49 protein-coding genes (2 of these 49 only partly in view) are annotated in these 57,025 nt (G+C 64.4%); 12 read left to right on the forward strand and 37 right to left on the reverse strand.

Features of this window, described 5'->3' with window-relative positions; genetic code table 11:
• A protein-coding gene (locus tag OUZ45_RS11365) for a class I fructose-bisphosphate aldolase (RefSeq protein ID WP_266170181.1) crosses the window boundary here: on the reverse strand, positions 1–325 show its beginning. 593 nt of this gene lie to the left of the window's left edge; the window shows 325 of its 918 coding nt (coding positions 1–325); the start codon lies at positions 323–325; its stop codon lies off the left edge, out of view.
• 57 nt (positions 326–382) lie between these two features.
• On the opposite strand from OUZ45_RS11365, the gene OUZ45_RS11370 reads away from it, so the two are divergent.
• From OUZ45_RS11370 to OUZ45_RS11400, 7 genes are all read left to right on the forward strand, one after another.
• A complete protein-coding gene (locus tag OUZ45_RS11370) occupies positions 383–1,585 on the forward strand; it encodes an SIS domain-containing protein (RefSeq protein WP_266170183.1) in 1,203 nt (400 codons plus the stop codon).
• Positions 1,582–2,538: a carbohydrate kinase family protein gene (locus tag OUZ45_RS11375; protein WP_266170184.1), complete on the forward strand. Its 957-nt coding sequence runs from the start codon at positions 1,582–1,584 to the stop codon at positions 2,536–2,538. The genes OUZ45_RS11370 and OUZ45_RS11375 overlap by 4 nt, the downstream gene beginning before the upstream one ends.
• Positions 2,535–3,482 (forward strand): 1-phosphofructokinase family hexose kinase, encoded by a 948-nt coding sequence (locus OUZ45_RS11380; protein ID WP_266170186.1) that lies wholly within the window; start codon positions 2,535–2,537, stop codon positions 3,480–3,482. The genes OUZ45_RS11375 and OUZ45_RS11380 overlap by 4 nt, the downstream gene beginning before the upstream one ends.
• A 170-nt stretch (positions 3,483–3,652) precedes the next feature.
• Positions 3,653–6,745 carry a TonB-dependent receptor plug domain-containing protein gene (locus OUZ45_RS11385; RefSeq protein ID WP_266170187.1) on the forward strand — a complete coding sequence of 1,031 codons (3,093 nt, stop codon included), beginning with the start codon at positions 3,653–3,655 and terminating at the stop codon, positions 6,743–6,745.
• Positions 6,746–6,868: 123 nt separating this feature from the next.
• Positions 6,869–8,923: an alpha-galactosidase gene (locus tag OUZ45_RS11390; RefSeq protein ID WP_266170188.1), complete on the forward strand. Its 2,055-nt coding sequence runs from the start codon at positions 6,869–6,871 to the stop codon at positions 8,921–8,923.
• A 151-nt stretch (positions 8,924–9,074) separates the two neighbouring features.
• Positions 9,075–10,304: a purple acid phosphatase family protein gene (locus OUZ45_RS11395; RefSeq protein ID WP_266170189.1), complete on the forward strand. Its 1,230-nt coding sequence runs from the start codon at positions 9,075–9,077 to the stop codon at positions 10,302–10,304.
• Positions 10,305–10,396: 92 nt separating this feature from the next.
• Positions 10,397–12,262 carry a beta-galactosidase gene (locus OUZ45_RS11400; RefSeq protein ID WP_266170190.1) on the forward strand — a complete coding sequence of 622 codons (1,866 nt, stop codon included), beginning with the start codon at positions 10,397–10,399 and terminating at the stop codon, positions 12,260–12,262.
• 168 nt (positions 12,263–12,430) lie between these two features.
• Here the strand turns inward: OUZ45_RS11400 and OUZ45_RS11405 are convergent, their stop codons facing one another.
• The 7 genes from OUZ45_RS11405 to OUZ45_RS11435 form a co-directional block, all read right to left on the reverse strand.
• A complete protein-coding gene (locus OUZ45_RS11405; RefSeq protein ID WP_266170191.1) occupies positions 12,431–13,756 on the reverse strand; it encodes a carbohydrate porin in 1,326 nt (441 codons plus the stop codon).
• Between the two features lie 79 nt (positions 13,757–13,835).
• On the reverse strand, positions 13,836–15,665 hold the full coding sequence (gene typA, locus OUZ45_RS11410) for a translational GTPase TypA (RefSeq protein ID WP_266170193.1): 1,830 nt from the start codon (positions 15,663–15,665) through the stop codon (positions 13,836–13,838).
• 227 nt (positions 15,666–15,892) lie between these two features.
• Positions 15,893–18,142 carry a pilin gene (locus OUZ45_RS11415; protein ID WP_266170194.1) on the reverse strand — a complete coding sequence of 750 codons (2,250 nt, stop codon included), beginning with the start codon at positions 18,140–18,142 and terminating at the stop codon, positions 15,893–15,895.
• A 124-nt stretch (positions 18,143–18,266) separates the two neighbouring features.
• Positions 18,267–19,169, reverse strand: a complete 903-nt coding sequence (locus OUZ45_RS11420; RefSeq protein WP_266170195.1) for a hydroxymethylglutaryl-CoA lyase — start codon at positions 19,167–19,169, stop codon at positions 18,267–18,269.
• Between the two features lie 69 nt (positions 19,170–19,238).
• The gene (locus tag OUZ45_RS11425) at positions 19,239–21,236 is read right to left on the reverse strand and encodes an acetyl/propionyl/methylcrotonyl-CoA carboxylase subunit alpha (protein ID WP_266170196.1); all 1,998 of its coding nucleotides are present in this window, start codon (positions 21,234–21,236) and stop codon (positions 19,239–19,241) included.
• 237 nt (positions 21,237–21,473) lie between these two features.
• Complete coding sequence (locus OUZ45_RS11430) at positions 21,474–21,866, reverse strand: VOC family protein (protein WP_266170197.1); 393 nt, start codon at positions 21,864–21,866, stop codon at positions 21,474–21,476.
• 46 nt (positions 21,867–21,912) lie between these two features.
• On the reverse strand, positions 21,913–22,707 hold the full coding sequence (locus OUZ45_RS11435; RefSeq protein ID WP_266170198.1) for an enoyl-CoA hydratase-related protein: 795 nt from the start codon (positions 22,705–22,707) through the stop codon (positions 21,913–21,915).
• Positions 22,708–22,823: 116 nt separating this feature from the next.
• On the opposite strand from OUZ45_RS11435, the gene OUZ45_RS11440 reads away from it, so the two are divergent.
• The 3 genes from OUZ45_RS11440 to OUZ45_RS11450 are packed head-to-tail and all read left to right on the forward strand — an operon-like array spanning position 22,824 to position 25,215.
• Complete coding sequence (locus OUZ45_RS11440) at positions 22,824–23,069, forward strand: FeoA family protein (protein WP_266170199.1); 246 nt, start codon at positions 22,824–22,826, stop codon at positions 23,067–23,069.
• Positions 23,066–24,916, forward strand: coding sequence for a ferrous iron transport protein B (feoB, locus tag OUZ45_RS11445; protein WP_266170200.1), 1,851 nt, complete (start codon positions 23,066–23,068; stop codon positions 24,914–24,916). The genes OUZ45_RS11440 and feoB overlap by 4 nt, the downstream gene beginning before the upstream one ends.
• Positions 24,913–25,215, forward strand: coding sequence for a DUF6587 family protein (locus OUZ45_RS11450; RefSeq protein ID WP_266170201.1), 303 nt, complete (start codon positions 24,913–24,915; stop codon positions 25,213–25,215). Before feoB ends, OUZ45_RS11450 begins: the two co-directional genes overlap by 4 nt.
• 90 nt (positions 25,216–25,305) lie before the next feature.
• Here the strand turns inward: OUZ45_RS11450 and OUZ45_RS11455 are convergent, their stop codons facing one another.
• The 3 genes from OUZ45_RS11455 to OUZ45_RS11465 form a co-directional block, all read right to left on the reverse strand.
• On the reverse strand, positions 25,306–26,913 hold the full coding sequence (locus tag OUZ45_RS11455) for a carboxyl transferase domain-containing protein (RefSeq protein WP_266170202.1): 1,608 nt from the start codon (positions 26,911–26,913) through the stop codon (positions 25,306–25,308).
• 173 nt (positions 26,914–27,086) lie between these two features.
• Positions 27,087–27,470 carry a hypothetical protein gene (locus OUZ45_RS11460; protein WP_266170203.1) on the reverse strand — a complete coding sequence of 128 codons (384 nt, stop codon included), beginning with the start codon at positions 27,468–27,470 and terminating at the stop codon, positions 27,087–27,089.
• Positions 27,471–27,616: 146 nt separating this feature from the next.
• Positions 27,617–28,801, reverse strand: a complete 1,185-nt coding sequence (locus OUZ45_RS11465) for an acetyl-CoA C-acyltransferase (protein WP_266170204.1) — start codon at positions 28,799–28,801, stop codon at positions 27,617–27,619.
• 228 nt (positions 28,802–29,029) lie between these two features.
• Here OUZ45_RS11465 and OUZ45_RS11470 point away from each other — a divergent pair, with 228 nt between their 5' ends.
• The gene (locus OUZ45_RS11470; RefSeq protein WP_266170205.1) at positions 29,030–31,834 is read left to right on the forward strand and encodes a S8 family serine peptidase; all 2,805 of its coding nucleotides are present in this window, start codon (positions 29,030–29,032) and stop codon (positions 31,832–31,834) included.
• A 61-nt stretch (positions 31,835–31,895) separates the two neighbouring features.
• Here the strand turns inward: OUZ45_RS11470 and OUZ45_RS11475 are convergent, their stop codons facing one another.
• A complete protein-coding gene (locus OUZ45_RS11475) occupies positions 31,896–33,053 on the reverse strand; it encodes an isovaleryl-CoA dehydrogenase (RefSeq protein ID WP_266170207.1) in 1,158 nt (385 codons plus the stop codon).
• Positions 33,054–33,291: 238 nt separating this feature from the next.
• Between OUZ45_RS11475 and OUZ45_RS11480 the strand changes: the two genes are divergently transcribed.
• On the forward strand, positions 33,292–33,843 hold the full coding sequence (locus OUZ45_RS11480; protein ID WP_266170208.1) for a hypothetical protein: 552 nt from the start codon (positions 33,292–33,294) through the stop codon (positions 33,841–33,843).
• A gap of 173 nt (positions 33,844–34,016) precedes the next feature.
• Here the strand turns inward: OUZ45_RS11480 and OUZ45_RS11485 are convergent, their stop codons facing one another.
• The 25 genes from OUZ45_RS11485 to OUZ45_RS11605 all read right to left on the reverse strand — a co-directional run.
• Positions 34,017–34,460 (reverse strand): excinuclease, encoded by a 444-nt coding sequence (locus OUZ45_RS11485; RefSeq protein ID WP_266170210.1) that lies wholly within the window; start codon positions 34,458–34,460, stop codon positions 34,017–34,019.
• Positions 34,461–34,573: 113 nt separating this feature from the next.
• The gene (fabG, locus tag OUZ45_RS11490) at positions 34,574–35,302 is read right to left on the reverse strand and encodes a 3-oxoacyl-ACP reductase FabG (RefSeq protein WP_266170211.1); all 729 of its coding nucleotides are present in this window, start codon (positions 35,300–35,302) and stop codon (positions 34,574–34,576) included.
• Complete coding sequence (locus OUZ45_RS11495) at positions 35,299–35,763, reverse strand: hotdog family protein (protein ID WP_266170213.1); 465 nt, start codon at positions 35,761–35,763, stop codon at positions 35,299–35,301. Before OUZ45_RS11495 ends, fabG begins: the two co-directional genes overlap by 4 nt.
• Complete coding sequence (locus OUZ45_RS11500; RefSeq protein ID WP_266170214.1) at positions 35,760–36,950, reverse strand: beta-ketoacyl-[acyl-carrier-protein] synthase family protein; 1,191 nt, start codon at positions 36,948–36,950, stop codon at positions 35,760–35,762. Before OUZ45_RS11500 ends, OUZ45_RS11495 begins: the two co-directional genes overlap by 4 nt.
• Positions 36,947–37,669 carry a class I SAM-dependent methyltransferase gene (locus OUZ45_RS11505; protein ID WP_266170216.1) on the reverse strand — a complete coding sequence of 241 codons (723 nt, stop codon included), beginning with the start codon at positions 37,667–37,669 and terminating at the stop codon, positions 36,947–36,949. Before OUZ45_RS11505 ends, OUZ45_RS11500 begins: the two co-directional genes overlap by 4 nt.
• A complete protein-coding gene (locus tag OUZ45_RS11510; RefSeq protein ID WP_266170218.1) occupies positions 37,666–38,163 on the reverse strand; it encodes an acyl-CoA thioesterase in 498 nt (165 codons plus the stop codon). Before OUZ45_RS11510 ends, OUZ45_RS11505 begins: the two co-directional genes overlap by 4 nt.
• Positions 38,153–39,121: a lysophospholipid acyltransferase family protein gene (locus OUZ45_RS11515; protein WP_266170220.1), complete on the reverse strand. Its 969-nt coding sequence runs from the start codon at positions 39,119–39,121 to the stop codon at positions 38,153–38,155. The genes OUZ45_RS11510 and OUZ45_RS11515 overlap by 11 nt, the downstream gene beginning before the upstream one ends.
• Positions 39,118–39,480 (reverse strand): ApeI family dehydratase, encoded by a 363-nt coding sequence (locus OUZ45_RS11520; protein WP_266170221.1) that lies wholly within the window; start codon positions 39,478–39,480, stop codon positions 39,118–39,120. The genes OUZ45_RS11515 and OUZ45_RS11520 overlap by 4 nt, the downstream gene beginning before the upstream one ends.
• Complete coding sequence (locus OUZ45_RS11525; RefSeq protein WP_266170222.1) at positions 39,477–40,022, reverse strand: COG4648 family protein; 546 nt, start codon at positions 40,020–40,022, stop codon at positions 39,477–39,479. The genes OUZ45_RS11520 and OUZ45_RS11525 overlap by 4 nt, the downstream gene beginning before the upstream one ends.
• Positions 40,010–40,279 carry a phosphopantetheine-binding protein gene (locus OUZ45_RS11530; RefSeq protein WP_266170223.1) on the reverse strand — a complete coding sequence of 90 codons (270 nt, stop codon included), beginning with the start codon at positions 40,277–40,279 and terminating at the stop codon, positions 40,010–40,012. The genes OUZ45_RS11525 and OUZ45_RS11530 overlap by 13 nt, the downstream gene beginning before the upstream one ends.
• On the reverse strand, positions 40,276–41,085 hold the full coding sequence (locus OUZ45_RS11535) for a lysophospholipid acyltransferase family protein (protein ID WP_266170224.1): 810 nt from the start codon (positions 41,083–41,085) through the stop codon (positions 40,276–40,278). The genes OUZ45_RS11530 and OUZ45_RS11535 overlap by 4 nt, the downstream gene beginning before the upstream one ends.
• Complete coding sequence (locus tag OUZ45_RS11540) at positions 41,046–41,819, reverse strand: beta-ketoacyl synthase chain length factor (protein WP_266170225.1); 774 nt, start codon at positions 41,817–41,819, stop codon at positions 41,046–41,048. The genes OUZ45_RS11535 and OUZ45_RS11540 overlap by 40 nt, the downstream gene beginning before the upstream one ends.
• Positions 41,816–43,075, reverse strand: coding sequence for a beta-ketoacyl-[acyl-carrier-protein] synthase family protein (locus OUZ45_RS11545; protein WP_266170226.1), 1,260 nt, complete (start codon positions 43,073–43,075; stop codon positions 41,816–41,818). The genes OUZ45_RS11540 and OUZ45_RS11545 overlap by 4 nt, the downstream gene beginning before the upstream one ends.
• Positions 43,072–44,298 carry a beta-ketoacyl-ACP synthase gene (locus OUZ45_RS11550; RefSeq protein ID WP_266170227.1) on the reverse strand — a complete coding sequence of 409 codons (1,227 nt, stop codon included), beginning with the start codon at positions 44,296–44,298 and terminating at the stop codon, positions 43,072–43,074. The genes OUZ45_RS11545 and OUZ45_RS11550 overlap by 4 nt, the downstream gene beginning before the upstream one ends.
• A gap of 46 nt (positions 44,299–44,344) precedes the next feature.
• Positions 44,345–46,738 carry an MMPL family transporter gene (locus OUZ45_RS11555; protein ID WP_266170228.1) on the reverse strand — a complete coding sequence of 798 codons (2,394 nt, stop codon included), beginning with the start codon at positions 46,736–46,738 and terminating at the stop codon, positions 44,345–44,347.
• Positions 46,735–47,346, reverse strand: coding sequence for a LolA family protein (locus tag OUZ45_RS11560; protein WP_266170229.1), 612 nt, complete (start codon positions 47,344–47,346; stop codon positions 46,735–46,737). The genes OUZ45_RS11555 and OUZ45_RS11560 overlap by 4 nt, the downstream gene beginning before the upstream one ends.
• Positions 47,334–48,122: a glycosyltransferase family 2 protein gene (locus OUZ45_RS11565; protein WP_266170230.1), complete on the reverse strand. Its 789-nt coding sequence runs from the start codon at positions 48,120–48,122 to the stop codon at positions 47,334–47,336. Before OUZ45_RS11565 ends, OUZ45_RS11560 begins: the two co-directional genes overlap by 13 nt.
• A 13-nt stretch (positions 48,123–48,135) precedes the next feature.
• The gene (locus tag OUZ45_RS11570; protein WP_266170231.1) at positions 48,136–48,405 is read right to left on the reverse strand and encodes an acyl carrier protein; all 270 of its coding nucleotides are present in this window, start codon (positions 48,403–48,405) and stop codon (positions 48,136–48,138) included.
• A gap of 414 nt (positions 48,406–48,819) precedes the next feature.
• Positions 48,820–49,923 (reverse strand): Glu/Leu/Phe/Val dehydrogenase dimerization domain-containing protein, encoded by a 1,104-nt coding sequence (locus OUZ45_RS11575; RefSeq protein ID WP_266170232.1) that lies wholly within the window; start codon positions 49,921–49,923, stop codon positions 48,820–48,822.
• A 272-nt stretch (positions 49,924–50,195) separates the two neighbouring features.
• Positions 50,196–51,605, reverse strand: a complete 1,410-nt coding sequence (locus OUZ45_RS11580) for an amino acid permease (RefSeq protein WP_266170233.1) — start codon at positions 51,603–51,605, stop codon at positions 50,196–50,198.
• 243 nt (positions 51,606–51,848) lie between these two features.
• Complete coding sequence (locus OUZ45_RS11585; protein ID WP_266170235.1) at positions 51,849–53,057, reverse strand: M24 family metallopeptidase; 1,209 nt, start codon at positions 53,055–53,057, stop codon at positions 51,849–51,851.
• Positions 53,054–54,652, reverse strand: coding sequence for an aldehyde dehydrogenase (NADP(+)) (locus OUZ45_RS11590; RefSeq protein WP_266170236.1), 1,599 nt, complete (start codon positions 54,650–54,652; stop codon positions 53,054–53,056). The genes OUZ45_RS11585 and OUZ45_RS11590 overlap by 4 nt, the downstream gene beginning before the upstream one ends.
• Before the next feature lie 2 nt (positions 54,653–54,654).
• Entirely contained in the window at positions 54,655–55,560 is a 906-nt protein-coding gene (locus OUZ45_RS11595) for a dihydrodipicolinate synthase family protein (protein WP_266170238.1), read from the reverse strand.
• The gene (locus OUZ45_RS11600; protein WP_266170240.1) at positions 55,557–56,852 is read right to left on the reverse strand and encodes an FAD/NAD(P)-dependent oxidoreductase; all 1,296 of its coding nucleotides are present in this window, start codon (positions 56,850–56,852) and stop codon (positions 55,557–55,559) included. The genes OUZ45_RS11595 and OUZ45_RS11600 overlap by 4 nt, the downstream gene beginning before the upstream one ends.
• On the reverse strand, positions 56,845–57,025 hold the 3' portion of the coding sequence (locus OUZ45_RS11605; RefSeq protein WP_266170241.1) for a (2Fe-2S)-binding protein. The gene runs 65 nt beyond the window's last position; the window shows 181 of its 246 coding nt (coding positions 66–246); its start codon lies off the right edge, out of view; its stop codon occupies positions 56,845–56,847. Before OUZ45_RS11605 ends, OUZ45_RS11600 begins: the two co-directional genes overlap by 8 nt.

Raw genomic sequence — 57,025 nt, forward strand, 5'->3', positions numbered from 1 at the left:
TGCCGTTGAGCTTGAGGATCAGCGGAATGCGGCCGCAGTACTCGCCCATGTACTTCTCGGCCAAGCCCACGCCAAGTGCGATCGCTGAGAAGTTGCCTTCGACGGCGAGACGGAACTGGTAGTCCGGGTCGATGGCGGGTGGGTTGGGGAAGAAGTCGGTCGGGCCATGTTCCAGCCCTTGGTCCAGCGGCAGCACCAACAGGCTGCCATTGCGCGGGCCGTGGCCGTAGAGAAGGCGCCACAGGCGGGTGCGCTTGCCGTGCGAAAGCGACAGTTTCGAAAACTTTTCGGAAGCTTCCGAAAGGGCTTGTGTGCTTTGATTCATTTCGAATACCCTGAATTCCGTGATCGAACGGTTTCACATTCGAGCGAATCGGGCAAAATGTCAATACTTGATAAGAAAGCGAAAGATAGTCTGGTCCTAGGCGAACTGCGTGCGCGCCCCTTGGCGACGCAGCAAGCAGAGGGCTACGCCGACACCCTGCGCGAGATTCTTCAACAGCCCGCCACCTGGCAGGGCACCGCGGCTCTATGGCGTGAGCCTTCTGTGCGCGAGCGCCTGGCGCGGGCGATGGCGCCACGGCCCGCGCATATCGTGCTGACCGGGTCGGGCAGTTCCATGTACATCGGCGAGTGTCTGGCGCCAACGCTGCGGGCGGGGCTTGGTATCGCTACGCAGGCGATTGCCGCCGGCACCTTGCTTACGCATTCGCGCAGCGTGCTGCCGCCGGGGCCGGGCTTGCTGGTCTCACTGGCCCGCTCGGGCGACAGCCCGGAGAGCTGCGGCGTGGTGGATCGGCTGTTGGCCGACGAGCCGGACTGGCGCCACCTGGTGATCACCTGCAATGCCAACGGCAAGTTGGCCACACGCTACAACCACGATCCTAGAGTCACCGTGCTGGTGCTGGACGAGCGCACCAACGACCGCAGCCTGGTGATGACCAGCAGTTTCACCAATCTGCTGCTGGCCGGCACCGGTTTGCTGCTTGGCACGGATGACGAACTCGCTGAAACCGCGGTCGCGCGATTGGCCGAAGTGGTCGGAGCGATCTTTGATACGCACGCCGATGCGCTGGCGCAGCTGGCATCGCGCGATTTCGATGCGGCGGTCTATCTCGGCAGCGGTGGCGCTATTGGTGCGGCGCACGAGGTCGCGTTGAAGATGGTGGAGATGACCGGCGGCAAGGTCATCACCATGGCCGAGACATTCCTGGGCTTGCGTCACGGGCCGATGTCGAGCATTCGCTCCTCGACCTTGATCGTTGGCCTGCTGTCGCCCGATCCGGCTGTCCGCGGTTACGAACTCGATTTGCTGCGCGAGCTTTCGCGCAAGCAGCTGGGCATGGCGAAGCTGCTGGTAGGCGAGGGCATTCCCGCCGATGTGCTGGCACCAGGCGATGTCGCCGTCGATCTGCATGGTCTGGGGCATGACGGCGACGTGCCTTCGCTGCTGGCTGGCGTGGTGGCGGGGCAGCTGCTTGCGATGTTCCGTTGCCTGCACCTGGGCGACCGGCCGGATACGCCGTCGCAAGGCGTGCTTACCCGTGTCGTGCAGGACTTCACCCTCCACGGGGCAGGCGCGTGACGGTGGCCGGCCCTGCGAAACCCGATCTGATTAAACACGTCCTGGTAGTGGGCGAGGTCAATGTCGACCTCGTGCTCAAGGGGCTGCACGCCGCTCCGGCGCCCGGTCAGGAAGTGCTGGCCGACGATTTCCTGATGACGCCGGGTAGCTCGTCGATGATCTGCGCGATGGGGTTGGCGCGGCTGGGCAATCCCGTCGCTTTCCACGGCAAGCTCGGTCGGGACGCGTGGGGCGAGTATTGCCTCGACGCGTTGCGCTCGGCCGGCATCGACGTGGCCTCGCTGCAACCGGATGCTGCGTTGCGCACCGGCGTCACCGTATCGTTGTCCACACCGCGTGATCGTTCGCTGGTTACGTTCGCTGGCGCGATCGCCTCCCTGCATGCCGAAGAAGTCGACACGGCGTTGTTGGAGCGCGCCGAGCATCTGCACGTGTCCTCGTACTACCTGCAGAAGGCTTTGCGTGCAGGCTGTCGCGATCTGTTGGCGCGTGCGCATGCGGTCGGTCTCAGCACGTCGCTTGATCCCGGCTTCGATCCGGAGCAGCAGTGGGGTTCCGATCTGAGCGACACGCTGCAAGAGGTCGATCTGTTCCTTCCCAATGAGGAGGAGCTGAAGGCGATTACCGGCCATCACGACCTGCTCGATGCGCTGATCGCGCTCGACAACGGTCGCACGCGCACTGTCGTGAAGCGTGGCCGCCTCGGCTGCGCCACCTTGCACGAAGGGAAACTGCTTGAAGTGCCTGCGCACGTTGTGGATGCCGTAGATAGCACCGGTGCCGGCGATTCCTTCGATGCCGGCTTCCTGCACGCGTGGCTGCGTGAATGGTCATTGCAGGATTGCCTGCGCTGGGGCAGCGCCTGTGGAAGCTTGTCCACGCGCGGCATGGGTGGCACGACGCGGCAGGCGAGTGTGGACGAGGTCCAGGCGTTGTTGGCGGGCGCCGCATGATTACGGTCGGCGGATTCAACACAGCGATCGACCGGTTGATCAGGATCGACACGTTGCGCTGCGGCGAGGTCAACCGCGCGATCGATGAGCAGGTGTATCCCGGCGGTAAGGGCTTGCATGTCGCGCAGACCATCGCCGCGCTGGGCGAGCGGGTGCAATTGGTCGGCCTGATCGATGCGGCGCATCGCAATCTGATCACGCAGCACCTGAGCAGGCGCGGCACCTTGTTTCATGGCGTCGAGATTCCCGCCAGCATCCGCACCTGCATGGCACTGCAGGATGCGTCAGGGCAGATCACGGAAGTCCTGGGTCAAGGACCACAGCTGAACAAGGCGCAGCGCGAAGCGCTTTTGCTGACGTTCCGGCGCTGCATCGATGAAAGCGATTTGATGATTCTTTCGGGCAGTTTGCCGCGCGGACTCGCGGAGTCCACCTATGCCGAGCTGACCGCACAGGTGCGTGACGCCGGCAAGCGTTGCATGGTCGATGCCAGTGGTCAGGCGATGCGACATGCGTTGCAGGCGCAACCCTTCCTGATCAAGCCCAATCGCGACGAGATCGTCGAACTGCTCGGCCGCCCGATCGACGGCCTGGAAGCCGCCACCGACGCTGCGCGCGAACTGTTTTCGCAGGGTGTCGCGATGCCGGTCGTGACGATGGGCGCGATGGGTGCCATCGCCGTTGACGAAAGCGGCGTATGGCATGCCTCGATCGAGCTGGCGCAGATCCGCAACACCGTGGGCTCGGGCGATTGCCTGCTGGCCGGGATGGCGGTGGGCACGGTGCGTGGCATGCCGCTGGAGCAGACGCTGCGACTCGGTGTGGCCTGTGGCGCGGCCAATGCCGCCGCCGAGGAAACCGGCTTCGTCGAGCGAAGGATGGTGGAGACCTTGCTTCCCCAGGTGCATGTGCATCGCCTGGCGGATGCCGTGAAACGGCGTTGAACGAACGGTTGGCCTCCATGGAGGCTGGCTATTTGCGTTGGAGGTTTTAGGGCAATGAGACAGGTTCGTGGAGCGGTGGAGTTTCCACGGACATTCATCAACGACTGCGTCAGACGGGGAGAAGTCAGGTGTCTGCGTAGTCTGCAAATGAACCACGGGAGAGGGTAGTCATGCGTGCTAATAAGAGTGGTGGTTGTACGGCGGATGGCAAGGGGAGTCGAGTGCTCGCTTCGTCCATCAGCAAGTCGGTGATGGCCATGCAGGTGGCGTGGGCACTGAGCGGTCTGGCGTTTGCGGGCAGTGCGGTGGCGCAGGTCGATACGTCGACCTCGACGGATGCACCCGCCGTCAAGACGACGGCAAAGAAGAAAGACCAGGACACCAGTCAGTCCGCGCCCGAGAAAGCGGTGCGCCTGCAGCAGGTGACCGTGACTGGTTCGAACATCCGCAGCGTCGACGTGGCGGATGCGCAGCCGGTGATCACGATCGACCGTGTGGCGATCGAACGCCAGGGTTTCGCCACGGTCGGGCAGATTCTGCAAAACCTATCCTCCGCCAGCACGCCGGATCTGAGCATGTCGGCGCCCGGCGATCTCGGTCCCAACCAGGGCGGGCAGTTCATCAACCTGCGTGGCCTTGGTGCGCCGCGGACGCTGGTGCTGGTCGATGGTCAGCGCATTGGTGCCGCCCACGGTGGCTACACCAATATCAACGTGATTCCGGTCTCGATCATCGACCATGTCGATGTGCTCGCCAATGGCGCATCAGCTGTCTATGGTTCCGATGCGATCGCCGGTGTGATCAACATCATCACCCGCAAGAATTTCAACGGCGCCGAGGTCAATACCTATAACGGCATCTATGCGCCGCACGGCGACGGCGCGCAGAGCCAGTACGACTTCACCTTCGGTAAAAGCACGGACAAGTGGGGCGTGGTGTTCAGCGCCTCGTATCAGGACCAGCGGCCGGTATGGACCAGCTCGCGCGATTTCTCGAGCTATCCCTGGACCGATCGTCATCCGTACTACGGCCGGACCTATGTGGGCCTGCAGCCGATCATCCGAGGCGCTCCCTTCCCCGATGGTAGTCATCACACCGTCGTGCTGAACCCGGGCGGCGATCCGTTCAATCTCAACGACTATCACCGGGTCCAGCCGCGCGTGTTCAACGCGGGTGGCGATGTGGGCAGTCTCGCCGATGCCGGCGACTACACCTACAACAACCTCAGCGGCCACCAGAACATGTTGCACACGGCCGATACGACGAAAAACCTGTATCTGGACACCCACTACAACATCACGTCGAACATCACCGCCAGGTTCAACGCCGGCTACAACATCGATCACGAGAAGGCGACGGCAGGCACCAGCACGCTCTACAGCGGCATGGGTGGGCATGACAACTTTCCGTCCTTGCTGTCCGCCGACAGTTACTACAACCCGTTCAACCAACCCGGGATGACGCCGCAGGACGTGCAGTTCTATCGCAAGCTCGCCGGTGTCACCTTCAATAGCTACAACAATCCCAAGAACTATCGCTACAGCGTTGGCCTGGACGGCAACTTCAGCATGGGCGAGCACCTGTTCAACTGGGACGTCAATTACTACGACAGCAAGATCACCGGCATCAATACGCGCACGGGTTATTTCAACCTGATCCACGCGCGCGATGCGCTCGGCCCGTCGTTCAAGGGTGCCGACGGCGTGGTTCGTTGCGGAACACAAGGCAATGTCATCGCCGGTTGTGTGCCGGTGAATGCGCTGGGCACCATTACGCCGGACATGCTTCAGTACCTGCTGATCAACAGCGTCGAGCGTTACGGCAGCAACGAGAAGGCGGCCACGGCCGATTTCGGCGGCGACTTGTTCACCCTGCCGGGCGGTCAATTTAGTTTCGCGACGGGTGTGCAGCATCGCGCCGTGTCCGGCTACGACAGCCCGGATGCGTTCGCGGCTGCCGGCAATTCCACCGATGGTGCGGTGGGTCCGAACAAAGGCAGCTATTCCTTGAACGAGGGGTATGCCGAGGTCAACGCGCCGTTGCTGAAAGATCTGCCAGGCATTCGCAGCCTTTCGCTGGATGCGGCGATTCGCTATTCGAGCTACAGCAACTTCGGCAGCACCACCAACAGCTCGTTCAAGCTGACCTGGCAGCCGATCGAGGATCTGCTGGTGCGTGCCAGCTACGGCACCGGCTTCCGTGCGCCTACCGTCAACGATCTCTATCAGGGGCGCTACAACGCGGGTGGTTTTACCGACCCGTGCGATGCGGTTTACGGGCCGGCAGGTTACGGCTACAGCCCGGTGGTGGCGCAACGCTGTCTGACCGGATTTGGCGGCCTGCCCGGCGTGGGTCCCAATTTCCGGCAGGTGGATATGACCGGTCAGCCGGTGACTCAAGCCGATGCGGCCGGCATTACCGAGAGCTTCAACGGCGGCAACCCGCATTTGAAACCGGAAACCTCGTACAACGGACAGCTCGGCCTGGTCTACAGTCCGTCGTGGTTGCAGGGCTTCAACTTCACGCTCGACTACTGGCGCTACAACATCCGCAACCTGATCACCGGCATCACCAATGATCAGGTGCTGGCGAACTGTTACCAGTACGGCCTCACGGATTCCTGCGGGCAGTTCCAGCGGCAGGCCGGATCGAACCAGATCATCAATCTGCTGAATCTCGAAACCAATGCGGGTTGGCAGAAGACGGCGGGCTACGATTTCTCGTTTGCCTATGCGTTGCCCAAGTATTCGTTCGGGCAATTCAAGCTGGGCCTGACCGGCACCTACGTCGACAGCTACAACATGCTGCCGACGATCGGTTCGGCCGTCGTCTACGGTGCGGGCATCGCTTCGGCGCAGACATCGATGTCGGTCTGGCGTTTGCGCGGCAACTTTACGGTGGACTGGTCATGGCATGATTTCGGTGCCAACTGGACCATGCGCTACTTCTCGCCATTGAAGGCGCCGTGTGCGTTCCCGCCGCCGGATACACGCTCGGCCTTCCCGTGCACCTTGCCCAATTACTACGCGCCCGGGGTAGGCCCGCAGCCGATGACGCAGATCGCCTCGGTCACCTTCAGCGACGCGCAGGTGTATTGGAAGGCGCCGTGGAACGCTACGATCTCGCTGGGTGCCAACAACATCTTCGATCGCAAGGGGCCGTACATCTACGGCGGCTACGCCGGTAGCGACACGCCGTACAACTACAACGCGTCGTACGACATCGGTCGCTACGTGTACGTGCGCTATCAGCAGAAGTTCTGACGAGTGGGGCGGCCACGCCGCCCTTTCCTCTCCGCGGTGCCGTGCCGCGGGGCCTGTTCACCCGGATCGGCGCGCCGGTGGAGATCGCCGCCGCGTCGTCCGGACTGCCCGAGAGAGTGAGGCATGCGCTTGACTACCAAAACCAGCCCCCGTGAAGGCGCGTCAGCGCGCCCGAGCAAACGATATGCCGGTCACGGCCAACTGCTGCTTGCGATGCTCGCGGCCAGCATGGTGAGCGTGTTGAATGCCACGCCTGCCCAGCAGGCCGCCACCTTCCAGAAACACGGCGAAACGCAGCAGTTCGGCAACGCCGTGATGAGTGCGACATGGAAGCTGTCCGGCGACAAGCTGAGCGACCTGGTGGTGGTCGATGCGCTGAATCAGCAACAGTTTCCTGTAACGGCCCCCTTTGTCTTGGTGCTTGCGGATGGCCGCAAGCTGGCCACCGCTGATTTTCGCGTGATGTCGGCACCCAAGCAGGTAAAGCTGCGGGTCGATCCCCATGCCTCCAGCGTGGTAGAGCGCCTTCCGGGTAGCGCGGTCCAGGCCAGCTTTGGCGATGCGGAGGGCCGCTTTCGTATCGACTGGCAGTGGGTGCAGCGCGAAGGTTCGGACTATCTGCGCGAAGTGGTGACAGTCACGGCGCTGAAGCAGGACGAGCAGATCAACAAGGTCGAGCTACTGCAGGCCCAGGCCAGCGATGCCGAAGTGGTGGGCACGGTACCGGGCTCGCCGATCGTGGCGGGTCGCGACTATTTTGGTTTCGAACATCCGCTTTCCAGTAGCGAGGTGCATGGCAAGCAGGTGCGTCTGTGGATCGAACGCGGGTTGCCCTTGCCCAAGGGGCAGTCGATGACCTATTCGGCGGTGGTCGGCGCCACGCATGACGAGCAGCTCCGTCGTGACTTCCTGACGTATCTGGAGCGCGAGCGCGCGCATCCCTACCGGCCGTTTCTGCACTACAACTCCTGGTACGACATCGGCTACTTCACGCCGTACACGCAAGAGCAGGCGCTGGATCGCATCCATGCGTTCGGCGAGGCGCTGAGCGTCCAGCGCGGCGTGAAGCTCGACTCGTATCTGTTCGATGACGGCTGGGACGATCTCAGCGGAAGCTGGCATTTCAGCAAGGACTTCCCGCAGGGCTTCAAGCCGCTGCGTGATGCAGCGGCGAAGTACGGCGCCTCACCGGGGGTGTGGTTGTCGCCGTGGGGCGGTTACAGCAAGCCGAAGGACGTTCGCGTCGAGCATGGCAAGGCGACCGGTTACGAAATCATCGACGGCGGCTTCGCCCTGTCGGGTCCGAAGTACTACCAGCGTTTCCATGATGCGGTGTTGGAACTGGTCAAGGACAACGGCATCAACCAGTTCAAGTTCGACGGCACGGGCAACGCGAACAAGGTGTTCCCGGGCAGTCGTTTCACCAGCGATTTCGATGCGGCGATCCAGCTGATCGAGGATGTGCGTCAAGCCAAGCCGGATACCTTCATCAATCTCACCACCGGCACCATGGCCTCGCCGTTCTGGCTGCGCTATGCCGATTCGATCTGGCGCGATGGCGAGGACGACAGCGAGACCGGCGTGGGCAGCACGCGCGAGCGCTGGATCACCTACCGCGACCAGCAGACCTACCAGAACATCGTGATCAAGGGGCCGCTGTTCCCGCTCAACTCGCTGATGCTCCACGGCATCATCTACGCGAAGGAGAACCGCAAGCTCAACGTCGATCCGGGTCATGATTTTGCTAACGAAGTGCGTTCGTACTTCGCTACCGGCACCCAGCTACAGGAGCTGTACATCACGCCTTCGTTGTTGAGTACGCAGGATTGGGACGTGCTGGCTGAAGCGGCGCGCTGGTCGCGAGCCAATGCCGACACGTTGCGCGACACGCACTGGATCGGCGGCGATCCGGGCCGGTTGAACGTCTACGGCTGGGCCGCGTGGTCGCCGCAAAAATCGATCATCACCTTGCGCAATCCGGATGCGCGGGCGCAGACCGCGGTGATCGATCTGCAGCGCCAGCTTGAACTGCCGAAGGATGCAGCTCGCCGCTTTAGCGTGAGTGATGTCTGGAAGACCGGCGGCAGTCAGGTGCCTGAGCAGCTGGATGCCGATCATCCCGGCACGGTGCAGCTGGCGCCGTTCCAGGTGCTGACGCTGGAGCTGATACCGAGGTAGGAGCGCACCCCGACATGCTGTGGCGACGCGTGATGTTGGGGTTCGCCGGTGCTCACTCCAACCTGCTTTGCTAAGGTCCGCTAGGCCGCGAACTCCCTGGGGCGAGAGCCTCGGGGGATGAACGGTCACATAGCTTCCAACGAGGTGGCGAATGAAGTGTTTCAGGGTGCTGTACGCAGTGATGGCGATGGGTATGGTCTTGCCCATCGCAGCGGTAGGGTATGGAAAAGCCGGTTCGATGCCTGCAGCGCAGGGAAGGCCTGCGGCGGTTCCGGACGATGACGCCAACGCGCCCTACAAGACCTTCGACGCCACCCCCGCCATCACGATGGGGCCGCTACTGCTCGACATGTCGGACACCTCAGTGGTGGTCGAGTGGATGACGGACGCAGCGAGCGATGGAAAGGTCAGCTATGGCGAGGGGAAGATCGAACACGAAGTTATCCCGCAGGTGGACGGACTGGTGCCGGTGGGAACCGTGCATCGCGTTGTCCTTCGTGGTCTGCTTCCGGGGCGCACCTATCAGTACAAGGTTTCGTCGAGGCGAGTGGTGGCATTGAAGCCCTATTGGCCTGACCGCGGGCAGACGGTGGAGAGTCCCGCCTATAGCTTCACTACCTTTGACGCGGCAAAAAAGACCACCGATTTTGCCGTTGTCACAGACACCCATGAGGACGTGGGCCGCATCCGTGCATTGATGGACTTGATCCATCAGGCTCCCGTCGATTTTGTCGTGCACACCGGTGACAGCCTTAACTATGGCGTCAGCGAAAATCAGCTGAAGGACAAGTTCCTCGAGCCGGTGGCGACGGGCCTGCAAGGTCGCACGCCCTTGCAGTACGTGCGTGGCAATCACGAGTATCGCGGCGAGTTCGCCCGCTCGCTCGGTGAGTATCTGCATGCCCAAAGCGGCAAATATTTCTATACGCGCGACCAAGGTCCGCTCCATATGGTGATGGTCGATACCGGAGAGGACAAAGCGGATGCAACGAACGTCTATGCCGGCCTGAATAATCTTCGCGATTACAAGCAAGAGGAGTTCGCGTGGCTCAAGCAGGTTCTCGTCGATGAGACGAGAGTCCGGACCGCACCGTTCACCGTGGTGTTCGGACACGATTCCCGTTGGGGCTGGGTCGATGGCGGGCCTGATCCATGGACGCAACTGGCCAATCAGGCGCAGGTCGATCTCTTTATCGCCGGTCATGAGCATCGCTACGAGCACATCACGCCGGGCAAGCGAGGCAACGACTTTTCCATCCTCGTGCTTGGCCAGGACCAGGTGGCCCGGGTGGAAGCCAGCGATCAGGCGCTGAAGGTGACGGTGGTGGATCGCACGGGCAAGACGATCGATGCCTTCTCGATCCAGCGGAAGAACAAGTAGCTGGGGCGGGGCATGATTTGCTCACGCTATGGTAGTGGTGATATCTCGATCGACCTTTCCCTGATCGACTAATCCATCTGAAGGAGGCCGCCATGCGGCGTAGGGATTTTTTGCGTCTGACCGCCTTGGCTCCGCTGGGTGCGCTGAGCTTGCGCGTGGATGCCGCGGCTGGGTCGTTCGCACCGATGGAGCGGCTGCCCGATGGTCGTCCGCACCGATTTGAGCTTGCTGCTCGACGGTTCCTGCTGGATGGCATGCCGTTCCAGATCCGTAGTGGCGAGATGCATCCGACGCGGATTCCGGCCGAATACTGGCTGCATCGTATCCGGATGGCGAAAGCGATGGGGCTCAACACCATCGCTGTTTATGTGATGTGGAATGCGCTGGAATCCGAGCCCGGCGTTTTCGACCTGAAATCGGGCAATCGCGACTTCGTCCGTTTCATCCAGCTGTGTCAGCAGGAAGGCATGTGGGTGTATCTGCGGCCCGGCCCCTATGTGTGTGCCGAATGGGATTTTGGCGGACTGCCGCCGTACCTGCTGCGCGAGCCGGACATCCGCGTGCGTAGCAAGGACGACCTGCATTACATGAAAGCCGTGCAGCGCTATATGGATGCCGTGGCGCCGCATTTCGCACCGCTGATGGCGAATCGCGGCGGGCCGATCCTGATGATGCAGGTGGAGAACGAGTACGCCTCGTTCGGCCACGACCTCGACTATCTCAAGCGGCTGCAATCGATGTGGCAGGAGCGAGGGATCGAAGGGCCGTTCTCGATCTCCGACGGATTGGGGCAGATAAAGAAGCAGCAGACGTACTTGCCTGGTACGGCGCTTGGGCTGGATGGCGATACCGATGTCGACGCCGCGCAAGCGATCGCTGGCGAGGCGCCGGTGTGGATCGGCGAAGGCTATCCCGGCTGGTTGACGCACTGGGGCGACAAGGATTTTCAGCGGGGCGATTACACGGACACCTTGCGCAAGCTGCTTGAGCAAGGGCATTCGTTCAATCTCTACGTGGTACATGGCGGCACGAATTTCGGCTTCACGGCCGGCTCGAATGCCAACAACGATTACTCGAACTTCGAGCCGGTGATCACCAGCTACGACTACGGCGCTCCGATCGACGAACGGGGCGCGGCGACACCGGATTACCATCGCTTTCGCGAACTGATCGCGGCCCATGTTCCTCATCGTCTGCCGCGCATTCCGGCACCACCCGCGGCGATGAGCTTTCCGGCGATGACACTGAAGCCCTACGCTTCGCTGTGGGACAACCTGCCGGCGGCAAAGTCGGTGGCGAAGCCTCAGCCCAACGAGCTTCTGCTGGCGCAGGATCACGGCATGGTGGTGTATCGAAAAGCGCTACGCCGCGGCGGCGAGTTGAGCGTCGATGGGGTGCGCGATTACGCCACCGTGTTCAGTGGGGGCCGCTATCTGGACTATGTGTCCCGCGTGCAAAAGCCTGGTTTGCATGACCGGCAGCGGGTGGCCATTCCAGCGCCGGCCGATGGTGGCGAAGCCGAGCTGGCGATACTGATCGATAGCTTCGGGCACGTCGGCTACGGGCAGGCGATGGCTGATCGCAAGGGCATCGTTGGCGACGTGCGGCTCGATGCGGAAACCTTGCAGGACTGGCAGGTGCATGGTTTGCCGCTGGACGATTCGTTCCTCGCCGGCCTGCAACCCTTGGCGGATGCCGCATCGCGGCCGGGGCTGTTTTTTCGGGGAACACTGAAACTCGCTCGGGCCGCCGACAGCTATATCGACATGAGTGCCTGGGACAAGGGCTATGTGTGGATCAACCGTCGGTTGCTCGGTCGCTACTGGCGCATTGGGCCGCAGCAGCGATTGTATTGTCCGGCGTCGTGGTTCAAGCCGGGCGCTAACGAGGTGCTGGTGTTCGATTTGCATCGCACCGAGGCGACGTCAATCCGTGGGTTCGAGCGTTTGCACGGCTGATCGCGCATCCCTGTAGGAGCGCACCCTGTGCGCGACAAACCGGCAGGACTGCCGGTTTACACGGCGGGAGCCGCCCACAGGGCGAGGGCCATGGATGGCCCGAGTGAAACAGTCCGCAAGGACCACGCTTTCTCAAACAAGGGCCCTGCTCGCGCACAGGGTGCGCTCCTACAGTTCGATGTGTGCGCGTAGGGCGATGAGGCGGGCAGGGCCGCGGTCGCGGTTGTAGCCTGGGTTGCGCACCAGCTGGATGTCGGGGCTGAGCGTGAAGTGCTTGCAGACGGCGAGGCTGTAGTAAGCCTCCAGTATCTGCTCGTGGCCATAGCGAAGCGCGCCGTCGCCGAGAACGAAGCCGCTGCCGCCCATGGCGAGATAGTCGCGGTGGGCTGGCGACAGGCTGTTGATCGCGAGGCCGACACTGAGGTGATCGGCACCACGGCCCCAGTGCACGCCGGAGAGCTGGAAGCCGCCGGTCACGGTGCGGTCCACTTCGGTGAAGACGAAGGATTCGTTGCGGCCGTCGTTCCAGCCGGCACGCATGAAAAGGCCGGTGTCGCCATGGTCGGCCAGCGGCAGTTCGCCGTTGATGGCGAAGCCGGCCTTGTGCCGGCCGGGCCGGTCGTCGGCGCGGATATCCGGGCGGGTACCGTTGGCCAATGCGATAGCGATGGCCTCGCGGTAGATGCCCATGCGTGCCTGGTTTTGGAACGCGAGCAAGCGTAGCGCCCAGCCGTCGGCCTGCGGTTGAAGAGTCAGTTCCAGTTGTTGGCCGCGGGCGTGGCGCAGCGAGCTTTCCAGCTTCTGGCCATTCGCTTCGTAGGGCATGCGATAGATGCCGTAGCGCAGGCTCCAGCCCTTATCGATCCAGCCGAGCATGACGCCTTCGGTATAACCGCGCGTATCGGCGGCAAAGTCCCAGGCGGTGTTATTGAACAGTGCCCAGTTCATGAACTGGGTGCGCGTGCTGTCGGCGTAGCGGTTCTTGTCGAAGTCGTCGTTGACGGCCATCTTGCCGATCTTCACTTCGAAGCGTCGCGTCGCCTCCTTGCCTGGCAACTGATCCTGCGCACGTTCGACATCGGAGGTTTCATCGTCCAAGGGCAGCGTCCAGCGCAGATAGCGGCGCGCTACATACGGCGTTTTGCCGAGGCTGGCCGTGCCGGAGCGAATGACGTCGCCGTTGGTCAGGCCACCCAGGCCGGTGGCGTTGCTGACGCCTTCGCCCTTGAACATCTCCACGTCGAAATAGAACTGCAGATGCGCCGGCAGTGCCACGCCGAAGTACGCGCCGAAGGTATGCGAGCGCGCCGTATCGCCGTGTGCCCGCAGGCTCTGCTCTCCGGCATAGGGTGAGTGCAGGCTGTATTGGTGCTGGTCGACGAAGGTGTATTGCGCGCCCAGCCACTGCGGCACAAACAGTGACGCTTCGTCAGCCTGCGTCGCGCCGGCGAAGGCGAGCAGGGCGGGCAGCATCAAGGCGGCAGGTTTCTTCATGCAGTCTTCTTGGTTCCGGGTAAACAAAAGGCCGCACGATGGCGGCCTTTTATCTCAATCGCATGACCGCCGCGCCGGCTTAGCCGCCGCGCGAAGCCTTCTTGCGATCGTTCTCGGTGAGGTGCTTCTTGCGCAGTCGGATTTCCTTCGGGGTGATCTCGACCAGCTCGTCGTCGTCGATGAAGTCCAGCGCCTGTTCCAGCGAGAACTTGATCGCCGGGGTCAGCTGGATCGCATCGTCCTTGCCCGAGGCGCGCATGTTGGTCAGCGGCTTGGGCTTGATCGCGTTGACCGTGAGGTCGTTGTCTTTGGCATGGATGCCGACCAGCTGGCCTTCATAGACCGAGTCGCCTTCCGCCGCGAACAGCTTGCCGCGATCCTGTAGCGGGCCGAGCGAGTAGGCGGGGGTGGTGCCGCCGGCGTTGGCGATCATCACGCCATTGAGGCGCTTGGCGATCTGGCCTTCTTCCTTCGGACCGTAGTGGTCGAACACGTGGAACAGCAGGCCCGAACCCTGGGTGAGGGTCTTGAACTGGTTCTGGAAGCCGATCAGGCCACGCGCCGGGATCAGATACTCGAGACGCACGCGACCCTTGCCGTCCGGTTCCATGTTCTTCAGCTGGCCCTTGCGGATGCCGAGGCGCTCCATCACCGGACCCTGGTGAATCTCTTCGACGTCGACCACCAGTTGCTCGATCGGCTCCATCTTCTGGCCTTCGATCTCTTTGATGATCACTTCCGGACGCGACACGGCGAGCTCGTAGCCCTCGCGGCGCATGTTCTCGATCAGCACCGAGAGATGCAGTTCGCCGCGGCCCGAGACGAGGAACTTGTCGGCGTCGGAGCCTTCTTCGACGCGCAGGGCGACGTTGTGCACCTGCTCGCGTTCGAGACGGTCGCGGATCTGGCGGCTGGTCAGGAACTTGCCGCCCGAGAGGTCCTTGTTGCCGGCGAACGGCGAATTGTTGACCTGGAAGGTCATGCTGATCATCGGCTCGTCGACGGTCAGGGCCGGCAGCGCTTCCGGGGTGTCCAGCGCGCAGACGGTGTCGGAAATGGTCAGCTCCGAGATACCGGAGATAGCGACGATGTCGCCCGCTTCCGCGCTGTCCTGCTCGATGCGCTCAAGACCCATGAAGCCGAGCACCTGCATGACCTTGCCCTGGCGCTTCTTGCCTTCGCGGTTGATCACGGCGACCGGCATGTTCTTCTTCAACGTGCCGCGCTGGATGCGGCCGATGCCGATGACGCCGACGAAGTTGTTGTAGTCCAGCTGGCTGATGCGCATCTGGAACGCGCCTTCCGGATCGACTTCCGGCTTGGGCGCGTGGTCCATGATGGCCTGGTACAGCGGGGTCATGTCGCCTTCGCGGGTCGAGTCATCGAGGCTCGCGTAACCGTTCAGCGCCGAGGCGTAGACAATCGGGAAGTCCATCTGCTCGGCGGTGGCACCGAGGCGGTCGAACAGATCCCACACCTGGTCGACGACCCACTGCGGACGGGAGCCCGGGCGGTCGACCTTGTTGATGACGACGATCGGCTTGAAGCCCATTGCGAACGCTTTCTGCGTCACGAAGCGGGTCTGCGGCATCGGGCCGTCCATCGCGTCGACCAGGATCAGCACGGTGTCGACCATCGACAGCACGCGCTCCACCTCGCCACCGAAGTCGGCGTGGCCTGGGGTGTCGACGATGTTGATGCGGTTGCCCTGCCAGGTGATGGCCGTGTTCTTGGCCAGGATCGTGATGCCACGCTCCTTTTCCTGATCGTTGCTGTCCATCACGCGCTCAGCCAGCACAGTGCGCTCGGAGAGCGTGCCGGACTGCTTCAGCAGCTGGTCGACGAGCGTGGTCTTGCCGTGGTCGACGTGGGCGACGATGGCGATATTGCGCAGATTTTCGATGGACATGGGGTAGGCTCGGGCGGCCGAAGGGGCCGTCGCGTAGATTTCTCAAGGGCGAATCGGACGATTATACGGATTAATGTGACAGCTTGCTTGAACCGATGGATTTCTCGGGGCAGGGCGATACGGAGCTTCCGTTCCATCCCGTGCTGGAACGGGATGGGCAGGTTCTTGGTCGGTGCGGCGTGTCAGGGTGTCTCTTGTGAACAGGCCCGGGCGGCGCATTCGCGGCCTTATTTGGCCGGCTTGGCGTCCTCAACCTGGTAGCCGGAGCCATTGTGCTCGTGCGTGACATCCACAGCCGGATCGTCGCGTCGGCATTCCGTCGGCAGGTATTTGTCCTCGACGCCTATGGCATGGCAGCGCCAGCCCCATCCCTCGGCGGCCTGCTCGGGAGACAGCACCAGCGTGCCACCCGCTAGTTTGGTGCTGGACGTATTGGCGAGGCTGAGTTCGATCATGCCCTCGCTGATCGCCGACGTGCCGGCCCCCGGCGCGTCCAGTCCAGCCTCCTTGTCGTTTTTCGGCCAGCGACCCTTGCGCTCGTGGAATTCGAGCATGGCAGTCTTGGCCGGGGCCGCTGCGGCCAAGGCTTGGACGACCTCGCTGCGCAGCTTGTAGTCCTGGTATGCGGGGATCGCCACCGCGGCCAGCACGCCGGCCGTGGCAACGGCGACCATGCCGTTAGAGCCGCCGGTCAGCATTTCCAGTGGACTCTGCTCGTAGGTCAGGCCCAGCGAGAGATCGTCCTGGCTTGCATTGAGGCTCATGCCGATCACGCCATCGCGCGGCAGGTTGAGTGTGTGCGCTGCCGGTAACGATTGCAGGTCCACCGCGCCGCCACTGGCGTCGTCGAGGTATTGCAGCAATTGCAGATAGCTGTAATAGGCCTTGCGTTGTGCATCGTGCGAGGTGGAGGCGAAGCTAAGCAGACTTTGCGCGCCGGGGTGGGCCTTGGCTTTCAGCCAGGCGTCCATGTGCGTGTCCAGTTTGGCGGCGGAGCGGTCGGCCAAGGCCTGAGGCAGCTTGCCAAAAATCAGGTAGTCGCCCTCCTCAACCCAATACAGATGCGTGCCGATGCGGCCCAGCAGTTCGAGCAGGGCGCGCTGCTGCTGCGGGGCATCCGATGACGGATTGCCGGTGTTCTCGCGCAGGTGTTCGCCGATTTGACTTGGGATCCACAGCGAATGCACCTGGGTACCTTCTATGGTGGTTACCTGGTAGCTCCAGCGTTTGGTCTTGGCCAGTTCCTCAAGCCGTGCGTATAGGGCTTTGCGGTCACGTACGCGCATGGCGGTGTAGGTGCCGGCGTCATCCTCGTAACCGACCAGCTCGGGCCCTACCCACTGACTCAGCTCAGCGAGGTCGAAACCTGCGTTCTGTTTGAACTCCGCCATAGCCTTCCGGTAGGCGGCGGCGCGCTCGACGCCGAAATCCATCGCGAGGTTGTCCTCGAAAGCTTTGATCTGCTTAGTGCCCGGCAGGGCCAGGCTCACCGCCCAGGAGGGTTTGCCCGCAACCTTGAAGTCAGGAACGAACTGCTCCGGCGCGAGGTAGCCCAACAGGCGGGCTTGCGGCGCATGCAGGCGTAGTTGCAGCTGGCCGTGGCCGTCAGACGTGCCCCAGCCGAAGGCGATGCTCTCGGTCTTGGCGGTGAATTCGCCGGGCAGGGTGCCAACGTTGCCGGCGGGAATCGCGCTGGCAGCGATACCGCCAATGCCATGTGTGCTGAACCAGCCGAACAAGCCCTGGCCCGATGCATCAATCTGTTGCTCCTGCTCGGCCACCTTGGCCACCACATCGGCGACCTTGGGGTTCTTCACTTCATCCAGCAACGCGTTCAGTGTGTCGCGATCGATCGCTCCGGCGTTGGCCCCGGAGCGCGCCATGAGCACGAACAATCGACCGTTCGCAGCATCGAAATGCATTAATTCGCCGGAGGCCAGGGTGCCGTCGCCCTTGGCATCCAGTGGCTTATTCAGGCGGAGCGCGCCGCCAAGTTGCTCGAGGCGGGTATTGAGCTTGGCGGCGTCGCGCTGCTCCAGCTGTGTACTGGCCAAGAGCATGCTGCCGGGCGAGGGCATGCCCAGCGGGTCGACCGCCACGATTTCCAGTGGCGCGCGCAGGTCCGATAGTAGGGCCTGCATGAAGGGGGCAGCGCCGGCATCGGCCAGTAGCTTGTCTTTGGCGATAGCTTCGCGCAGAGCGGCGACCGCCTTGAGGTGTTGTTCGCTGGCAAGTGCTGCGTCGAGCGGCCGCCCGTTCGGGACGGCGCCTAGCAGTCCCCATGGTGAGGGAATGCGTAGATAGCCCACGGTATGCGCAGGCAGGTGCTGGCGCAGCCAGGCGGGTTGCGAAAGCTGTTCCTGCGCGTGGCGCACCGCGCCGGCGTCGGCGCTGGGCTGGTCGCGATGGCAGGCGCCCAGCAATAAGGCGCAGGCGGCGAGGATGGTGACGGGCAGGCGGCGGCGCGGCAGGTTCATTCCTTGAACTCCTAAGTTTCTTTGGATGGTGGGCGCGGCTGCCACTGGAGCGGTGCTGGCGCAAGTCGCGGAATATAGCAAAGCGGCTTATGGCCATCGACGCGATTGCAACCCCGGCTATGTTTCAAACCGCCGTGCGGGCTCGTGTCACCCGGCTCGCCGTTTCCTTGTGCAGCTGCGCGGCCAGCCATGCGCCGGTGGCGATCAGCAGGTCGAGGTCGATGCCGGTGTGGATGCCCATGCCGTGCAGCATGTAGACGACGTCTTCGCTGGCGACGTTGCCGGTAGCTCCCTTGGCATAGGGGCAGCCGCCGGTGCCGGAGACGGCGCTGTCGACGACGCGGACGCCTTCTTCCAGGCAGCTGAGGATGTTGGCCAGGGCTTGGCCATAGGTGTCGTGGAAGTGGACGGCGAGGGCGCCGATGGGGACTTCTTGTGCCACGGCGTGCAACATGGCGCGGGCTTTGGCGGGGGTGCCGACGCCGATAGTGTCGCCGAGGGAGATTTCGTAGCAGCCGAGTTGATGCAGGCGGCGCGCCACGCGCACGACGTCGCTGACGGGCACGTCGCCTTGGTAGGGGCAGCCGAGCACGGTGGAAACGTAGCCGCGCACTTTCACGCCATCCGCCTTGGCGCGTTCCAGTATGGGCAGGAAGCGTTCGATCGATTCGTCGATGGAGGCGTTGATGTTCTTCTGGTTGAACGCTTCGGAGGCTGCGGTGAATACGGCGATCTCGGTGGCGCCGACTTCGCGCGCGCGCAGGTAGCCTTGCTCATTGGGCACCAGCACGGGATAGCTGACGCCAGGCACTTTGCGGATGCCCTTGAACACGTCGGCGGCATCGGCCAGCTGCGGCACCCACTTGGGGCTGACGAAGCTGGTGGCTTCGATGGTCTGCAGGCCGGTGGAGGAGAGGCGGTCAATCAGCGCGATCTTCACGTCGGCGGGCAGCAGGGTCTTTTCGTTCTGCAGGCCGTCGCGGGCGCCGACTTCGACGATGCGGACGTGGTTGTTCGAAATGCTCATGATGGCGAACCTGATCCGGCGTGGTGAGGGCGGACAGAGGCTAAGGCACTGTCCGCGTCATGCATCAACTCAATGGGCGAAGCGCACCAGCACGGTGTCGGCCTCGACGAAATCGCCTTGCTCCGCGCTCACGTTTTCGATGGTGCCGGCGCGTGGGGCTTTCAATGCCAGCTCCATCTTCATGGCCTCCATCACCAGCAGCTCCTGGCCTTCTTCGACCTGATCGCCGGGCTTGGCCTTCACCAGAACGATACGGCCTGGCATGGGAGCGATGATCTGGTTGCCGCCGGCACCTTCTTTCGATTCCCACGCGAAAGCGGCTGCGCGCGCAAAGCCATGGCGGTGGTCATTGGCATCGTGCAGCAGTATGCGTGCGGCATCGGTGCGCAAGGGCAGACGCAGGGATGTGCCGTCGAAGCGGGCGCTGAGGACTTCGCCGTCATGACGTGCGCCGTGCACGTCGCAGGTGGCTTCGCCGTGGCGCAGTTGATAGTGGCCGTCGTGGCCGTGTGCTTCGATTTCGTAGCGATGCTCGCGCAGCGACAGCGCGACGATGCGTTTGCCGGCATGGCCGATGCGCCACGCGTCCGCACGGCCCCACGGCGAGAACGGGTCGCTGCTGTGCACGGTGCTCGATGCCGTCGCGCGTTCGTCGTGCAGCAGGGCCGCCGTGGTGGCGGCGAACAGTACGGTGTCGGCTGGCGCCTCGTCGCCCGCGAGGAATTCGTCCAGATGGCGGTCGAGATAGCCGGTGTCGATGCGGCCTTCGAGCACCACGGGATGGCTGGCGAGGCGTTCGAGGAATGCGATGTTGGATTTCGGTCCGGCGATTTCGCACGCGGCGAGCGCCTCGCGCAGACGCTGCAGAGCCTGGGTGCGATCGCGGTCGTGCACGATGAGCTTGGCGATCATCGGGTCATAGAAGATGGTAACGGTATCGCCTTCGATCACGCCGCCGTCGATGCGCACATGGCGCGATGGCGCGGGAAGGCGCAGGCGCAGCAGCTTGCCCGAGCCGGGCAGGAAGTTCTGCTCCGGATCTTCGGCGTACAGGCGCACCTCGATCGCATGGCCATGCGCATGGACCTGCTCTTGCCGCAGCGGCAGCGATTCGCCGAAAGCGACGCGCAGCTGCCATTCGACGAGGTCGAGGCCAAGCGTTTCCTCGGTGACCGGGTGCTCCACCTGCAGGCGCGTGTTCATCTCCATGAAGAAGAACTCGTCGCTCTGCGCCACGATGAATTCCACCGTGCCCGCGCCGACGTAGTGCACCGCCTTGGCGGCAGCCACCGCGGCCTCGCCCATGGCCGTGCGGCGCTCAGGCGTAAGGAAAGGCGAGGGCGTTTCCTCCAGTACTTTCTGGTAACGCCGCTGCGCCGAGCATTCGCGTTCGTTGAGGTGGATGACGTTGCCGTGGCTGTCGCCGAACACCTGGAATTCGATGTGGCGCGGATGCTCCACGTAGCGCTCCAGGATCACTCGCGTGTCGCCGAACGCATTGGCCGCCTCACGCTGGGCGGAGGCCAGCGCATCGGCGAACTCTTTGTCGCTGCGCACGATGCGCATGCCCTTGCCGCCGCCGCCGGCCGCGGCCTTGATCATCAGCGGAAAGCCCGTGCGCTGGGCCTGTTCGGCGAGAAAGCCGGCGTCCTGGTTTTCACCGTGGTAGCCGGGCACGAGCGGCACGGCGTGTTGTTCCATCAGCGCCTTGGCGGCGGCCTTGGAGCCCATCGCGTCGATGCTTTCCGGGCGTGGGCCGATAAAGGCGATGCCGGCTTCGGTGCACGCGCGGGCGAACGCGGTGTTCTCGGACAGGAAGCCGTAGCCGGGGTGAATCGCTTGGGCGCCGGTGCGCTTCGCCACGTCGAGAATGGCATCCGCACGCAGATAGGAATCGGCCGGGCGCGGGCCGCCGATGGGCCAGGCTTCATCGGCCAGGCGCACGTGCTGCGCGTCTGCGTCTGCTTCGGAGTACACCGCGATGGTGTGGATGCCGAGGCGCCGGCAGGTGCGGATCACGCGGCAGGCGATCTCGCCGCGGTTGGCAATGAGTACGCGCTCGAACATGCGGGGATCCGGGTGAGAGCAAAGTTCGTAAAGTTAGCAGAATGGGGTGGATTGGCCGATGCGCGGCGCAGCATGGCGGTGCTCGCGATGGCGGTCTTTGAACGTATTCGGGCCGCCTTTGGCGTGTTACGGCCCTCTGCAGGAGGCCGGGTTACTTTCTCTTGCTTGCCAAGAGAAAGTAACCAAAGAGCACCGAGCGCCCGCCTCGCGGTCGTGCAGTCGTTTTGTCCGTGGCTCTTAGCCGGGCGCGCCCTGATAGACCGCTTCCACGTTGTGCCCGTCGAGATCGAGCACGAAGGCGGCGTAGTAGTTGGCGTGGTAGTGGGGGCGCACTCCGGGTTCACCATTGTCCGTGGCACCGGCGGCGATAGCGATGCGATGGAAGGCGTCCACGGCTTCACGGCTCGGTGCGACGAATGCCACGTGTATGTCGGAGAGTTCGGCGATGGGATCGGCGCTGATCCAGAAGGCGGGCTTGCCGTTGATGCCGAAGCCTGCGAACGCACGGCTACCGGATTGCTCTTCCGTCACTTCCGCCACCAGCTCGCCGCCGAGCGGGGCTAGCACCTTGGCATAGAACGCCTTGCTACGCGCGTAGTTGGAAACGCGCACGCCAATATGGTCGAGCATGGAGAACTCCCTTCGTTGGAAAGCAGCGATGATGGCGCAGGGCGGGTTACGACTGCGTGCTCCAAGCGGGCGCACGCTTGTCGAGGAAGGCGCCAAGGCCTTCCTGGCCTTCTGCCGATACCCGCAGTCGCGCGATCAGCTCGGCGTTCTCGCGGTCGACCTGTTCAGCCGTCGCTGGATGGATACCGGCGACACGCAAGGCCAGTTGCTTGGCTTCGGCTTGCGCCAGCGGGCCGGCTTTGGCCAGGCCGTTCAATACCGCGTTGACCGCGTCGTCCAGTCCCTCCGCCGGCACGCTTTGGTGCAGCAGGCCGATGCGTTGCGCGGTGGCCGCGTCGAACAACTCGCCGGTCAGAAACAGCCGGCGCGCCTGGCGCAGGCCGATAGCGGCGATCACGTATGGCGAGATGACGGCCGGCACCAGGCCCAGTTTCACTTCCGTGAGGCCGAACTTGGCGGTGTCCACGCCGATGGCGATATCACAGCAGGCGACCAGGCCGACACCGCCGCCATAGGCCGCGCCGTTGACGCGCGCCACGGTGGGTTTGGGCAGGAATTGCAGGGTGCGCATCAGTTTGGCCAGCCGCAGCGAGTCCTCGCGGTTCTGCACCTCGCTGGCCTTGGCCATGTCGCGCATCCAGTTGAGATCGGCACCCGCCGAAAAGCTGGCGCCAGCGCCGGTAAGCACGACGGCACGGACGGCGGCGTCCTTTCCGGCATCTTCCAGTGCGGCCGTGAGTTCGGCGATCAGGCCGTCATCGAACGCGTTATGCAACTGCGGCCGGTTCAGGGTGAGGTAGCGGATCGAGGCGTGATCGGCGATTTGGATGCTGGCGGTCATACGGCCTCCGGGAAAAGGCGGCCATCATAAAACGCCATGCGCGAGACGAGTGGGGCAGGCTGCGCCAACGCAACGACTTATGTACAATGCGAACCATTCTTATTTGAGTGGCTGCCGTGCGACTGTCCGACCTACCGAAGGGGGCGCCTGCCGTGGTGGACCGAGTGGACGATGCTCATGCTTCCGATCCGATTGCGCAGCGCTTGCGCGATCTGGGTTTCGTCGAAGGCGAGCCGGTCCGTGTGGTGGCTTGTGGGCCGCTGGGTGCGGACCCGCTGCTGATCCAGATCGGTTCCACGCGTTTCGCGCTGCGCCGCACCGAGGCAGAGCGCGTCACCGTGCGCACCGGGGCAGCGGCATGAGCGCGAGCACGCTGCGCATCGCCCTGGTGGGCAATCCCAATTGCGGCAAGACGGCGCTGTTCAATCAGCTCACGGGGGGGCGCCAGAAAGTGGCGAACTACGCGGGCGTGACCGTCGAGCGCAAGGAAGGCCGCTTCACCGCACCTTCGGGCCGCGTGCTACACCTGCTCGATCTGCCAGGCACCTACAGCTTCGACGCGAACAGCCCGGACGAGCAGATCACCCGCGACGTCTGCGAAGGCGTTTATCCGGGCGAGCCCGCGCCTGACCTGATCGTGTGCGTGGCCGATGCCACCAACCTGCGCCTGCATCTGCGCTTTGTGCTGGAAGTGAAGCGCCTCGGTCGTCCCGTGGTGTTGGCGCTGAACATGATGGATACCGCGCGCCGCCGCGGCATCGTGATCGATGTGCCCGAGTTGCAGCGCCGACTCGGTTTGCCGGTGGTGGAAACCGTCGCAGTGAAGCGCGGTGGCGCGAAGGCGTTGATCGAGCGCGTGGACGGCGAAGTTCCGGTGGCCGCACCGGTACAGCCGGACGATGCCGCCAGCCGCGCCGATCTGCATGCGCAGGTGCGCGAGTTGCTCGCCGCCACGGTCGTCATGCCGCGCAGTACCGATGCCATGGATGACGCGCTCGATCGCTGGGCGCTGCATCCGGTGTTTGGCCTGGGCATTCTTGCGGTGCTGATGTTCTTGATCTTCCAGGCGGTGTTCTCCTGGGCCAAGCCGCTGATGGACGGCATCCAGGCAGGCATCACGGTGCTGGGCGCGTGGATGACGCAGGCCTTGCCGGCGGAGAGCGCGCTGCACAGCCTGCTCAACGACGGCATCTTCGCCGGCCTCGGCGCGGTGCTGGTGTTTTTGCCGCAGATCCTGATCTTGTTCCTCTTCATCCTCATTCTTGAGGAGTCCGGCTATTTGCCGCGCGCGGCATTCCTGCTGGACAAGCTGATGTTCAAGGCCGGCCTCACCGGACGCGCTTTCATTCCGCTGCTGTCGAGCTTCGCCTGCGCGATTCCCGGCATCATGGCGACGCGCAGCATTACCGATCCGCGCGATCGCCTCACCACGATTCTGGTGGCGCCGCTGATGACCTGTTCCGCGCGCCTGCCGGTGTATACGCTGTTGATCGCTGCATTCATTCCGCAGCGCACGGTGTGGGGCATCTTCAATCTGCAAGGCGTGGTGCTGTTCACGCTGTACGTGGCTGGCATCGTCAGTGCGCTCACCGTGGCCTTCGTAATCAAGCGCTTTCGCAAGGACAAGAGCGAGCACGCGCTGTTGATGGAACTCCCGTCCTACCGTTTGCCGAACGTGCGCGATGTGGCGCTGGGCTTGTGGGAGCGCGCCAAGATATTCCTGAAGCGCGTGGGCGGCATCATCCTCGCGCTCACCGTGCTGCTGTGGTTCCTGTCCAGCTTCCCGGGGGCGCCGGAGGGCGCCACCCAGCCCGCCATCAACTACAGCCTCGCTGGCCGCCTGGGGCATTTGTTGCACTACGTGTTCGCGCCGATCGGTTTCAACTGGCAGATCTGCATCGCGCTGATTCCCGGTCTCGCCGCGCGTGAAGTGGCGGTGTCCGCGCTGGGTACGGTGTATGCGATGTCCGGTGGCCACGAAGCCGTGGCCAGCCAGCTCGGCCCGGTGATCGCTCAGCAGTGGCCGTTGGCCACCGCGCTGTCGCTGCTGGCGTGGTACGTGTTCGCGCCGCAATGCATATCGACGCTGGCGGTGATTCGTCGCGAGACGAACTCGTGGCGCAACGTAGCGATCACCGCGGGTTACCTGTTCGGCTTGGCCTACCTGGCTTCGCTGATCGCCTATCAGATCGCCAAGGCAATGACATGAGCACGTTCGCGCTGGTGCAAGGTGTGATCATCGGCGTGCTGGTCGCATCCAGCGCGGTGGTGGCCTTCCGCAAACTGCTACCCAGTGTGAGCACGCGCTGGATGGCCACCGCCTCGGCCACGCTCAACAAGCCGTGGCGCAAGTCGTGGCAGCGCGCGCTGGGGCGTTGGCTGCAGCCGGCAAAGGCCACCGGCAATTGCGGTGATGGCTGCGGTACCTGTGGTAGTTGCGGTCCGAAGCCGCCCGCTGCAGCGCGACCGGATGTGCAGCCTCTGGAGTTCCGCCCGCGCGTTCGTTGAGTGCGAGCCACTCTGTAGGAGCGCACCCTGTGCGCGACCAGCGCGACAAAGCATTGCCACGGTCGCGCACAGGGTGCGCTCCTACCTTTCTTACATGCGAAACACGCCGTAGCGCTGCGGCTCGATCGGTGCGTTCAATGACGCCGAGATCGCCAGGCCCAGTACACGTCGCGTATCGGCCGGATCGATGATGCCGTCGTCCCACAGCCGCGCGCTGGCGTAATAGGGGTGGCCCTGGTGTTCGTACTGTTCGCGGATGGGGGCCTTGAAAGCCTCTTCTTCCTCGGCGCTCCACGTCTTGCCGGCGGCTTCGATGCCGTCGCGGCGCACCGTGGCGAGCACTGATGAAGCCTGTTCGCCACCCATCACGCTGATGCGTGCGTTTGGCCACATCCACAGGAAGCGGGCGCCGTAGGCGCGACCGCACATGGCGTAGTTGCCGGCGCCGAAGCTGCCGCCGATCACTACGGTGAATTTCGGTACGTGCGAGCAGGCCACAGCGGTGACCATCTTCGCACCGTCTTTCGCGATGCCGGCGTTCTCGTACTTCTTGCCGACCATGAAGCCGGTGATGTTCTGCAGGAACACCAGCGGCACGTTGCGCTGATTGCACAGTTCGATGAAATGCGCGCCCTTGAGCGCGCTTTCGGCAAACAGGATGCCGTTGTTGGCGATGATGCCGACCGGGTAGCCGTGGATGTGCGCGAAGCCACAGACCAGGGTCTTGCCATAGCGCGCCTTGAACTCATGTAACTCCGAGCCGTCGACGATGCGCGCGATCACTTCGCGGATGTCGAACGGGCGGCGGGTGTCCTGGGGGATCACGCCGTACAGTTCCTCGGCGGCGTAGCGCGGCTCGGTCGGTGCGCGCAGTGCGAGGGGGATATCTTTTTTGCGGTTGAGGCTGCCGACAATGTCGCGCGCAATGGAAAGCGCATGCGCGTCGTTTTCCGCGAAATGGTCGGCCACGCCGGAGACGGACGTATGGACGTCCGCGCCACCCAGCGCTTCCGCATCCACGACCTCGCCGGTGGCCGCCTTCACCAGCGGCGGGCCGCCGAGAAAGATGGTGCCTTGCTCGCGCACGATGATGGTTTCGTCGCTCATCGCGGGCACGTAGGCGCCGCCGGCGGTGCACGAACCCATCACCACGGCGATCTGCGGGATGCCGAGGCCTGACATGCGTGCCTGGTTGTAAAAGATGCGGCCGAAATGTTCCTTGTCCGGAAACACTTCGTCCTGCAGCGGAAGAAAGGCGCCGCCGGAGTCGACCAGGTAGATGCAGGGCAGGCGGTTTTCCAGCGCGACTTCTTGCGCTCGCAGGTGCTTCTTCACCGTCATGGGAAAGTAGGTGCCACCCTTCACTGTGGCGTCGTTGGCGACGACGACAACCTCGATGCCGTTGACGCGGCCTATGCCGGTGATGATGCCTGCGGCTGGTGCGGCATCGTGATACATGCCATGCGCGGCCAGTGGCGAGAGTTCGAGGAAGGGTGAGCCGGGGTCGAGCAAGGCGCGGATGCGCTCGCGTGGCAACAGCTTGCCGCGTGCGGTGTGCTTTTCGCGCGCCTTCTCGCCGCCGCCCTCGGCACTGCGCCCCAGCTCCCGATGCAGATCGTCGACCAGTCCACGCAACTGCGTGCTGCTGGCCTGGAATTCGGGCGAACGGGTATCAGTCTGCGAAGCGATGACGCTCATGGTGCCGGGCTGCCGTCGATAGGGAGTACGCGATGATAGCGGTCCAGAGGCACCCTGTAGGAGCCCACCCAGTGGGCTCCTACAGGCAGGCGGATGGAGCGGCGTGTTTTTTGACGGGCGAAAAAAAAACCGGCCGCACAAGGCGGCCGGTTTTAAGATACATCCGAAGGGGATTAGTGACCCTTCATCGCATCCTTAGCCTTGTCTGCAGCTTCCTTGGTGGCGCCAGCAGCGTCCTTGGCAGCGTCAGCAGCCTTGCCGGCAGCGTCAGCAGCGTTGGTGGCGGCGTCCTTGGCCTGCTCCATGGCAGCAGCCGGAGCAGCAGCGGTGGAAGCCGGAGCAGCGGCCGGGGCAGCAGCGGTGGAAGCCGGTGCAGCAGCCGGAGCAGCCTGCTCGGCAGCCGGAGCCTGAGCAGCAGCCTTCTGCGCCTGGTCAGCAGCCTGCTGAGTCTGGTCAGCCGACTTCTGGGCGTCCTGCGCGGAATCCTGCGCGCCGTTGCTGCAAGCCGCCAGCAGCGCGACGAGCGCGGAGGCGAGTAGGGTACGCGTGAACTTCATTGTTGAATCTCCTTTGCCGTGGAATGCCGTTTGGCGGGCGTATTAATAACGCGTTCGTTGAATTTGCGCCACATCTTTGTTTAACAACGCCAAGATCGGTTATCCCCCTTTCATCGGAGGAATCGCCGACCCGGGTGAGCGGAGGATCAGCCGATGAGTTCCACCGCGATGGCGGTAGCCTCGCCGCCACCGATGCACAGGGACGCCACGCCGCGCTTCAGGCCACGGACCTTCAGCGCATTGAGCAAGGTGACCACCAGGCGCGCACCGCTGGCGCCGATCGGGTGGCCGAGGGCGCAGGCGCCGCCGTTGACGTTGAGCTTGTCGTGCGAAATGCCCAGCTCGCGCATCGGCGTCATGGCGACCACCGCGAAAGCCTCGTTGACCTCGAACAGGTCGACGTCGGCGACCGTCCAGCCGGCCTTGTCCAGCACTTTTTGGATCGCGCCGACCGGGGCGGTGGTGAACCACTCGGGCTCCTGCGAATGGGTGGCATGGGCAACGATCCGGGCCAGCGGCTGCAGGCCGCGCTTCGCGGCTTCGTCGGCCGACAGCAGCACGACCGCAGCGGCGCCGTCCGAAATGCTGGAGGAGCTGGCAGCGGTGATGGTGCCGTTGTCCTTGCGGAAGGCCGGTTTCAACGTCGGCACCTTGGCGATGTCGGAGCGGCCTGGCTGCTCGTCGGTGTCCACCTTCACTTCGCCCTTGCGGCTGGCCACGGTCACCGGAACGATCTCACCGGCGAAAGCGCCATTCTGCTGAGCGGCTTGGGCGCGCTTCACCGACTCGATGCTGTAGGCGTCCTGCTCTTCGCGGGTGAAGTGGTACTTGTCGGCGCACAGCTCGCCGAACACGCCCATCGCCTTGCCGTCGTAAGGATTGGTGAGGCCGTCCCAGGCCATGTGGTCGACCAGTTGGCCTTCGCCGTAGCGAATGCCGCCGCGGGCGTTGACCATGTGCGGGGCGTTGGTCATCGACTCCATGCCGCCAGCGACCACGATCGCGGTGGAACCGGCCTTGATGGCGTCGTGACCCAGCATGATGGCTTTCATGCCCGAGCCGCACACCTTGTTGACGGTGGTGCAGCCGGTGGCGGCGGGCAGGCCGGCCTGCAGTGCCGCCTGACGTGCCGGTGCCTGGCCGAGGTTGGCGGGCAGCACGCAGCCCATCAGCACTTCGGTGACATCCTGTGCCGCCACGCCTGCCTGTTCCAGCGCGGCGCGGATCGCCGTGGCACCCAGCGTGGGCGTAGGAACGCCGGTGAACTGGCCGAGGAAAGAGCCGATGGCGGTGCGCTTGGCACCGGCGATGACAACACTGACGTCCGACATGGGGATCTCCGCAAGGACTGATGTGGGCGCATGCGCCCGTTAGCTAATTCGGGAATTATCGCAGCCGCTTACCACTATCGGCAAACCTCTGGCAGCACGGTGATTTATCACAGGCCGCGCTACAGGATGGGGCGTATTTAGTTACGTCGATGTTGTGTCAACATGGACAAAGTCGGTGTGATTTTTCGGTGCGCCCGCAGGTGCGCCCGACATAGGGAGGCAGGGGTGATGACTACGGGGATGAAGTTTCCGAGGCGCCGAGAGGCGGTGGTTTCGATCATCATGGCGCTTGGTCTTAGCGCCTGCGGCGGCGGTGGCGGCGGCAGCAATGTCCGGCCCGCGCCTGCGCCCCCTCCCGCACCGCCTGCCACCACGTCGGCTCAGCCGCCGTTCGATGCACAGCTCGGAATCACCAACACCTATGCCGCGCACAGCCAGGGCTACACCGGTCAGGGCGTGACGATCGGCGTGGTGGACAGCGGCATCATGCGCAATCACCCCGCGCTGACCGGGCGGGTGCTGAAGGAATTGATCTATGTCGATCCGACCACCAACAACACGGCGATCGACGACGTGGTGGGTCATGGCACCTGGGTCTCGCAAATTGCCGCGGGGCAAAGCTTTGCCCAATTCCCCGGTGGCATAGCGCCGGGTGCGAATCTCATTTCGGCGCGCATCATCAGCGACACAGCGCCCAAGGATGACGGCTCCGGCCAGGGCAACCAGGTCACCACCGCCGACCCGCTCGGTGCGATCAACGACGACTTGATCGCCAACGGCGTCAAGGTGATGAACAACTCCTGGGGCGGTTTGTACTGGAGCGCGACGGCCACTGCGACAACGCAGAGCTTCCACGACGCCTACAGCAAATTCATCAACACCTGGGGCGGCTTGGTAGTGTTTGCCGCCGGCAACGATGCCAAGCCCAACCCGAGCGATGTAGCGGCGCTGCCGAACCGCGCACCGGACCTCACCCACGGCTGGCTGGCGGTGGTGGCGGTGGATAGCAACCATCCGACCCAGCTCGCGAGTTATTCCAATGCCTGTGGCGTGGCGATGAATTACTGCCTGGCGGCACCCGGCGACGTCATCGTCAGCGGCAAAGACGACACCGCGACCAATGCCAGCTACTGGGTGGTGAAAGGCACTTCGTTTGCGGCACCCCAGGTCTCCGGCGCCGCGGCCCTGGTGTGGCAGGCGTACCCGTATTTCAGCAACGACCTGGTGCGGCAGACCCTGCTCGGCACGGCAACGGATATTGGCGCCCCAGGGCCGGACCCGGTGTTCGGTTACGGCCTGCTCAACGTCGGCAAAGCAGTGAACGGACCGGCGAAGTTCGATTGGGGCGACGTCACCGTGAACTTCAGCGGTAGCTCCAGCTGGAACAACGCGATATCCGGTGCTGGCGGCCTGATCAAGCAGGGCAGCGGCACGCTCGCCCTGACCCAGCCGGCCAGCTTCACTGGCCTGACCCAGGTGCAGGGCGGCATGCTGACGGCCAAGGCGCTGGCGTCGAGCGTGAATATCGGTGCGCAAGGCGTGTTGAGCGATACGCCTTCCATTGGCGGCAGCATCAGCAATGCCGGCGTGCTGACGGTGCGTGGCGGCGACGTCACCGTCGGCGGCAATTACAACCAGAACGGCGCCGGCCGGCTGGCCCTGGAATTGGGCTCCGCTTTGCGGGTGACGGGCGCGGCCAGTTTGACCGGCGGCGACCTTTACGTGATCGGCGCGGGCTCGGGTTACCAAGTGAATTCGCACACCAACGTGCTGACCACCAATGGCGGTCTCACCGGCACGTTCTCGGCCTTGAACGAGGCCTCCAACGTGCTCCTCACCGCATCGCTCAACTATGACGCCAGCAGCGCGTGGCTCAACGTGCAGCAAGTACAAGTGACGGCGGTGCAGGGCATGAGCTACACCGCCGCCTCCATGGGCGCAGCGCAGCGTGTCGGCAGCGCGTTCGGCCAGATCAATACACAACTGACGCAAGGTTCCGTTGGCGGCAGCGGCCAACCGGTACCGGCGGGCTTTATCGAAGGAGCCGCAAAGTTGCAGCAGTCCGCCAGCGTGGCGGCTGCGCAGCAATCGCTCGAGAGCCTGTCCGGGCAGCTGCATGCCGCCAGTGCAGCGATGACCTTGCAGGCGATCGACGCCGGCACGCGTACCTTGTCGGACCGTTTCGATCAGTTGCTCGACGCACCCGCCGGTGGCGGCTGGGCGCAAAATCTTGGCTACCGGGGTTCGATGGCGCGTGGCGGGTATGGCAACGTCGGTCTCGATCTCAGCGGCTGGATGGTCGGCCAGGACCATCGTTTTGGCAGCGACGGTGTCGCCGGCTTCGCGCTCAGCCAGGCGCAAGGACTTGGGCGTCTGGCCGATAGCGCGGATCAGGGGCGCAGCCATGCCGTCGAAGGCATGCTGTACGGCGGCATGGTCCGCAGCGCCTGGTATGCGATGGGCCGCATCGGGCTCGGCGATTATCAGGAGAACATGCGGCGCTATCTGCAATTGGGCAGCGCATCGGCCGGTGTCAGCAGCGACAGCCGGGGCCGTTATGGCGTGGCCTATGGCGAAAGCGGCTATCGCCTGTCACTCAGCGGCTGGCAGCTGATTCCCTACCTGAACCTGCAATACACCCGCATCCAGCGCAATGGCTTCAATGAGCTGGGCGCGGATGGCTTTGGCCTGAAGGCCGGCGCCCAGACGATCGAGCGCTGGCAGGCCGGCGCGGGCCTGCGTGCGTCGCAGCGTTGGACGCTGGCAAGCGGGGGCAGCATCGGCCTGCAGGGGCGGTTGTTGTGGCAGCAGGCGTTCGCGACACGCGGCGATGTGTTCAATGCGAGCTTCAGCGGGTTGAACCAATGGGCACCGCTGGGCGGTATCGGTCTGGCGCGGTATGTGGGGATGGCCGGGTTGGCGATGGATTGGCGTTTTTCGCCGCGGGCCAGTCTGCAGCTCGGCTATGACCAGTATTTTGGGCAGCGCGACCAGGCGAAGATGGCGACGTTGGCGTATCAGTACAGTTGGTGAGGTGAGCTTGCGGCACGTGCTCACCCCCTCACGCCTTTGCTTCCTTACCCCTCACTGCCCTTTACGACTTGCCGTGGAACAGCTCGCGGCCGATCAGCATGCGGCGGATCTCGTTGGTGCCGGCGCCGATTTCGTAGAGTTTGGCGTCGCGTAGCAAGCGGCCGGCGGGGAATTCGTTGATGTAGCCGTTGCCGCCCAGCGCCTGGATGGCTTCCAGTGTCACCTTTACGGCGTTTTGCGAGGCGTTGAGCAGGCAGGCGGCCGGGTCGATGCGGGATTTGGAGCCGCTGTCGAACTGCTGCGCCACCATGTAGGCGAAACCGCGCGATGACTGCAGCGCGGTGTACATGTCGGCGATCTTGGCCTGCATCATGCCGAAGGTGCCGATCGGCGCGTTGAACTGTTTGCGCTCGCGCACGTAGGGCAGGGTGAGGTCCATCGCGGCCTGCATCAGGCCGATGGGGCCGCCGGAGAGCACCAGGCGCTCGGTGTCGAGGCCACCCATCAGCACGCGGACGCCTTCGTCGACTTCGCCGACGATGTTCTCGTGCGGGATTTCGCAATCCTCAAACACCAGCTCGCAGGTGTTCGAGCCGCGCATGCCGAGCTTGTCCAGCTTCTGCGCAGTACTGAAACCCTTCATGCCCTTCTCGACGATGAAGGCGGTCATGCAGCGGCTGCCGGCGACACGCGGCGCGGTGCGCATGTACACCAATAGGACATCGGCATCCGGGCCATTGGTGATCCACATCTTGGAGCCGTTGGCGACCCAGACTTCGCCTTTCTTCTCGGCCTTGCAGCTCATCGAGCCGACCACGTCGGAACCGGCGCCCGGTTCGCTCATCGCCAGCGCGCCGACGTATTCGCCGGAACACAGCTTGGGAATGTACTTGAGCCGCTGCGCCTCGGTGCCGTTGTGGAAGATGTTCTGAACGCACAGATTGGAGTGCGCGCCATAGGACAGGCCCACCGAGCCGGAGGCGCGCGAGATTTCCTCCATCGCCACCATGTGGGCGAGAAAGCCCATGCCGCTGCCGCCGTAAGCTTCGGGAATGGTTACGCCGAGCAGGCCCATGTCACCGAATTTGCGCCACAGGTCGGCCGGGAACACGTTGTCGTGGTCGATCTGCGTGGCGCGCGGTGCGATCTCTTTTTCCGCGAAGGCGTGAACGCTTTCGCGTAGCAGATCGATCTCTTCACCGAGGGGGAACGGGCGCATTGCAGACTCCGGCCGATTTGAATGGGGGTGGGGTGGGTCGAAAATGGTAGCTCAGGCGGGTCGAAAGGTTTTGGCGCAGCGCATCACGCCCAGTGTCCGAGAGGTGCCGGTTTTTCCGGGGGAGATCGGAAATTGTCCGATTGCGCATGACCCCGGTGCTGCCTCAGAGTTGCGCCACATAAGTGGTAGGGGCAGCTCGGCGCATATGGATGTAAGAGGGTTTCTCGTGCTTCCGGCCGTGCTCGGAGGATGGGGCGTCTGGACGGCTTTGCGTCGCCGGCAGGGTTCGGCGTCATTATCGGACTCCGCCGTACCGATAACCATCGGGCTGGGCAGCTTGCAGCTGACCTTGTTGCACCGCCATGCGCCCGTGGCGTCTAACGCCTGGTGCCGCAACGCGTTGATGGCGGATGCCCGTTGTGTGGTGGAACAGGGGGAGCTGCACGCGAAGGGTGCGCTGCTATCCGCGGTGGACCTGCAGGCATGGTGCGGCAAATTGCCCGCATTCCTGGCGGGTTGCCATACCGAGCTGCATTTATGCAGCGACGGCGATTGTGTGAGCCTTTACCTGCATCGCCCTTTGCGAGGTGACATGACCGCCGTCACCGTAGTCCTGGTAGACCCGCAAGCTTATGCCGTACAGGACAGGTTGAGCGCTGAATGCCGCGAACGGCATAGCCTGCTGTTCCTCGTAACGCACGGACAGCTCGAGCGCTTCGGTGCGCAAGTGGAGCAGGCGATGCGAGGCTTTCCGGTGTACCTGGGTCACGCTGCACACCAGCCAGCCTGAGCGTTGTAGGAGCCCACCCTGTGGGCGAAACGGCCCGGGAGGGCCGCGCTTTTGCTCCCAATCCGGCGCAAACCGGCAGTCCGGCCGGCTTGTCATTCGGGCGATCCTTGGCCCTCGCCCTAAGGGCGGCTAACGCCGTGCAAACCGGGGGGCTCCTACCGCAGGTTCCAGCTTTACTGCACCTTCGCCAGCTTGGCCTTCAGCTGCACGCCGGACATCAAAAAGCCGATGTGGCATTCGTACTTCTCGCCATCACGGTATTCGGTGTCGTTGTAGTCGCTGACGATATCCATCACCGCGTTGGCATCCGCTCTCTTGGCCATTTCCTGCAGGCTGATCAGAGCGGATTGCAGCACCCAGCTACAGGTTTCCTCGTCCTTCTTGCCAAAGGCATTGGTCTTTTTGCTGGTGTAAGCGTAGTCCTGGACCACATCCACTTTGCCGACCGGCTGTTTACCGGCCAGGTAGAATTTGACGCTGCCGTCGAGCTTGCCGTCCTTCTGCGCTTCGGCCACGACCTGCTCGAACGGCAAATGGACAATGCGGTCGGCCGCCATGCTGGCGACGGGCGTAGCCAGCAGGAACAGGGTGCTGAGGGTGAGGTGTTTTGCTTTCATGCGGGGCGATCTCCTCGGGTCGGTGGCAACAGCGAGTGAAGAGTGGAGAGGAGTGAGAAACGAGAGAGTGCGCTACCACTCTCACTCATTCCTGTTCACTCGTATCTAGGCCCTCAGCACAAACCGCCATTCACCGCCAACACCTGCCGTGTGATGTAACTGGCGTCGGAGCTGAGCAGAAACTGCACCGCAGCGGCCACTTCCTCCGGTGCGCCCATGCGCTGCATCGGAATCATGGCAAGGATCTCTTCGAGCGGCAGATCCTCGGCCAGTATGTCCGTGTCGATCAGGCCGGGGGCCACGCAATTGACGGTGATTTTGCGCTTGGCCAGCTCGATCGCAAGTGCCTTGGCCGCGCCGATCACGCCGGCTTTGGAGGCGCTGTAGTTCACCTGCCCACGGTTGCCGATCAGGCCGGACACCGACGTGATGCAGACGATGCGGCCCGGTGCGCGGCGACGGATCATCGGCATGATCAGCGGGTGCAGCACGTTGTAGAAGCCGTCCAGATTGGTGCGCAGCACCTGGTCCCAGTCGTCGCCGGTCAGCGCCGGAAAGGCGCCATCGCGAGTGAGTCCGGCATTGCAGACCACGCCGTAGTAGGCGCCGTGTTCAGCGATATCCGCTTCCAGTGCAGCGGCGCAGGCGGCGCGGTCGGCGATGTCGAATTGCAGGATGCGTGCCTGCCGACCCAGCGCCTGGACGTTGGCTTGCACGGCTTCCGCCTCGTCACGACGGGAGCGGCAGTGCAGCACCAGGTCGTAGCCGGCGGTGGCCAGGCGCAGGGCGATAGCGCGGCCGATGCCGCGACTGGAGCCGGTGACCAGGATGGTGTCGGTCATGTGGGTGTGTCCTGGGCAATAGAGGCGGCAAAGGTAGCTGCGTCCGGTGGGCTGAAGACAGTGAGTCGGGCTTCGGCGTGCACGCCCGACGCGTCGATGCGACAAGCGAATACGCCCATGCCGTCTTCGTCGTGGAAGTGGCGCATGGCTTCGATGCGCAATTCGCTGCCGGTTGGAAATGTATCCGTATCGCACTGGTACTGACGCGAGCCGAGCAGGAAGCCAAGACGAATCGGTTCTCCAGCTGAGCGCGCGTGGCAACCGGCCCAGGCGGCGATGGTCTGCGCCATCAGCTCAATACCGGCCCATGCGGGCAAGCTGCCATCGTCGGACACGAAGGGATCGCCATCGCGCACGATACGCGTGCAAACGATGCGCTCCGCGTCGAATTCAACGACACGATCCAGCAGCACCATGTCGCCGGTATGCGGCAGCACATCCGCGATAGGCCACAGCGTCATGTCGCATCTCCCAGCACCAGGCAGGTGTTGTTGCCGCCGAAAGCGAACGAATTGCTCATCAAACGGCGCGAACCGCCCGCAGGCAAATGGCTGCCCACCTGGGTGAAGACCAGCGCAGGCAAGGCGGGATCGGCTTCGCCGTCCCACACGTGCGGCGGCAGGCGGCGTTCGGCGCGCGAGTCGCGCAGGCTCAGCCAGCAGAATGCGGCTTCCAGTGCACCCGCCGCACCCAGCGTATGACCGGTCATCGATTTGGTAGACGAGCAGGGCACGCCCTGTGCAAACACCGCGGCGACGGCCTGGCTTTCCATCGAATCGTTGTGCTCGGTCGCCGTGCCGTGCAGGTTGAGGTAGTCGATGTGCGCGGCATCCAGGCCGGCATCCTGCAACGCGTCGCGCATGGCTTGCTGCGCACCCAGACCCTGCGGATCGGGCGAGGACATGTGATACGCATCGGAGCTGGCGCCACCGCCGAGCAGTTCCACCGGACCGGGTTCGCGCGTGATCAGAAACAGTGCCGCCGCCTCGCCGATATTTATGCCGCGACGGTTGCGCGAGAACGGCCGGCAGCGTGCGTCGTCCAATGCTTCCAGCGCGTGGAAACCGTTGGTCGGCAGGCCGGCGAGCGTGTCGGCGCCACCGCATAGCACGGCATCGCACACACCCATCCGCAGCAGACGTCGCGCACTCAGCAAGGCCCGTGCGCCGGAGGTGCAGGCGGTGGAGATGCCATAGCAAGGACCGGCAAGATCCAGCCACTCAGCGAGGAATTCGGCGGGACCGCCCAACTCCTGGTGCGCGTAGCGATAGTCCGCCGGCCACGCGCCATCGCGGCGAAAGCCGGCGATGCCTTGGCCTGCTTCGTCGATGCCCGTCGTGCTGGTGCCGATGATGACGCCGATGCGCTCGCTGCCATAGCGGGCGATGGCGGCGCGGATCGGTGCTTCGATCTCCTGCGCGGCAGCCAGCAGCAATCGGTTGTTGCGATTGTCGCGATGGCCGGCAAGCGCTTCCGGAATCGATGGCAAGTCCATGCGCACCGCGGCCAAAGGCAGGTCGCGCCCTGGCACCCAGCCCGCTTCCGGCCGAATGCCGCCATGGTCGCCAGCGAACAAGGCCTCGGCGACGGCAGCCTTGCCGGCTCCGAGCGCGCAGATCACACCTAGTTCGTTGAGATAGGTTTTCATGTGCTCACAAGCGGCTTACGCGCCGCGACGTTGACCAGGGTTTCCTCGCGCTGCCCGGGCGGCGGCGGAGCGCGCAGACCCCAGCGTTCCAGCAGGCCGAAATCGCGCGAGCGGCTCCACCACAGATAGGGCAGGGAGACGTGGCGGGTTTCAAACTCGAAACCCTGGCCACGCAACATGGCGAGGTACTCTTCGGCGCTCTTCTGCACGTCCATCGGATGACGGAAGAACCAGCGAATCACCCAGGTATCGATATAAGCCTTGGTCGATTCGGCGAATAGCAGCAGGCCACCCGGTTTCAACACGCGCCAGAACTCGGCCAGCGCACGTTCCTGTTCCACCAGGTGATGGAAGGTCTGGTGACAGAACACGATGTCGACGCTGGCATCGGGCAGATCGATCTGCGCGCAGTCGCCGATCATCAGCTCGGCGTCGATGCCTTCGCGCTGCGCTTCAGTGCGCGACAGTTCCACGCTGTGCGGGTCGGCGTCGAGGCCGATCAGGCGATCGAACCGAAACGCTTCGCGCAGCAGACGGAACGATTTGCCCTGGCCACAACCCACATCCAGCAACACGCCGCCCTGCGGCTGCGGCTCGCCGATCAGGCGCTTGAGATCATTGATTGCCACACGCAACACATGGTGCTGCCAAGTATGCGTGCGCAGAAACTGAAAGCCGATGCGTGTCTCTTCCACATAGGTAGGGCTGGCGTAGTTCATGGGCAAACAGTCATCGGTGATGGGTCATCGGCGGAGGCGGACGGCGCAAGTAAGTGATGGGTGGCGGCAAGACGCGCCAGCCGTTGTTCTACGACGTCGGTGAACACGCGTGGCGAAAGCAGTTGCAGCTCGCCAGCGGTCGTCACGGCGACTTGCACGGTGCTGGCGCGCGTCAAGCGCTCGCCGGTCTCCGTGTCGCGGATCAGGTAATGAACCTTGAGCCGGTTGTGCCATTCGACCAGTTCCGCGCGCACGGTCAACCGCTGACCGAAACGCGCTGCGCGTACATAGCGCAGCTGGAGATCGATTACCGGCCATACGTAGCCGGCCGCTTTCATCTGTGTGTAGTCGTGGCCGATGTCGTCGAGCAGCGCACAACGCGCGATCTCCAGATACTTCACGTAATGCCCGTGCCAGACCACGTCCATCGAATCCACATCGAAGAACGGCACCAGCACATCCGTGTCGACGCTCAGTACACCTTTAGCGCGCATCGTGGGTCTCCGCGTTCGGTGCCTGCCAGTACGGATAGAAGTTGAACCACTGCTGGGGCGACTCCAGGCAGCGCTGAGCCAGCCGATCGGCGTAACGCTGTACCCAGCCCCGGATGGCCGCGTCGCGTTGCCCGCGTTCCCAGGCCGGCGTGTCGAGGAACGGTTCGAGGTGGATGCGATAGCGGCCATCGACCTTCAGGCAGCAGATCAGATTTACCGGGCAGCGCAGCAGCCCCGCCATCAACCAGGGGCCTTGCGGAAAGGGCGCGGCATGTCCCAGGAAATCGACGGTTACGCAGCGCCCGCCGTGCAACGGCACGCGATCACCGGCAATGGCCAGCCATTCGCCTCGGTCGATGCGTTGGGACAGGTCCATCATCAGCGCCGTGTCCAGCTCGCTGACCTGGATCAGGCGCATGCGGTGTTCACCGGCTTCGCCGAGCAGGCGATTGAAATGGCCGACATGATGGGTGTGCACCAGCACGTTGAGCGGTACCTGGTCGCCCAACTCGGCCATGGCGCGACAGACGTCCAGGTTGCCAAGGTGCGTACACACCAGAATCTGTCCGCGCCCGCTGTTCTGGCTTTGCAGCAACTGTTCGCGCACGCCGGAAGGATCGTGCAGTTCCACCTGCTCCAGGCGCAGTTTGCCGTTCCACACATCCAGCCGGTCGAGCAGACAGTCGGCGAAGGCCATGAACTGACCGAACACCGAGCGCAGTCGAGGGCGCAAAGCAGGGCGGCTGCTCCACTCAGCCAGACGTGTCTGGTACTGCTGCACGCTGTGGCGGGCGCGACGGCCGGAGACAAAGAAATACAGCACGATCAGATACAGCAACGGCGCCAGCGCGCGACGGCCGAGGCGGCGTGCCACCGTGGCGGTGAACTTCATGAGGATGAAGCTGCCACGCTCCTTCTGTACCGCCCAGTGACGCTCTTGGACGAGAGGCTCGGTCATGTCGCCTCCCAAACCAGACGGCCGGACGACACATCGGCACCATCTCGTTGATAGGTGAAGTGCAGCCTGTGGCGAGCGGCCTCGTACATAAGTGTGAGCTCGACACGGTCGCCCGGGCGGAGCAATTGCTGGAACTTCAGCATCTCCATCCGGCGGCAGTGCGTCGGCGTGCCCAAGCGCGGCGCCGCCAGCTCTAGCGCCCAGGCGACCTGCACCAGGCCGGGCAGCACGGGCAGCTGCGGGAAATGGCCTTCGAAATACTGGAGATCGAGCGGCAGCTGCAGCGATAGTGTGTGGCGGCCGTCTTGCTGGTGCTCGGCCAGCAAGACGGGATGCGTGGGAGACGGCGCGCTGCTCATGGCGCTATCCGCAACCGCTTGCGCAGCAGCCATTCGCCAGCGAACAGCACGCCCATGATGAAGTACGCGATCAGCCCGTTATAAAGCGTCCACCAGCTCAGCGGCGCCCACAGCGTGAGTGCGGTCGACATCAGACCGTTGAACACGAAGAAACACACCCACACCCAGGTGACCTTGCGCGTGTAAGGAATCGCTTCGGGCGGCAAGTTGGGTTCGCGCACGCGCGCGATGCGCTCCACCATGGTCGGCCCGTACTTGAGGCTGATGCCGAAGACGAACAGCAGCAGCGCGCTGATCAAAGTGGGATACCAGCGCAGCATGGCCGCTTCGCCGCTGAAGGCGAGCAGGGCGCAATAAGCCAGCGCGGCGCCCACCATCCAGCGCCCGCCGGGCTGCTTCAACAACCCGGGCGCACGGATCAGCCAGATCGCGCCGAGGACCAGCGCGAACAACGGCGTGGACACATGCTCCATTCCGAAATAGACCAGGAACGGGTACAGCAGCCCGATGACCGGGAGAAGAAGTGTCGTTAGTTTGCGCATGCGGCCCGTTGTGCCTCGACGAACGCAGCCAGGCTCGCCACCGTGGCGAAATGCTGGCGAGCATCGCGCGAATCGGATGCGATCTGGATTTCGTAGCGCTTCTGCAGCGCCAGCGCGAGTTCCAGCGCATCCACCGAATCCAGTCCCAGGCCCTGGCCGAACAGCGGCTGTTCGGGCGGAATATCGCTGGGCTTGAGGTCTTCCAGATTCAGCGTGTCAATGATGAGTTGTGCAATGTCCTGTTGCAGCGCGTTCATGACGAAGCTAGTTCCTTGAGGTAGAGGTGATGCAAGTGCTCGTTGAGCCGGCGTGACGCTATCGGCATCGGTGCTTCGGCATTGAATGCCGCCGGATCGATATCCTGACCCACCCGCAGGCGTACGTGCATGCGACGGTCTGGAATGCTGTACCAGGGCTCGGCCTTGGTCAGGGTGGTGGGTTTCACCGAGATGAACACCGGCGTGACGACGCGCGCCCCACGCAGCGCGATGGCTGCCGCGCCGCGATGGAACACCGGCGCCTGGTTGGGCGTGGTGCGCGTGCCTTCCGGGAAGACGATCAGCGTCTGTCCTTCGCGCAGCACGTCGGCGGCCTGCTCCAGCATCTCCGGGCTGCCGTTGTTGCTGATGTATTCCGCCGTGCTGATCGGGCCGCGCATGCAGGGGTTTCGCCACAGCCCTTGCTTGACCACGCAATTGGCATCGCGGATCTGCGACACCAGGAACACCACGTCGATCAGCGAGGGGTGGTTGGCGATGATCATCTGGCCGGGTTGACCCAGGCGTTCCGCACCGTCCACTTCGAACGTAAGCACACCGGTGCGATACATGAACTGCACATGCAGGTAGAACGCGCGGCTGATCGCCGCACGCACGCGGCGGCGATGCTCCAGCCGGCCACCCGGGAGCATGGAGAGCAGCGGAAACACCAGCAGACGCAGCACGATGCCGCCGATGCCAAACAGCAGAAAGCTCAGGCCGGTGGCCACCAGCCGCCAGAGATAAGCGTCGCCGCGACGCCGTTTCAGGGGAGCGGCTGCCAGATCCATCGACGCGTTTTCCATGTGTGCTCCAGAGGCGTGCCCGGCTCGTGCAGTGCGCGCAGAAAGTCGAGCGCGTATGGCCATGCGCCATGGGTGGTGTGAGTTGCGCCTGTATCGGCTACGTTCCGGCTCAGCTGAAGCTGCCAACGGGATGTGGAGGATGCGTCTTGCCCCGCTCGGGGCTTGCCTACGCGCAGTGCGAGTGCATAGGAGAAAGGCACGTCGTCGATCCACCCATCGTAGGCCGAGGGCGGCCGCTCTTCGGCGATGATCACCATCACTGCAGGCGCGCCGCTGTCGAGCAGCGTGGCGGCTTCCAGCATGGCGTGCTCGAAGGTATCCGCTTCGCCCGCTATCGCGCTGGCTGCCCCGCGCTGGCCGCGCAGGATCGACCACTGGCCTGCGATGGCGTTGTGCACCGAGAGGCCGAATTGGGTGGGAGACAACGGCTGTTGATCGGCCACGTCGCCTAGCAGTGCATACGTGCGCTGTGTTTCGCCATGGCGAGACGCAAAGACGAACGGTAGTTGCTCATCCTCTTCGCACAGCGGCCACGCCACTTCGAGCGCCATGCGTGCCATGCGACTCAGGCGACGCCGCTGCATGGACGGTAGGAAGCCGCAGTCGGGCTGCTCGCCCTGATCGGCTGGCGTCCATGGCTGAGCGGCCCATTGGCGCCAGGCTTCGCCGGTTTCGAGAGACGGCGCCCATGCGCGCCATTGCGCGATCTGCAGCGCGATCTGCAGCGCGATCATGCGCTGTCTCCGTCGAACGCCCGGAATAGCAGCGACGCACAGCTTCCGCCGAAACCGAAATTGTTGGAAAGCACGCTGCGCATGTTGTGCTGAATATTTGCTGGGACCAGCGGGGCGGCAGCGAAGGCGGGGTCCGGTGTTTCGATCGTCGTACTCGCGGAAAGAAAACCGTACTGCATCATCAGGAGGCTGGCGATAGCGTCCAGGGCACCTGCTGCACCGGGTGCGTGGCCGATGAGCCCCTTGATCGACGACATCAACGGCGGCAGCTGATGGCGCTCCTGGAACACTGCCTGGATGGCCTGCCATTCGGCTTCATCGCCCTGCGGGGTGGAGCAGGCATGGGTATTGATGTAATCGGGTTGCGCGCCGGACTGATCCAGCGCTTGCCGCATCGCGCGGGCGATGCCTTCCGCGCCGGGGCCGACCATGCTGGTAGCGTCGGTGCTGGCGCCGTAGCCGCAAAGCTCGGCGATCACCGTGGCACCACGCGCATGCGCGTGCGCCAGCGATTCCAGCACCAGCACACCGGCACCGGCGGCCAGCACAATGCCGTCGCGGTCCAGGTCGTAAGGGCGTGACGCGGAAGTTGGCCGGTCATTGCTGTTGACGGACAACGCGCCCATGGCGTCGAACCACAGCGCCGTCGTGTCGTGCAGTTCTTCGCTGCCGCCGCAGACCACCACGTCTTGCTTGCCCAGCTGGATCAGCTCCATCGCCTGACCGATGGCATGCGTCGCGCTGGTGCAGGCGGAGCTGATCACATGACTGCGACCGCCGATATCGAATGCGTGTGCGAGCCCCGCCGCCAGCGCGCTGCTCATGCCGCGCGGAACGATGAACGGCGACAGCTTGCCGGCGCCGCGTGTGCGGAAGCTGTCGAGCGCTATCTCGTGCTCGCTCAGCGCGGCGCCACCGCCCATCACCAGGCCACATTGGTGCGATTGCAGATCGGCCGACGAAAGTCCCGCCTGCGCGATCGCTTCACGCATGGCCTGCCAGGCGTACCACGTAGTCGCTGGCAGGAATCGACGCAGTTTGCGCGGCGGTTCATCCAGAACAGCCTCATCCACCGGACCACCGACCTGGCAACGCATGCCGAGCGCGGCGAGGCTTTCCATAGGGCGAATGCCGCTTCGCCCATCGCGCAGCGCATCGAGCAAAGCGGCCTGACCCGCGCCCACGCAGGACACCGCGCCCATGCCGGTCACCACGACACGCGGTAACGCCTGGCGATGTGCGCCAGCGCTCGTCATGCTTCGCAAGCCTTGAAGATCAGCGAGGTGTTGATGCCGCCGAACGCGAAGTTGTTGTTCATCACGTAGGTGGTGTCGATGGTGCGGCCTTCACCGGTGATGTAGTCCAGCGCAGCGCATTCCGGATCGGGCTGCTGCAGGTTGATGGTGGGGGCGAACCAGCGCTCGCGCATCATCTCGATCACCCACCACGATTCCAGCGCACCGCAGGCACCCAGGGTGTGGCCAACGTAGCTCTTCATCGAGCTGATGGGCGTGCGCGTGCCGAGCACGGTAGCGGTCGCGTGGCTTTCGGCAACGTCGCCACGATCCGTGGCGGTGCCGTGGGCGCTGACGTAGCCGATCGCGTCCGGTGCAAGCTGCGCATCGGCCAGCGCCATGCGCATCGCCACGGCCATGGTTTCTCTGGTGGGCTGGGTGATATGGCTGCCGTCGGAATTGCAGCCGAAGCCGACGATTTCGGCATACATGCGCGCACCGCGCGCACGCGCGTGTTCGTACTCCTCCAGCACCAGGGTGGTGGCGCCTTCACCCACTACCAGGCCGTCGCGGCTGCGATCGAACGGGCGCGGGGTGAGTTGTGGCTCGTCGTTACGCGTGCTGGTAGCGAACAGCGTATCGAACACTGCCGCGCCTGGGCCGGAGAGCTCCTCGGCACCGCCGCATAGCATCAGCGTCTGCTTGCCTTGCTGGATCGCCTCGTAGCCGTAGCCGATGGCCTGACTGCCCGAGGTGCACGCGCTGGACGTCGGCACAATGCGGCCCTTGAGGCCGAAGAACACGCCGACGTTCACCGCCGTAGTGTGCGCCATCATCTGGATGTAACTGGTGGCGGTCACGCCCTGCATCGAGCCGGTGGTGAGCATGTGGCCCATCGCGCGGATCGGTTCGACGCTGCCGCCGGATGAGCCATAGGCCACGCCCATGCGGCCGTCGCGAATGTCCTCGCTGCCGTGCAGACCGGCGTCGTGCAGAGCGCGTTCACTGGCGGCGACGGCGAGCTGCGCCACGCGGCCCATCGAGCGCACCTGCTTGCGCGGCCAGCCCGGTAGTACGAAGTCGTCGACGGGACAGCCGAGCCGCCCGTTGAGCGCATCGAAGTAATCCCACTCGGGCATGCGGCGGACGACATTGCGGTACTCACGCAGGCGCGCCGAGATCTGCGTCCAGTCGTGGCCCAGCGGGGTGATGCCGCCGATGCCGGTAATGACGACGCGCTTCATCGGCCGGCGTCCTGCGTCAAAAGGAACCTGCGTAAAAGGAGTATGTTCATACGGTTTCGTACTCGCGAGCAGGTCGGGTCACTGGCACCAGCAGTGCCGTAAAGCCGATACCCAACAACAAGGTGATGCCAAAGTGTTGCAGCGCGGGCATCGAGCTCAGCGCCAGCAGACCAAAAGAGAGCAGGGCAGTGACGGCGGAGAGCAGTACGCCGGCATAAGTGGCGCCAGGTACATGCGCGGCATGCGGTTCGCCCTCGTGCAGAAACACCGCGTAATTGGCGCCGACACCGAGCACCAGCATCAGGGCCATCCAATGGAACAGGGTCAGCGGTTCGCCGAGATAGCCGAGCGCCGTGAGCGTTAGTCCGATACCCAGCAGTGGCGGCGCGATGACGCGCGGGGCCGCGCGCCCGTAGCGCCAGACAAAGACCAGGGCGACCAGTACCAGCGCCGCCGACAGCCAGAGGCTGGCGTAGGTGCGATAGCGTCCGAACAACGCCGAAATGCTGGCGGGTTTATCGACGAGCTCTACGCCAGGCAGCTCTTCTGCGGCGGTGCGCAGCACATTCGCATCGTCCTGACCTTGCGGCAGCACGATGGATGCAAAACCGTGCTCGCTTTGACCCATCCATAGATAACGGAAGGGTGTGGAGACGGGCATGGCCAGCCATGCGTCCATGCTCAGCGGTTGCCCTGGCCAAGCATTGAGATAAGCCGCGACCACGTTGTCGCGCAGTCCGGCATGCAGCAGCTGTTTCTCCATCAGCGCGTGGTCGGCGAACAGCGGGGCGAGCGCGGCGTGATTGGCTTGTTGTCGCTGTGCCGAGGGCAGCATGCCGGCGATGCCGGTCCAGCTATCCATGCGGCCTTGCTGCACGAGCGTCTGCAAGTGTGCCTCCAGCGCTTCTTCGCGCTGCAGTACCTGCTCGGCACTGTCGCCATGCACGAGATAGAACTGGCTGCTGTTACCGAGGCCGGTGATGTCGCGGATGCGCGCTTCCTCGCGAGCGAGATCAGCGGGCGGCGAGATCAGCAGATGGATGTCGTCGTCGTGGCCCAGCCGCCACCAACCCGGCAGCGCCACCAGCACCAACAAGGCCAGTGCGATCCAGCTATATCGGCCATGACCAAGCCGCGCGGCTCCGTTCTGCATGCGGCGGGCCAGGCCAACCAGCGAAGGCGACAGCGGCTTGCTCGCCGGCTTGGCAAGCAGTGCCGGCAGCAGCCAGAACACACTCAGGCAGGCAGCGAGCATGCCGACCATGGCGAAGCAGGCCATCTGGCGCAGCGCGGGGAAGGGCACCCCACCGAGCAAGGCATAGCCGAGCAACGATGTCGCCAGCGCCAGCAGCAAGGCAGGTCGCACCTGACGCACACCGCGCTGCGCTTGCCACGTAGCGCCGGCATTGGCGCGAGCGCAGAGGTACTGGATGGAGTAGTCCACTGCCTCGCCCAGCAAGGCCGCGCCGAATACCAGCGTCAGCAAATGCATCTGTCCGAAGATCAGCACGGTGGCGGTGATGGCCGTGACGATGCCGATGGCCGTGGACAGGAAGGCGATCAGCAGCGGACGAGGTGAACGGAATGCCCAGAGCAGCAATACCGCGATACCCAGGGTCGAAGTGAGGCCGACGACATGCACATCGTGTTCGGCACCTGCGCGCGCCTCGGCCGCGTGAAACACGGCACCGGCGCGCAGAACGTGTGTGCCAGGGTGATCTTGCAGCACGGTCTGCTCGGCCTGCGCCAGCGCGGAAAGGCCCGTGCGCTGCACCGTGTCGTCGTAAGAAGAACCGCGCAGGGTGGCGATCACCATCACATAGGTGCGGTCGTCGCGATGGGCGGTCAGCAGATCGTCCTCGGGCACCAGCGGCGAGCGGCTCCATGGTTGCTGGTCGAGCCAGTGCTGCAGCCAGCCGAAGGGATCGTCCTGCAGCTTGATGCCCACGCCCGCCAGGAACGGTTCATTGAGACGGCGCGCCAATGCCTGCGCCGGGTCGTAATCCGGACGCGTGAGCGATGCGCGATCCGCGTCGGTGAGCAGGTGAAAACGGTGAGGCAGGTACGGCGCCAGCAACTGGTCGAGATCGAACGGCGGCAGTTCGGCGGTGATCGATGCAAAGGCCTTGCTATCGACCAGCCGCTTACCCAGATCACGCGCGGCGTCCTTGGCCTCGCTGTCGTTGGCATGCTCGACCACCAACACCATGCGATCGCCGTTGGCGTGTGCGAGACGTTCCACCGCAGCCTCGGCCAGTGGATGACGCTCGGTGGCCGGCAGCATGGCCAGCAAGTCGGTCTGGATCGGTGTGCCCCCGCGCCCGAACAGCAGCCATGCGCCGAGCAATGCCACTGCTAATGCGAAGGTGCCGAATAAAGCAGCGCCAAACAGGGGGGCGCGCAGATGCGGGGCGCGCGGTGGAGGGGATGGGCCGCTCATGGCGGCATGCCCAGGGCGCGCTTTTCCAGCACGGTCAGCGGGCCGGCGTCGCGCGTTTCACTGAAGCGGATCTGCGTGCTTTCGCCGTTCTGCATCTCCACACGGATGCTTTGCAGAAACTGGTCGCCGCCCAATTCGATCCGGCGCAGCACGCGTCCCATGCGCTCTTGCCGCGGTGTGAAGCGCAATGTCCAGTGGGACAGGCTGCCCTGGGCGTCGATGTCGAACTGGCGCAGGGCATCGTCCTGCTTGCCGGAAAGCATCGACTGCAGCATTTGCGACACCTGCGCCACGCCGCGATCGCCGCCGCGTACCGTCTGCGACTGCCCCTGTTCGTCGATGCGCGCGGTGCGGCCGCCGGTAAGGGCGAGCGTTTCCCGATAAGGCTCGGTGACCTGCCACAACATGCCGTGCCCGACCACGAACAACAACTGGCCCTGGCTCACCTGCGGTTGCGCCAGGGCAGGGTTCTCGCGGCTTTGCGTGAACGCGGCACGCACCGTGGCATGGTTGCCCAGTTCGTTGAGGACGTTCTGCAACAGGGTGGACTGCTGCGCATGCACGCCCACGGCGAACCAGCAAAGGAAAAGGGCGATCAGGCGGCGCACGGCGCCTCCCGTCGACGCATCCGTCGCCATAACAGCATCGGCGAGCGCGGCAGCATGCCCAGCAGCAGGCGGGTATGCATCGCGGAGATGCGCAGGTTGTCGTGCCACATGCGGAAGTGCGAGAGACCGTTTTCGGGATAGATCACCCGCGTGGGCAGGTTGCGCACCGGCACGCCGCGCCAGGCCAGGCGCACCGCGATCTCGGTATCGAAATCCATGCGCGCCGGCAGCGGCTTGCGGGCGATCTCGGCGCAGGTGGCATCGAGCGGATACAGGCGATAGCCGCACATCGAATCCTGGATGGCCATCGACAGCGTCTCTATCCACACAAAGAAGTGCGTGACGTAACGACCGTACAAGCGTGCACGGGGCACGCTGTCGTCGTAGATCGGTTTGCCACAGATCAGTGCGCGCGGATCGGCGGCGGCCTCGGTGAGAAAACGCGGCACGTCGGCCACGTCATGCTGACCGTCCGCGTCGATCTGCAAGGCATGGGTGAAGCCCATCTCACGCGCGGCCAGCAGCCCGGCGCTGAGTGCGCGCCCTTTGCCCTGGTTGTGCGACAGGCGCAGCAGGCGAATATCCGACTGGCCGAGCACCAGCGCGTCCAGCACCTCGCGCGTGGCGGTATCGCTGCCATCGTCCACGATCACCACCGGCAGGCCATGGGCGCGCAGCGACTGCACCGTGCGCGCGATGGTGTCCTTGTGGTTGTAGATGGGAATCAGCGCGCAAGGCTTGAGCGCCCCGGCACTGCTGGCGACACGTGCCTGCATCGACGGGAGCCGGTCAGCGATCGAGCAGGGCTTTCACGGTAGCGACTACGTCGCTCACCGTGCGCACGCTCTTGAAATCCTCGGGCTTGATGCGTGTCCCGGTCATGTCCTGCACCTGGATGGCCAAGTCGACGGCGTCGATGCTGTCCAGTTCCAGATCAGTGAAGAGGTGGGCATCGGGCGTCACGCGGGACGGCTCGATTTCGAAGGTGTTGTGCAACACCTGTCGCAGCCGGTCCAGGATGTCCTCGTCGCTGATGCCGCTTGCCATGGTCGTGCTCATAGTCCCTGTTCCCGTGCGTTCGTTACGTTCCCTATCGCGTCGTGTTGGCATCCACTCGCCGCTGGTGCTGGCGGGTGAACTGGCCTTGTGCGAGCAAACACGAGGCCGCGACGGCGTCCTGGTAAGACGTAGCCGTGATCGAAAATTTATTTGAATCCACTACCCGCGTTGCGGGTCCCCTGTACAGCTTTGCTTTTGTAGGCAAAGCCTTACACCTTCCACTTGCGTCGCAGCATTCTAGCAGAACTGCGCTGTTGCCGAGTCGGACGGGACATAAGCCATACCCTTCCTGGAGCTTCGTCCATCAACGGGTCATCAGCGTTCCTTGGTGTGTCGCAACACAAAAAAGCCCGCTGAAAGCGGGCTCTTCGCAACCGCCCGTCCCCTGCGTGCAGGGGACGGGTGGGTGTGCACTTACTGGCCGCGCATGCGACCGGCGAAGCGCGGGCCGTGATCGCCCATGGTTGGCAGCTTGATCTTGCCTATCGAGCTGATGCGCTCCTCGGCCAGGCGGTCGGCTGCCCTGTAGGTCGGCACGTTCTCGGTCTTGGAGATCTCGAAGATGCGGCCCAGGTTGTAGTAGATGGTGCGCATCATGCGCATCGCGCGCTCGCGGTTGTAGCCGTCGATTTCCAGCGACACGTTCATCACGCCACCGGCGTTGACGGCGTAGTCCGGCGCGTACAGCACGCCGCGACGGGTCAGTTCGTCGCCGATGGAATCGGTGGCCAGCTGGTTGTTGGCCGCGCCGCAGATGATCTTGGCCTTGATGCGGTCGATGGTCTGCTCGTTGAGCGTGCCACCCAGTGCGCACGGCGAGTACACGTCGGCGTCGACGTCGTAGATCTCGTCCAGGCCCACAGCTTCGCAACCCAGCTCGTCCACGCAGCGCTGCACCGCGTCCTTGTTGATGTCGGTGACGAACACCTTGGCGCCCTGTTCGCGCAGCAGCTTGATGAACTCGCTACCCACGTGGCCGCAACCCTGCACGGCGTAGCTGTACTTGCCCACGTCTTCGTTGCCGTGCTTGACCTGCAGCGCGGCCATCAGGCCCTGCAGGGTGCCGAACGCGGTGAACGGCGACGGGTCGCCCGAGCCGCCGTGCACCTGGTGCACACCGGTCACGTATTCGGTTTCACGGAACACGTATTCCATGTCGTTGACGTCGATGCCGACGTCCTCGGCCGTGATGTAGCGGCCGTTGAGCGAGTTGACGAAGCGGCCGAACGCGCGGAACAGTGCCTCGGACTTGTCCTTGCTCGGATCGCCGATGATCACCGCCTTGCCGCCGCCCAGGTTCAGGCCGGCCACGGCGTTCTTGTAGGTCATGCCGCGCGACAGGCGCAGCACGTCGTTCACCGCGTCCTGCTCGGTCTTGTACGGCCACATGCGCAGGCCGCCGAGCGCAGGGCCCAGTACCGTGTTGTGGATAGCGATGATGGCCTTCAGGCCGGCGTCTTTGTTCTGGCAGAAGACGACTTCTTCGTGACCCGTGTTGGCGATGGTTTCGAAGATCATTGGAACGGTGACTCCACATTTGGCGACGCCATGGGGGTAAGGCGCCGGCGGATGGAGGCGGGGTTCGATCCAGTGCGGCCCCGCCGAGGGCGTGTTTAAGCCTTAAAGTCAAAGCCCCGACCAGGGGTCGGGGCGGTGAATTTAGTCCGCAAGTTTAGTACGTCGTCGGAAATGTCGCTGTTGCGACGCAGCAAGCCTGGGGCGATGGCCCCCGTGGTGCCATTCCGACGCATCCCCCGGCCTATGCCGGGGGGGATGCGGGTGTTACACATTCAAGCCGCGCTCACCGCAAGCCGGCTATTCCGGCGCCCATAGGTGAAATACAACGCGCAACCCAGCAACAACCAGACCGTAAAGCGCACATAAGTAATCGTCGGCAGACCCCAAATCAGCCAGCACGAAAACCCCACGCCAATCAGCGGTATCAAGGGTACCCATGGCGTACGAAACGGGCGGTGCAACTCCGGCTGGCGCCAGCGCAACACAGCCACCGCCGTGCAGATCACGATGAACGCGCCGAGCACGCCGATATTCACCAGCTTGGCCAGTTCATCCAGAGGAAACAGGCCAGCCGCCACCGTAGTGACGCCGCCGAGCAGCACCGTGGCGCGATGCGGTGTGCGCCAGCGCGGGTGAACGCCAGCGAGCCAGCTGGGCAGAAGGCCGTCGCGACCGAGGCTGAAGCCGATGCGCGCGCCGGCCATCAGATTGGCGAAGATCACGCTGGTGATGCCGCAGACCGAGGCCAGCGAGATCACCACCATCGCCCAGGGCAAGCCGATGCGAGTGAACGCGCCCGCCACCGGCGCGGCGTTGTCCAAGGTGGTGTAGGGCACGATGCCGGTCAGTACCAGGCAGATGGCGAAATACAGCAGCATCGCAATGCCTAGCGACAGCAGCACCGCGCGCGGTAGGTCGCGTTGCGGATTCTTCGATTCCTCGGCCGCCGTGGTCAGCATGTCGTATCCGAACACGGCGAAGAACACCACCGCCGCACCGGTCACTACGCCGTGTATGCCGAATGGCATGAAGGGGTGCCAGCGCTCCGGTTTCACATAGGCCACACCCGCAATCACAATCAGCGCGGCGCCGGCGATCTTGATCGCCACGATCAACGTATTGAAGCGCGCGCCCCATTCCATGCGCATCGCGAGCAGGGCAGTGATGGCCAGTGAGATGAGGATGGCGGGTAAATTCACCACGCAGCCCGGCGCCGAGCCCCATGCTCCCTGCGCCCATATCGGCAATGGAATGCCGGCCGCTTCCAGCAAAGCCTGCGCATAGCCGGACCAGCCGACCGCGACCACCGCCGCGATCAAGGCGTATTCCAGCAAGAGATCCCAGCCGATGATCCAGCCTGCGAACTCGCCGAGCACCGCGTAGCCATAGGTGTAAGCGCTGCCGGAGACCGGGATCAGCCCGGCGAACTCGGCATAGCAAAGCGCCGCCGCGGCACTGGCGATGCCGGCGATCAGGAAGGAGAGAAGTACCGCCGGCCCCGCTTGCGTCGCCGCCACCGTGCCGGTGAGCACGAAGATGCCTACTCCGATGATGCCGCCCAAGCCGATGGCGGTGAGTTGCCACAAACCAAGCACACGGCGCAGGCCGCTACCGCTTTTCGCCGCCTCGCCTTGCAAGGCCTCCACCGGCTTGCGCCGCACCATATCGTTGATCAGGCCCATCGGTTTCTCCCCGAAACTGCTGGTCGTGTTGTTGTGGTGTTGCTGGGTGTAGAGAAAAGACTGGAAGCGCTATCGCAAGGGCTTACCCCCTCCCAGCCTCCCCCTGCAAGCAAGGGGAGGGGCTAAAAGCTTGCGACCACCTGCTCCCTCCCTTGCTTGCAGGGGAGGGCTGGGGAGGGGTAAGCCCTTGCGACACCCTCCCATTGCAAGCCGCCCACAGGGTGGGCTCCTACAGATGTCCCCTCAGGCGAATGGCTGGTCGATGGCGGGGGATGGCGGCGTGAACCACGCGGCGCCTTCTTCGGTGACGTAGAAGTGATCTTCCAATCGCACGCCGAAGCGGTCGGGTACGACGATCATCGGCTCGTTGCTGCAGCACATGCCCGGTTGCAGTTTCGTGCGATCGCCGCGAACCAAGTAAGGCGTTTCGTGAATGCTCAACCCGCAACCATGGCCGGTGCGGTGCGGGATGCCGGGCAGGCGATAGTCGGGGCCGAGACCGGCGCGCTCCACCACGGTGCGTGCGGCGGTGTCCACCGCTTCGCAGCGAACACCGGGGCGAACGGCTTCGAAGGCGGCGCGTTGCGCGGCTTGTTCGAGATCCCAGATGCGTGTCTGCTCGGCGTTGGCGCGGCCGAAGATGTACGTGCGCGTAATGTCGGAGTGATAACCCTGCACCGTGCAGCCGGTATCGATCAGCACCAGCTCGTTCTCAGCCAGCCGCTGCTCGCCGGGAATGCCGTGCGGATACGCCGTGGCCTGACCGAATTGCACGATGCAGAAGGTGGAGCCATTGTCCGCGCCCAGCGTGCGATGCGCGTCGTCGATGAAGCGCACAAGTTCGGTGCGGGTGATGCCTTCACGCATGAGGCCGGCGGCCAGTCGATGCACCTGCAGGGTCATCGCCGTGGCCTGTTTCATCAGCGCCAGTTCGGTCGGCGATTTGCACATGCGGCAGCCGTCGATGATGGCGCTGGCATCTACCAGCGGCTTGCCACCGAGTACCTCGCGCAGGCGCTCGGCGACCACGTAGGGCGCGGCCGGGTCCAGCGCGAGGCTGCCGGCGCCGCGTTCGCGCAGCGTATCGGCGACCAGCTGTTGTGGGTCTTCGTGTTCTTCCCATAGCCGCACATCGGCGGGGATGCGCAGCACGGCCGTCAGCGAGCCGATTTCGAACCCAGGGCAGATCACCACCGGATCGCCGCTCGCCGTCAGCAGCAGGCCAATCAACCGTTCGCTGGCGCCCCAGGCCACGCCGCTGAAGTAGCGCAGCGACGTGCCTGCGGTGATCAGTACCGCGTCGACACCTTGCTCGCGTAGCAAGGCGCGTGCGCGTTCCAGTCGCTGCAGATATTCGTCACCGCCGATCGCCGGTGACGGAGCGGACCAAGGCGCCAACGAAGCCCTGGCCTGAGTGAGATCCAGACCGCCAATCTGCTGGGTTGAACTCATGCGTGAGGTACTCCGTGGTCGATGTCGTCGATACACCAGCAGCCGTCGATGCAACGAGCGACGCCTCCTGGGTTGTGATCGCGCAGTTCGGCAGGCAGCTGATGATCGGGCACGTTGTCGTAACAGTGCAGGGCGGTGAAGCGGCGGATCGCCGACGGCATGCCAACCGCGGTGAAACCGGCATGGCCGGTGCTGGGGAACGGACCGCCGTGGTTCATGGCCGGGCTCACCGCCACGCCGGTGGGCATGCGGTTGCTGATCAAGCGACCCACGCGCGGGCGGAGTACCTGGGCGATCTGCGCCCATGCCTGGTCATCGCTGCCGTCAGCTGCGCTATACAACGTGCCGGTGAGGTTGCCCTCGAACGCTGCAGCGACCTGCACCATTTGCGCTGCGCCGTCACTGCGCACTAGCAGGCTGACCGGACCGAAGGCCTCGGTTTGCAGAGCGTGCGGGTCGTGCAGAAACTGCTCCGCTGTGACGCTGAGCAGGCTGGGCGCATGGCGGTAACCTGGGCCGGCGCCGTTGCCACCCGCCAGCAGTTCGGCGCCGGCCGCGCGCAGCGTGGCCACGCCTTGCTGCAAGCTATCCAGCACCGCGCGCGAGAACAGCACGTTGGGTGCGGCCGCCGCGAAATGCGCCGTGGTGGCCGCAACAAAGGCATCGCCGGCCTCACCGCGCGGCACGATCACCACGCCGGGGTTGGTGCAGAACTGACCACTGCCCATGGTGCAGGAGGTGAAGAATTCCTGGGCCAGCGCCGCGCCGCGCTCGGCGAGTGCGCCGGGCAGCAAGAACACCGGGTTGACGCTCGACAGCTCCACATAGGCCGGGACGCCGACGGCGTCGGCGGCACTCTTGAGCGCCAGGCCGGCCGTGCGGCTGCCGGTAAAGCCGATCGCACCCAGCCGCGCGTCGCCCGCCAACTGGGTGCCGATGCGGCGATCGAATTGATAAAGCATCTGCACCGCCGCTGCCGGCAGGCCGCTCTTGCGCAAGGCGGTCACGGCCAGCGTGGCCAGCCGTTCGCACGTGCCCGGATGCGAGGGATGCGCTTTGGCGATCACCGGGTTGCGCGCAGCGATAGCCGAGGCGAAATCGCTTCCGGCAATGGCGTTGAAGGCGAACGGGAAATTGTTCGGCCCGAACACCAGCACCGGCTTGGCCAGCGGGGCGAGATGCGAGCGCAGGTTGGCCGCGGTGTCGATCACCGGTTGCGTCCACGCATAGCTGCGCACGGCCTTCGCGGCCTGGCGCAGCTGGCTGGTAGTGCGCGGCAGTTCTACCGCGGCCAGGCGTGGGTGCTTGGGCAGGCCCGTTTCCGCGTGGGCGATCGACACCAGGGTCTCGGCATCGGCCTCGATCTCTTCGGCATAGGTCTCGAGGAACGCCGCGATGCGTTCCGGCGGTGCGGCGGCCAGTTCATGCGCCACCGCTGCTGCTGCTGCAAGTGCAGCCTCTACGTCGGTCTCGCCGCAATTGGGGAACTCAGGACCGATCGGTTCGCCGGTGGACGGATCTTCCGCCCGGAACGTGCGGACCAGTTCGCGTGCGGGCTGCCATTCGCCCGCGATCAATAGAGGCTGCACGCTCATGGTCAGACCGCCGGTGCGTTGGCGATGGCGTGGTCGATCACCTTCAACGCGGCATCGCGTTCGGCGCCGGTGATGGTGAGGCGCGGCGCGCGTACGCGCTCATTACCCAGGCCAACCTTCTCCTGCACCAGTTTGATCAGCTGGACGAACTTCGGCACGGTGTCCAGGCGCAGCAGCGGCAAGAACCAGGCATACAGCTCGGCGGCGGCATCGGCACCACCATCGCGGGCCAGTTCGAACAGCTTCACCGATTCCTTCGGATAGGCGTTGACCAGGCCGGCGATCCAGCCGCGCGCGCCCATGCTCACGCCTTCGACGATGGCATCGTCCATGCCTACCAGCAGTTCCAGGCGATCACCCAGCAATGAGCGCAGGGCGGCGAAGCGGCGCACGTCGCCGGAGGATTCCTTCACGGCCTGCACGTTGGGGAATGCGTGTGCGAGTTCGGCGATCTGCTCCGGCGAGAAATCGGTCTTGTAGGCAATCGGGTTGTTGTAGAGCATGCACGGCAGGTCGGTGGCGGCGATCACCGCGCGCAGATGCGCACCCATCTCGCGCCAGTCGGTGGAGTATACGTAAGGCGGCAGCACCATCAGGCCGGAGCAACCCAGCGCCTTCGCCTCGCGAGCGAGGCGCACGGCTTCGTCGGTGGAGAGTGCGGCGATGCCCGGGATCACCGGCGCGCGGCCATCGAGCGCTTTCACCAGGGTGCGGATGATCGCCAGCTTCTCATCGAAGCTCAGCGTCGCCGCTTCGCCCAGCGAGCCGAGCGGGACGATGCCTTTGCAGCCGCTGTCGATCAGCGTGCGCGCGTGCTCGGCGAGGAAGGCGTGGTCGACCTGGCCATCGGCGGTGAACGGCGTCGTGATGGCGGGAATCACACCGCGCCAGATGGATGCATTACTCATGATCGGCTACCTCGGTATTCGTCGTCGGAAGAAGGGAAAGTTGCAGCCCCGGCCAGCGTGGCCAGGCGGGCGGGAAACAGCGGCGGACGGCTGCCGCTGCGGGGAAAACGGCCGAGCTCGGCCAGTGCGGTGCCGCAGATGCGCCCCTGGCAGGCACCCATGCCGCAGCGGGTGGCGAGCTTGGCGGCGCGGGCATCGCTGAAGGCATCCAGCTCGCCCAATGTCACGTCCTCGCAGCGGCAGATCAGGGTTTGCTGATCGGCGAGTTTGCGCAGGCGCGGGTCGAGCGCGAAGTGTTTCGTGAGCAGATCGCCGAAGCGGCGTGCCTGATTGCGTTGCGGCAGCAAGGCTGTGGCTGCCTCTGTATTACCGGTAGCCATATGGCCGGCGATGGTGCCTTCGAGCCGCGCCACCGCGAGCCCGCCGATGCCACAGGCTTCGCCCGCGGCATACACGTTGGCGACGCCGGTGCGCAGGAAGGCATCCACCTGCACCTGCGGATGCGCGCCTGGGTAGGTCAACGAACATCCGAGCGCAGACGCCAGCTCGACATTGGGCACCAGGCCGTAACCTGCGGCGAGCAGATCGCAATCGATCGTCTGCGTACCGTTTGGGGTCTCGATCTCCACCACTTGCAGCGCGGTGTCGCCATGGGCATGGCGGACGAAGGAACCGAAGTGGTAAGGCACACCGAACAGCCGCGCGCGCAAGCCGAGCGCCTGCACCGCACGTGCCGGCCAGTGCAGCAGCTGTCGCGCGAAGGCGTGCACCGTCGCTGTCGACGCTTGTTCATAGATGCCTTGCAGCCGTGCACCGTGAGCGCGCAGCGTAGCGGCGGCGGCCAATAGCAGCGGGCCGCTGCCGGCGATCACGACGCGCTTCCCGGCGACCGGCCAACCTTGCTTTGTCAGTGCTTGCAGGCCGCCTGCGCCGGTGACGCCGGGCAGAGTCCAGCCGGGGAAGGGCAACAGCAGTTCGCGCGCGCCGGTGGCGAGGATCAGTGAGCCGTAGGCGAGCAGGTTGGAACCCTGTGGTGTTTCCACACGCAAAGCGGATGCTTCGGCCGCGATCACGCTGTGCTGGGCCAGCCATTCCACGCCATGGAGATGGGCGATGGCTTCGCGTGCGGCACGCGGTGCCGCACGCCGCACATCGTGTCGCCAGACCTGGCCGCCCGGTCGTGCCTGCGCATCGATCAAACCTACGCGAGCACCCTGTCCCGCAGCGGCTTGAGCTGCGGCCAGACCGGCGGGGCCGGCGCCGACGACGAGGACGTCGTAGAGCTCAGTCATGGCTCTGCACCTGCATGCCTTCGCGCACGGGTGTCATGCATGCGCGGACGTGTGCCACACCGTCGATGCGCACGCGGCATTCGAAACACACACCCATGCCGCACAGCGGTGCGCGTGACGTGCCGCCGACCGAGCGACGGAAATGCAGGCTGACCTGCGCCATCGCTGCCGCC

Origin of the sequence: Dyella subtropica, from assembly GCF_026283965.1 — a bacterium.
Classification (GTDB): domain Bacteria; phylum Pseudomonadota; class Gammaproteobacteria; order Xanthomonadales; family Rhodanobacteraceae; genus Dyella_D; species Dyella_D subtropica.

What these genes read in the sequence shown, in the direction of transcription:
- OUZ45_RS11370 (WP_266170183.1), top strand. Translation starts at nt 383, where the DNA reads ATGTCAATACTTGATAAGAAAGCGAAAGATAGTCTGGTCCTAGGCGAA.
- OUZ45_RS11380 (WP_266170186.1), top strand. Translation starts at nt 2,535, where the DNA reads ATGATTACGGTCGGCGGATTCAACACAGCGATCGACCGGTTGATCAGG.
- OUZ45_RS11385 (WP_266170187.1), top strand. Translation starts at nt 3,653, where the DNA reads ATGCGTGCTAATAAGAGTGGTGGTTGTACGGCGGATGGCAAGGGGAGT.
- OUZ45_RS11390 (WP_266170188.1), top strand. Translation starts at nt 6,869, where the DNA reads ATGCGCTTGACTACCAAAACCAGCCCCCGTGAAGGCGCGTCAGCGCGC.
- OUZ45_RS11395 (WP_266170189.1), top strand. Translation starts at nt 9,075, where the DNA reads ATGAAGTGTTTCAGGGTGCTGTACGCAGTGATGGCGATGGGTATGGTC.
- OUZ45_RS11400 (WP_266170190.1), top strand. Translation starts at nt 10,397, where the DNA reads ATGCGGCGTAGGGATTTTTTGCGTCTGACCGCCTTGGCTCCGCTGGGT.
- OUZ45_RS11405 (WP_266170191.1), bottom strand. Translation starts at nt 13,756, where the DNA reads ATGAAGAAACCTGCCGCCTTGATGCTGCCCGCCCTGCTCGCCTTCGCC.
- typA (WP_266170193.1), bottom strand. Translation starts at nt 15,665, where the DNA reads ATGTCCATCGAAAATCTGCGCAATATCGCCATCGTCGCCCACGTCGAC.
- OUZ45_RS11415 (WP_266170194.1), bottom strand. Translation starts at nt 18,142, where the DNA reads ATGAACCTGCCGCGCCGCCGCCTGCCCGTCACCATCCTCGCCGCCTGC.
- OUZ45_RS11420 (WP_266170195.1), bottom strand. Translation starts at nt 19,169, where the DNA reads ATGAGCATTTCGAACAACCACGTCCGCATCGTCGAAGTCGGCGCCCGC.
- OUZ45_RS11425 (WP_266170196.1), bottom strand. Translation starts at nt 21,236, where the DNA reads ATGTTCGAGCGCGTACTCATTGCCAACCGCGGCGAGATCGCCTGCCGC.
- OUZ45_RS11430 (WP_266170197.1), bottom strand. Translation starts at nt 21,866, where the DNA reads ATGCTCGACCATATTGGCGTGCGCGTTTCCAACTACGCGCGTAGCAAG.
- OUZ45_RS11435 (WP_266170198.1), bottom strand. Translation starts at nt 22,707, where the DNA reads ATGACCGCCAGCATCCAAATCGCCGATCACGCCTCGATCCGCTACCTC.
- feoB (WP_266170200.1), top strand. Translation starts at nt 23,066, where the DNA reads ATGAGCGCGAGCACGCTGCGCATCGCCCTGGTGGGCAATCCCAATTGC.
- OUZ45_RS11450 (WP_266170201.1), top strand. Translation starts at nt 24,913, where the DNA reads ATGAGCACGTTCGCGCTGGTGCAAGGTGTGATCATCGGCGTGCTGGTC.
- OUZ45_RS11455 (WP_266170202.1), bottom strand. Translation starts at nt 26,913, where the DNA reads ATGAGCGTCATCGCTTCGCAGACTGATACCCGTTCGCCCGAATTCCAG.
- OUZ45_RS11460 (WP_266170203.1), bottom strand. Translation starts at nt 27,470, where the DNA reads ATGAAGTTCACGCGTACCCTACTCGCCTCCGCGCTCGTCGCGCTGCTG.
- OUZ45_RS11465 (WP_266170204.1), bottom strand. Translation starts at nt 28,801, where the DNA reads ATGTCGGACGTCAGTGTTGTCATCGCCGGTGCCAAGCGCACCGCCATC.
- OUZ45_RS11470 (WP_266170205.1), top strand. Translation starts at nt 29,030, where the DNA reads ATGACTACGGGGATGAAGTTTCCGAGGCGCCGAGAGGCGGTGGTTTCG.
- OUZ45_RS11475 (WP_266170207.1), bottom strand. Translation starts at nt 33,053, where the DNA reads ATGCGCCCGTTCCCCCTCGGTGAAGAGATCGATCTGCTACGCGAAAGC.
- OUZ45_RS11485 (WP_266170210.1), bottom strand. Translation starts at nt 34,460, where the DNA reads ATGAAAGCAAAACACCTCACCCTCAGCACCCTGTTCCTGCTGGCTACG.
- fabG (WP_266170211.1), bottom strand. Translation starts at nt 35,302, where the DNA reads ATGACCGACACCATCCTGGTCACCGGCTCCAGTCGCGGCATCGGCCGC.
- OUZ45_RS11495 (WP_266170213.1), bottom strand. Translation starts at nt 35,763, where the DNA reads ATGACGCTGTGGCCTATCGCGGATGTGCTGCCGCATACCGGCGACATG.
- OUZ45_RS11500 (WP_266170214.1), bottom strand. Translation starts at nt 36,950, where the DNA reads ATGAAAACCTATCTCAACGAACTAGGTGTGATCTGCGCGCTCGGAGCC.
- OUZ45_RS11505 (WP_266170216.1), bottom strand. Translation starts at nt 37,669, where the DNA reads ATGAACTACGCCAGCCCTACCTATGTGGAAGAGACACGCATCGGCTTT.
- OUZ45_RS11510 (WP_266170218.1), bottom strand. Translation starts at nt 38,163, where the DNA reads ATGCGCGCTAAAGGTGTACTGAGCGTCGACACGGATGTGCTGGTGCCG.
- OUZ45_RS11515 (WP_266170220.1), bottom strand. Translation starts at nt 39,121, where the DNA reads ATGACCGAGCCTCTCGTCCAAGAGCGTCACTGGGCGGTACAGAAGGAG.
- OUZ45_RS11520 (WP_266170221.1), bottom strand. Translation starts at nt 39,480, where the DNA reads ATGAGCAGCGCGCCGTCTCCCACGCATCCCGTCTTGCTGGCCGAGCAC.
- OUZ45_RS11525 (WP_266170222.1), bottom strand. Translation starts at nt 40,022, where the DNA reads ATGCGCAAACTAACGACACTTCTTCTCCCGGTCATCGGGCTGCTGTAC.
- OUZ45_RS11530 (WP_266170223.1), bottom strand. Translation starts at nt 40,279, where the DNA reads ATGAACGCGCTGCAACAGGACATTGCACAACTCATCATTGACACGCTG.
- OUZ45_RS11535 (WP_266170224.1), bottom strand. Translation starts at nt 41,085, where the DNA reads ATGGAAAACGCGTCGATGGATCTGGCAGCCGCTCCCCTGAAACGGCGT.
- OUZ45_RS11540 (WP_266170225.1), bottom strand. Translation starts at nt 41,819, where the DNA reads ATGATCGCGCTGCAGATCGCGCTGCAGATCGCGCAATGGCGCGCATGG.
- OUZ45_RS11545 (WP_266170226.1), bottom strand. Translation starts at nt 43,075, where the DNA reads ATGACGAGCGCTGGCGCACATCGCCAGGCGTTACCGCGTGTCGTGGTG.
- OUZ45_RS11550 (WP_266170227.1), bottom strand. Translation starts at nt 44,298, where the DNA reads ATGAAGCGCGTCGTCATTACCGGCATCGGCGGCATCACCCCGCTGGGC.
- OUZ45_RS11555 (WP_266170228.1), bottom strand. Translation starts at nt 46,738, where the DNA reads ATGAGCGGCCCATCCCCTCCACCGCGCGCCCCGCATCTGCGCGCCCCC.
- OUZ45_RS11565 (WP_266170230.1), bottom strand. Translation starts at nt 48,122, where the DNA reads ATGCAGGCACGTGTCGCCAGCAGTGCCGGGGCGCTCAAGCCTTGCGCG.
- OUZ45_RS11570 (WP_266170231.1), bottom strand. Translation starts at nt 48,405, where the DNA reads ATGAGCACGACCATGGCAAGCGGCATCAGCGACGAGGACATCCTGGAC.
- OUZ45_RS11575 (WP_266170232.1), bottom strand. Translation starts at nt 49,923, where the DNA reads ATGATCTTCGAAACCATCGCCAACACGGGTCACGAAGAAGTCGTCTTC.
- OUZ45_RS11580 (WP_266170233.1), bottom strand. Translation starts at nt 51,605, where the DNA reads ATGGGCCTGATCAACGATATGGTGCGGCGCAAGCCGGTGGAGGCCTTG.
- OUZ45_RS11585 (WP_266170235.1), bottom strand. Translation starts at nt 53,057, where the DNA reads ATGAGTTCAACCCAGCAGATTGGCGGTCTGGATCTCACTCAGGCCAGG.
- OUZ45_RS11590 (WP_266170236.1), bottom strand. Translation starts at nt 54,652, where the DNA reads ATGAGCGTGCAGCCTCTATTGATCGCGGGCGAATGGCAGCCCGCACGC.
- OUZ45_RS11595 (WP_266170238.1), bottom strand. Translation starts at nt 55,560, where the DNA reads ATGAGTAATGCATCCATCTGGCGCGGTGTGATTCCCGCCATCACGACG.
- OUZ45_RS11600 (WP_266170240.1), bottom strand. Translation starts at nt 56,852, where the DNA reads ATGACTGAGCTCTACGACGTCCTCGTCGTCGGCGCCGGCCCCGCCGGT.